This is a genomic window from Aeoliella straminimaris, from assembly GCF_024054565.1.
Classification (GTDB): domain Bacteria; phylum Planctomycetota; class Planctomycetia; order Pirellulales; family Lacipirellulaceae; genus Aeoliella; species Aeoliella straminimaris.
The window spans coordinates 57,672-115,117 of record NZ_JAMXLR010000055.1 but is presented as its reverse complement, the minus strand read 5'-3'; the positions used below and the strand labels follow the sequence as shown (position 1 = coordinate 115,117).

General features: G+C 58.2%; 50 protein-coding genes (1 of these 50 only partly in view). 19 read left to right on the top strand and 31 right to left on the bottom strand.

Going from position 1 to position 57,446, the window contains the following annotated elements; genetic code table 11:
- The 3 genes from NG895_RS15715 to NG895_RS15705 form a co-directional block, all read left to right on the top strand.
- A protein-coding gene (locus NG895_RS15715) for a right-handed parallel beta-helix repeat-containing protein (RefSeq protein ID WP_252853474.1) crosses the window boundary here: on the top strand, positions 1 to 1,076 show its 3' portion. The gene continues 541 nt to the left of window position 1, outside the view; only the last 1,076 of its 1,617 coding nucleotides appear in the window; its start codon lies beyond the left edge, outside the window; the stop codon is at positions 1,074 to 1,076.
- Positions 1,077 to 1,529: 453 nt separating this feature from the next.
- On the top strand, positions 1,530 to 2,540 hold the full coding sequence (locus NG895_RS15710; RefSeq protein WP_252853473.1) for a glycosyltransferase family A protein: 1,011 nt from the start codon (positions 1,530 to 1,532) through the stop codon (positions 2,538 to 2,540).
- Between the two features lie 329 nt (positions 2,541 to 2,869).
- Entirely contained in the window at positions 2,870 to 3,970 is a 1,101-nt protein-coding gene (locus tag NG895_RS15705) for a hypothetical protein (protein WP_252853472.1), read from the top strand.
- A 109-nt stretch (positions 3,971 to 4,079) separates the two neighbouring features.
- Here the strand turns inward: NG895_RS15705 and NG895_RS15700 are convergent, their stop codons facing one another.
- The 9 genes from NG895_RS15700 to NG895_RS15660 all read right to left on the bottom strand — a co-directional run bounded on the left by NG895_RS15700 (position 4,080) and on the right by NG895_RS15660 (position 12,680).
- Positions 4,080 to 4,727 (bottom strand): sulfotransferase family protein, encoded by a 648-nt coding sequence (locus tag NG895_RS15700; protein WP_252853471.1) that lies wholly within the window; start codon positions 4,725 to 4,727, stop codon positions 4,080 to 4,082.
- Positions 4,724 to 5,869, bottom strand: a complete 1,146-nt coding sequence (locus NG895_RS15695; RefSeq protein WP_252853470.1) for a glycosyltransferase 61 family protein — start codon at positions 5,867 to 5,869, stop codon at positions 4,724 to 4,726. Before NG895_RS15695 ends, NG895_RS15700 begins: the two co-directional genes overlap by 4 nt.
- Before the next feature lie 65 nt (positions 5,870 to 5,934).
- On the bottom strand, positions 5,935 to 6,936 hold the full coding sequence (locus NG895_RS15690) for a sulfotransferase family protein (protein ID WP_261361151.1): 1,002 nt from the start codon (positions 6,934 to 6,936) through the stop codon (positions 5,935 to 5,937).
- Positions 6,937 to 6,941: 5 nt separating this feature from the next.
- On the bottom strand, positions 6,942 to 7,997 hold the full coding sequence (locus NG895_RS15685) for a glycosyltransferase family 2 protein (RefSeq protein ID WP_252853468.1): 1,056 nt from the start codon (positions 7,995 to 7,997) through the stop codon (positions 6,942 to 6,944).
- Complete coding sequence (locus tag NG895_RS15680; protein WP_252853467.1) at positions 7,994 to 8,932, bottom strand: sulfotransferase family protein; 939 nt, start codon at positions 8,930 to 8,932, stop codon at positions 7,994 to 7,996. The genes NG895_RS15685 and NG895_RS15680 overlap by 4 nt, the downstream gene beginning before the upstream one ends.
- Positions 8,933 to 8,939: 7 nt before the next feature.
- Positions 8,940 to 9,929, bottom strand: a complete 990-nt coding sequence (locus NG895_RS15675) for a glycosyltransferase (protein WP_252853466.1) — start codon at positions 9,927 to 9,929, stop codon at positions 8,940 to 8,942.
- Entirely contained in the window at positions 9,926 to 10,876 is a 951-nt protein-coding gene (locus tag NG895_RS15670; RefSeq protein WP_252853465.1) for an NAD-dependent epimerase/dehydratase family protein, read from the bottom strand. The genes NG895_RS15675 and NG895_RS15670 overlap by 4 nt, the downstream gene beginning before the upstream one ends.
- A gap of 193 nt (positions 10,877 to 11,069) precedes the next feature.
- Complete coding sequence (gene rfbC / locus NG895_RS15665; protein WP_252853464.1) at positions 11,070 to 11,633, bottom strand: dTDP-4-dehydrorhamnose 3,5-epimerase; 564 nt, start codon at positions 11,631 to 11,633, stop codon at positions 11,070 to 11,072.
- Between the two features lie 36 nt (positions 11,634 to 11,669).
- On the bottom strand, positions 11,670 to 12,680 hold the full coding sequence (locus NG895_RS15660) for an NAD-dependent epimerase/dehydratase family protein (RefSeq protein ID WP_252853463.1): 1,011 nt from the start codon (positions 12,678 to 12,680) through the stop codon (positions 11,670 to 11,672).
- A 342-nt stretch (positions 12,681 to 13,022) separates the two neighbouring features.
- Between NG895_RS15660 and NG895_RS15655 the strand changes: the two genes are divergently transcribed.
- Entirely contained in the window at positions 13,023 to 14,000 is a 978-nt protein-coding gene (locus tag NG895_RS15655; RefSeq protein ID WP_252853462.1) for a glycosyltransferase family 2 protein, read from the top strand.
- Between the two features lie 36 nt (positions 14,001 to 14,036).
- Here the strand turns inward: NG895_RS15655 and NG895_RS15650 are convergent, their stop codons facing one another.
- Positions 14,037 to 15,296 carry a glycosyltransferase gene (locus NG895_RS15650; protein ID WP_252853461.1) on the bottom strand — a complete coding sequence of 420 codons (1,260 nt, stop codon included), beginning with the start codon at positions 15,294 to 15,296 and terminating at the stop codon, positions 14,037 to 14,039.
- Positions 15,297 to 15,594: 298 nt separating this feature from the next.
- On the opposite strand from NG895_RS15650, the gene NG895_RS15645 reads away from it, so the two are divergent.
- Both NG895_RS15645 and NG895_RS15640 read left to right on the top strand, forming a co-directional pair.
- Positions 15,595 to 15,969, top strand: a complete 375-nt coding sequence (locus NG895_RS15645) for a hypothetical protein (protein WP_252853460.1) — start codon at positions 15,595 to 15,597, stop codon at positions 15,967 to 15,969.
- A gap of 228 nt (positions 15,970 to 16,197) precedes the next feature.
- On the top strand, positions 16,198 to 17,538 hold the full coding sequence (locus tag NG895_RS15640; RefSeq protein WP_252853459.1) for a sulfatase family protein: 1,341 nt from the start codon (positions 16,198 to 16,200) through the stop codon (positions 17,536 to 17,538).
- A 15-nt stretch (positions 17,539 to 17,553) separates the two neighbouring features.
- On the opposite strand, the gene NG895_RS15635 is transcribed toward NG895_RS15640, so the two are convergent.
- A complete protein-coding gene (locus NG895_RS15635; RefSeq protein WP_252853458.1) occupies positions 17,554 to 19,023 on the bottom strand; it encodes a sulfatase family protein in 1,470 nt (489 codons plus the stop codon).
- Positions 19,024 to 19,278: 255 nt separating this feature from the next.
- On the opposite strand from NG895_RS15635, the gene NG895_RS15630 reads away from it, so the two are divergent.
- The 3 genes from NG895_RS15630 to NG895_RS15620 all read left to right on the top strand — a co-directional run bounded on the left by NG895_RS15630 (position 19,279) and on the right by NG895_RS15620 (position 23,254).
- Positions 19,279 to 21,210 (top strand): PSD1 and planctomycete cytochrome C domain-containing protein, encoded by a 1,932-nt coding sequence (locus tag NG895_RS15630; RefSeq protein ID WP_252853457.1) that lies wholly within the window; start codon positions 19,279 to 19,281, stop codon positions 21,208 to 21,210.
- Positions 21,211 to 21,227: 17 nt separating this feature from the next.
- Entirely contained in the window at positions 21,228 to 22,682 is a 1,455-nt protein-coding gene (locus NG895_RS15625) for a DUF1501 domain-containing protein (RefSeq protein ID WP_252853456.1), read from the top strand.
- A 209-nt stretch (positions 22,683 to 22,891) separates the two neighbouring features.
- Positions 22,892 to 23,254 (top strand): STAS domain-containing protein, encoded by a 363-nt coding sequence (locus NG895_RS15620; RefSeq protein ID WP_252853455.1) that lies wholly within the window; start codon positions 22,892 to 22,894, stop codon positions 23,252 to 23,254.
- Between the two features lie 33 nt (positions 23,255 to 23,287).
- On the opposite strand, the gene NG895_RS15615 is transcribed toward NG895_RS15620, so the two are convergent.
- Both NG895_RS15615 and NG895_RS15610 read right to left on the bottom strand, forming a co-directional pair.
- Positions 23,288 to 24,406, bottom strand: coding sequence for an EAL domain-containing protein (locus NG895_RS15615; RefSeq protein WP_252853454.1), 1,119 nt, complete (start codon positions 24,404 to 24,406; stop codon positions 23,288 to 23,290).
- Positions 24,407 to 24,779: 373 nt separating this feature from the next.
- Positions 24,780 to 26,342 (bottom strand): sialate O-acetylesterase, encoded by a 1,563-nt coding sequence (locus NG895_RS15610; protein WP_252853453.1) that lies wholly within the window; start codon positions 26,340 to 26,342, stop codon positions 24,780 to 24,782.
- 226 nt (positions 26,343 to 26,568) lie between these two features.
- Here NG895_RS15610 and NG895_RS15605 point away from each other — a divergent pair, with 226 nt between their 5' ends.
- Positions 26,569 to 27,273, top strand: a complete 705-nt coding sequence (locus NG895_RS15605) for a low molecular weight phosphatase family protein (protein WP_252853452.1) — start codon at positions 26,569 to 26,571, stop codon at positions 27,271 to 27,273.
- 20 nt (positions 27,274 to 27,293) lie between these two features.
- On the opposite strand, the gene NG895_RS15600 is transcribed toward NG895_RS15605, so the two are convergent.
- From NG895_RS15600 to NG895_RS15565, 8 genes are all read right to left on the bottom strand, one after another.
- The gene (locus NG895_RS15600) at positions 27,294 to 27,701 is read right to left on the bottom strand and encodes a TadE/TadG family type IV pilus assembly protein (protein ID WP_252853451.1); all 408 of its coding nucleotides are present in this window, start codon (positions 27,699 to 27,701) and stop codon (positions 27,294 to 27,296) included.
- A gap of 99 nt (positions 27,702 to 27,800) precedes the next feature.
- Positions 27,801 to 28,979 (bottom strand): pilus assembly protein TadG-related protein, encoded by a 1,179-nt coding sequence (locus NG895_RS15595; protein WP_252853450.1) that lies wholly within the window; start codon positions 28,977 to 28,979, stop codon positions 27,801 to 27,803.
- Between the two features lie 59 nt (positions 28,980 to 29,038).
- Positions 29,039 to 29,686 carry a hypothetical protein gene (locus NG895_RS15590; protein ID WP_252853449.1) on the bottom strand — a complete coding sequence of 216 codons (648 nt, stop codon included), beginning with the start codon at positions 29,684 to 29,686 and terminating at the stop codon, positions 29,039 to 29,041.
- A gap of 316 nt (positions 29,687 to 30,002) precedes the next feature.
- Positions 30,003 to 30,545, bottom strand: coding sequence for a hypothetical protein (locus NG895_RS15585; RefSeq protein WP_252853448.1), 543 nt, complete (start codon positions 30,543 to 30,545; stop codon positions 30,003 to 30,005).
- A gap of 157 nt (positions 30,546 to 30,702) precedes the next feature.
- Positions 30,703 to 32,340, bottom strand: coding sequence for a DASS family sodium-coupled anion symporter (locus NG895_RS15580; RefSeq protein WP_252853447.1), 1,638 nt, complete (start codon positions 32,338 to 32,340; stop codon positions 30,703 to 30,705).
- A 192-nt stretch (positions 32,341 to 32,532) separates the two neighbouring features.
- Positions 32,533 to 33,804 carry a nickel-dependent putative hexonate epimerase gene (locus tag NG895_RS15575; protein WP_252853446.1) on the bottom strand — a complete coding sequence of 424 codons (1,272 nt, stop codon included), beginning with the start codon at positions 33,802 to 33,804 and terminating at the stop codon, positions 32,533 to 32,535.
- On the bottom strand, positions 33,801 to 34,922 hold the full coding sequence (gene thiO, locus NG895_RS15570; RefSeq protein ID WP_252853659.1) for a glycine oxidase ThiO: 1,122 nt from the start codon (positions 34,920 to 34,922) through the stop codon (positions 33,801 to 33,803). Before thiO ends, NG895_RS15575 begins: the two co-directional genes overlap by 4 nt.
- A 66-nt stretch (positions 34,923 to 34,988) precedes the next feature.
- Positions 34,989 to 35,219, bottom strand: a complete 231-nt coding sequence (locus NG895_RS15565; protein WP_252853445.1) for a glutaredoxin family protein — start codon at positions 35,217 to 35,219, stop codon at positions 34,989 to 34,991.
- A 313-nt stretch (positions 35,220 to 35,532) separates the two neighbouring features.
- Between NG895_RS15565 and NG895_RS15560 the strand changes: the two genes are divergently transcribed.
- From NG895_RS15560 to NG895_RS15540, 5 genes are all read left to right on the top strand, one after another.
- Positions 35,533 to 36,243, top strand: coding sequence for a hypothetical protein (locus tag NG895_RS15560; protein WP_252853444.1), 711 nt, complete (start codon positions 35,533 to 35,535; stop codon positions 36,241 to 36,243).
- 123 nt (positions 36,244 to 36,366) lie between these two features.
- Positions 36,367 to 38,280 carry a c-type cytochrome domain-containing protein gene (locus NG895_RS15555; RefSeq protein ID WP_252853443.1) on the top strand — a complete coding sequence of 638 codons (1,914 nt, stop codon included), beginning with the start codon at positions 36,367 to 36,369 and terminating at the stop codon, positions 38,278 to 38,280.
- A 75-nt stretch (positions 38,281 to 38,355) separates the two neighbouring features.
- Entirely contained in the window at positions 38,356 to 39,081 is a 726-nt protein-coding gene (locus NG895_RS15550; protein WP_252853442.1) for an ABC transporter permease, read from the top strand.
- Positions 39,082 to 39,506: 425 nt separating this feature from the next.
- Positions 39,507 to 39,896 (top strand): BlaI/MecI/CopY family transcriptional regulator, encoded by a 390-nt coding sequence (locus tag NG895_RS15545; protein WP_252853441.1) that lies wholly within the window; start codon positions 39,507 to 39,509, stop codon positions 39,894 to 39,896.
- Positions 39,893 to 43,129 (top strand): M56 family metallopeptidase, encoded by a 3,237-nt coding sequence (locus NG895_RS15540; protein ID WP_252853440.1) that lies wholly within the window; start codon positions 39,893 to 39,895, stop codon positions 43,127 to 43,129. Before NG895_RS15545 ends, NG895_RS15540 begins: the two co-directional genes overlap by 4 nt.
- A gap of 306 nt (positions 43,130 to 43,435) precedes the next feature.
- Here the strand turns inward: NG895_RS15540 and NG895_RS15535 are convergent, their stop codons facing one another.
- Positions 43,436 to 44,080 (bottom strand): PEP-CTERM sorting domain-containing protein, encoded by a 645-nt coding sequence (locus tag NG895_RS15535; protein WP_252853439.1) that lies wholly within the window; start codon positions 44,078 to 44,080, stop codon positions 43,436 to 43,438.
- Between the two features lie 166 nt (positions 44,081 to 44,246).
- Positions 44,247 to 44,834: a hypothetical protein gene (locus NG895_RS15530; RefSeq protein ID WP_252853438.1), complete on the bottom strand. Its 588-nt coding sequence runs from the start codon at positions 44,832 to 44,834 to the stop codon at positions 44,247 to 44,249.
- A 516-nt stretch (positions 44,835 to 45,350) separates the two neighbouring features.
- Here NG895_RS15530 and NG895_RS15525 point away from each other — a divergent pair.
- Positions 45,351 to 46,064, top strand: a complete 714-nt coding sequence (locus tag NG895_RS15525; RefSeq protein ID WP_252853437.1) for an SDR family NAD(P)-dependent oxidoreductase — start codon at positions 45,351 to 45,353, stop codon at positions 46,062 to 46,064.
- Positions 46,065 to 46,119: 55 nt separating this feature from the next.
- Here the strand turns inward: NG895_RS15525 and NG895_RS15520 are convergent, their stop codons facing one another.
- From NG895_RS15520 to NG895_RS15505, 4 genes are all read right to left on the bottom strand, one after another.
- Entirely contained in the window at positions 46,120 to 47,109 is a 990-nt protein-coding gene (locus tag NG895_RS15520) for an HTTM domain-containing protein (RefSeq protein ID WP_252853436.1), read from the bottom strand.
- Positions 47,106 to 47,825 carry a hypothetical protein gene (locus NG895_RS15515; RefSeq protein ID WP_252853435.1) on the bottom strand — a complete coding sequence of 240 codons (720 nt, stop codon included), beginning with the start codon at positions 47,823 to 47,825 and terminating at the stop codon, positions 47,106 to 47,108. Before NG895_RS15515 ends, NG895_RS15520 begins: the two co-directional genes overlap by 4 nt.
- A gap of 232 nt (positions 47,826 to 48,057) precedes the next feature.
- The gene (locus tag NG895_RS15510; protein WP_252853434.1) at positions 48,058 to 49,038 is read right to left on the bottom strand and encodes a TIGR03000 domain-containing protein; all 981 of its coding nucleotides are present in this window, start codon (positions 49,036 to 49,038) and stop codon (positions 48,058 to 48,060) included.
- 225 nt (positions 49,039 to 49,263) lie between these two features.
- Positions 49,264 to 50,490, bottom strand: a complete 1,227-nt coding sequence (locus NG895_RS15505; protein ID WP_252853433.1) for a protein-L-isoaspartate(D-aspartate) O-methyltransferase — start codon at positions 50,488 to 50,490, stop codon at positions 49,264 to 49,266.
- Between the two features lie 115 nt (positions 50,491 to 50,605).
- On the opposite strand from NG895_RS15505, the gene NG895_RS15500 reads away from it, so the two are divergent.
- On the top strand, positions 50,606 to 51,775 hold the full coding sequence (locus NG895_RS15500; RefSeq protein WP_252853432.1) for an aminotransferase class V-fold PLP-dependent enzyme: 1,170 nt from the start codon (positions 50,606 to 50,608) through the stop codon (positions 51,773 to 51,775).
- Between the two features lie 84 nt (positions 51,776 to 51,859).
- Positions 51,860 to 52,378, top strand: coding sequence for a pantetheine-phosphate adenylyltransferase (gene coaD, locus NG895_RS15495; RefSeq protein WP_252853431.1), 519 nt, complete (start codon positions 51,860 to 51,862; stop codon positions 52,376 to 52,378).
- Positions 52,379 to 52,396: 18 nt separating this feature from the next.
- Here the strand turns inward: coaD and NG895_RS15490 are convergent, their stop codons facing one another.
- The 4 genes from NG895_RS15490 to cobA form a co-directional block, all read right to left on the bottom strand.
- On the bottom strand, positions 52,397 to 53,488 hold the full coding sequence (locus tag NG895_RS15490) for a S1 family peptidase (protein ID WP_252853430.1): 1,092 nt from the start codon (positions 53,486 to 53,488) through the stop codon (positions 52,397 to 52,399).
- A 115-nt stretch (positions 53,489 to 53,603) separates the two neighbouring features.
- On the bottom strand, positions 53,604 to 53,822 hold the full coding sequence (locus NG895_RS15485) for a hypothetical protein (protein WP_252853429.1): 219 nt from the start codon (positions 53,820 to 53,822) through the stop codon (positions 53,604 to 53,606).
- Positions 53,823 to 53,834: 12 nt separating this feature from the next.
- On the bottom strand, positions 53,835 to 54,083 hold the full coding sequence (locus NG895_RS15480) for a hypothetical protein (protein ID WP_252853428.1): 249 nt from the start codon (positions 54,081 to 54,083) through the stop codon (positions 53,835 to 53,837).
- 203 nt (positions 54,084 to 54,286) lie between these two features.
- Positions 54,287 to 55,792 carry a uroporphyrinogen-III C-methyltransferase gene (cobA, locus tag NG895_RS15475; RefSeq protein ID WP_252853427.1) on the bottom strand — a complete coding sequence of 502 codons (1,506 nt, stop codon included), beginning with the start codon at positions 55,790 to 55,792 and terminating at the stop codon, positions 54,287 to 54,289.
- Positions 55,793 to 55,940: 148 nt separating this feature from the next.
- Here cobA and NG895_RS15470 point away from each other — a divergent pair, with 148 nt between their 5' ends.
- Positions 55,941 to 57,122, top strand: a complete 1,182-nt coding sequence (locus NG895_RS15470) for an iron-containing alcohol dehydrogenase (protein ID WP_252853426.1) — start codon at positions 55,941 to 55,943, stop codon at positions 57,120 to 57,122.
- The last annotated feature ends 324 nt before the right edge of the window (positions 57,123 to 57,446 follow it).

The window sequence follows — 57,446 nt, the reverse complement described above, 5'->3', positions numbered from 1 at the left end:
CGCAGTATGGGGACGGTCCCGACGATGTGATTGAGGGAAGCATTTTCCAAATTGAGGACAACGTGTACCTTGAAGGAGGCAGTAGCGAAGGCTTTACCAATTCCGATGGCCTTGGAGTATCGATCAGCGATATTGAGGGAGGGTATTTCAAGAACAACATTATCGCCAACCGCGTCAATGCCCAGAAGATTCCCTATGCTCTCAGCATCAATACCGACAACGAAGGCGCTGGCGTCAACAACTTTGAGGTTGATAGTAATGTGATTTATCGTTGGGGAGGGCCGGTAGTGTTTCAGAGAGTTCCTCAGTTGTCGGCTATGACGTTCTCCAACAACACCCTTGTCGACCCGAACGGCGTGAAGCACATGCTCCATCCCTTGCCAGCGGGAGATGACAGCTATTCGCTGTCAAATAATCAGTACTACTCCACGGCAAGTGACAGTGGTGGGTGGTTTAAAGAACTAGGTCAAACCGAAGTCACCACTGCCGACTACCTGGCCAACTATGAGCCGACAGCCAATTTCGAGAAGCCAAGCTTCATCGATCCCACGCGCACCAGCCTGAGCTACGCGGCGAAGCTCGGGTTCACCAATTACGAACAGCTCGTGGGCGCTTGGGCTGGTCAGTCGCAAGGCACCTGGAATGCAGATTTGACGGCCCACGCGCTCAACGAGTATATACGCGAGGGATTTCAAGCGGATGAGGTGGGACTAACTCCGCTACCCGCGCCATCCGAGCCGAGTTCTTCTTCATTTGTACCAACGCCTAGCTTTGCCCCGAGTGCCACTTGGAAGAGTTTCGTCGATTCGGCGACCGTATATACGGTCAGTCATCCTGAAATCACGAGTAGCGTGCAATCTCAGGTCGAACAATCTGAGGTCGTACAATCTCAGGGCGAACCGATGGAGGAAGACGAGGTCTCCTACCTTCAATTGGATGACGAAGTGAGTGAAATCGAGGACTTGCCAGAAGCATCATTGCTGAACACTCAAACTTCAACACAGCAACAGCAGCAGGTCGACATCCAGGCTCTGGACCAAGTCATGGCAGGCTTGGAAGAGTCGTTATTGAGATAGTCTAGGTGATTCGACAATCGCTTCATCGTTTCATGACGCTATCCCCGTCTGGCACATGCTTTACCCCCCTCGATAACAGGCTGACTAGCTGGAACTCCAAACTCACTCTAGCGTGTTGTTTAATCCGCCGTAGCTTGCGCTAGAAAGGCCCACCTCAGCTGGCAAGGTAGGTCGGATTTGACTGAGGCCCCGTTCTACGCGACCAAGTATAGAGGCGCAGATTTTCTGACCTATGACTTGAGACAGTATCGTCCCTCGCGGGACTTCTCGCTCGCGTTGAGTGGATTGGAGATTTTGTGCATCTGCGGAAGCTATGGTAGTGTTCCGCGAATACTACCATCCAGACAACGTCTTTCGCTTCGCAGTTGAAGCAACTCAGTTTCCGCCAAGCTAGTGCCCAACGTATAATACTAGACAAATTTCAAGATACGGTCCTAGCAGTGGTAGTCTTTGATGATCAAGCGAGTGGTGGCGGCTGGGGTATTCGTCCACAACGAACAGGAGTGTTTGCCAAAGCTGTTGAGCGATTTGGAAGCACAAGTGTTCCCTCCCGACCTGAGGGTCGACTTCTCGATCCTCTGCAATGGTTGCACGGATCGGTCGTTTGAGGTTGCTCAATCCGAAGTGCAACGGTGGCCCACCAGAGACTATCGAACCGCCTCTGCGCTCAACTTGGAAGAAGGGGGTAAGGCCAACACTTGGAATGCTTTTGTCGAGCATGCGCTCAACGCGGGGGCATCCGCAATGGTGTTTGTGGATGGCGATATCCGAATCCTTGATCCCAAGGCGATTGCCACGCTACTCGAATCGCTGGATTCGCCAGATGTCAGCATTGTCGTTTCGCAACCCCAACCGGTGTTTGCGGAAAAGTGTTCTCGTTTGGTGCGTCTATCTTTCAGCGTAGGCCAGACGCCGCACCGTGACGGTAGTATCTGTGGTCAGCTCTATGCCGCCACTGCGGGTGCGTTGAGCGACATACGGCTTCCGAAGCTATGTCTCGTTGAAGATGGGTTCCTGGCAGCCTGTGTAAAGACTAGCCTGTTTACTTCAGCCCGGGGAACTCAATCGATCGCAGCTTCGAGAAAGGTCAGCCATCAGTACACCCCCTATACTACCTTTGGAGAGTTATACGAGCACAGCATACGGTTGGCTTTAGGAACCGAAATGAACGCAGCCTACTTTACGCCACTTTGGCATGCTCGTGATCGGCAAGATCGCATTCGTCTTCTGCGCCGGTTCTCACGGGGAGAGCAATTAGAAGAGACGTTTCGTGCGCATGCCGGTCTGCCTCAGAATTCTGCGATATCGACTCGCAAATCTGTGCTGAAGTTCGTGAATAGCGTGCGCCGGGATGGATGGAAGGGTATCGCAAGGATACCATTGAGCGGAGCTAAGCTGTGCTATACCCAATTCGTGAATGCTGGTGCGAGGCGGCGGTTTCGAAGCCGTGAGTTCAAATGGTAATAAGTACGCTCGGGGGTCTCTTCCCCGCCGAATCCGATAGGCGGCGTGATTCGTGGACCTCGCAGGAAGTAGGGCCAAAGTCCTCACTTCGAAATATCGAAATCTATTTGTTGTGCGTTGTCGGCGTTGGTACCACCGATTAAAATATCTAGACTCGCACAATTGTTGCATAGGTTCGGGGGTGTCAGCCCGCACCTACGGGGGGCGGGGCGCGATCGAGGTTCACGACTGGTCGGCGGCGGACCGGCGCGTTTGCAGTCACGAATTGGCATTTGGTGCAGGTAGCAAGCTAACGATTGGGGGATGCTCTGATGCCACCTACGCAGTCGATGCGTTACTTCTTGCTCCTTTTATTCGTGTGGCTGTACACGTTTGGCGGTCCGGAGCCGAAAAATGCCCTCGCAGTCACGATGGACGTGTATCTAATCGGCAGTCACGGGGTGCTTGCGACCGACTCTGTTGCGCCCTTTGCCATCGAGACAACCACCGTATATAGGTTGGGTGACTTCAATGGGAACTTGAAGGCAACTACGGCAACATTGGTGGACAACTTTACGTTCGACGTCGAAGCGGCGTTGATGTACAGCAGTCATCTAAATCCCGATGCTTCAAAACCTACTGATCCGTTCGAAGTGGGCGCTGGCACCGCGTCTCTTTTCAATTTAGAGGTCAGCGTCTGGGATGATGCTGGAACTGCAAATGGCGACGGTGACGCGGACGACGAGGATTTGGACGCGAGCAATAACATCGACTTCGGTAGGAACGCATCGGTTGTATTCAGTGCCGTTGCGGGTGGTTTCACGGATTTGATCCTGGCTGAAGATGGTGGTTTGAATCCGTTTAGCCTAGAACTGTGCGCCGATGCGGAGTGTTCTTCAAGGCAGCGGATCTTCAATGGGTTTAATAGCAGCGTATCGAATTTCCTACTTAATCTGCCGGAGTTCGCGATCAGTGACTCAGATGTAGCAAGCGAGATGGACCAAGTGTTCGTGTTCCGATTCAGTGAGCCAATTCTTGATTATGTAAGAGTAATTGAGAACGACGATCGAAACTTCTTCACCAACCAACGGTTGGAAGTGGACTATCTGGGAGTTGGATCCGTAAAAGGACTTTCTCCGGTTGGACCAGCTGCTGACTACAACGAAGATGGAATTACAAATATCGCCGACTACACGATGTGGCGAAATTTGCTGGGGTCTAACGTGCAGCCTTACTCCGCAGCAGATGGCAGTGGCAATGGGATCGTTGACATTGCCGACTATGGAGTATGGAAGATGCATTTTGGTGAGGCAGAGGCCTCCGCCGTCGCGGGCTCCTTGGATGTCCCCGAACCTTTGAGTGGATCATTGTTAATGTTAGTGCTGATCGCACTTGGCCCGTTGCGCCGCCTGCAATCATCAAGCGCGAAAGCATGTGAGGCCGCCCTGTAGTGAGCTGGAGCAATTCCGATTTCACTGGACGTCGTGCTCCGTGGAGTAAATCTGGCTTTTCAGTCAAAGAGCTCAATGACAGCTGGTAACGCAAGGGCAGGTCCGAACGTCACCGGACGCCACCTCCTTTTCGGGGGAAGCCGAAGAAGCTGTTGAGTTTACCTCGTATTCTCTGAAGCAACATTCGCCGTGCTTTGTCTTTGGCGGTGTTGACGTGAGGCCAAGGGATTTCGGGCGTTTCTTTGTCCAAGAATCGGCAGATATTCTCCCAATTAACCTCCCCAGAATTCAGGTCAAGTCGCAAATAGTCAGTACTTCGACCGGAGAAGTATTCCATAACCTCCTGGTTGTGTTTTGTGTATCGCTTGAGGTAAGCATCTTCGTTGCCGAGAGGCGCACTTTCACCGTAGATCCAGGTGTGGACGGAGTTAGGGTAGCAGCCAAAATCGCTGACAACGCTCTTGATCCAGGAATCCTCGTTTCGCATAACGTGAATGAACTTGCTACCTGGATAGATGCGATCACAGAGTTGATACAGAACCGGCCAAGGCGTATCTTTGAAGGCGTCGTATTGAGTTATCAAATCCGTTGCGCGTTCCTGAATTCGGTCCCCCAGGTCGTCGACTGGAACGGCTGCCAAATCACGAAACTGCTGATAACCACAAACCCGATACCCGAGGATCTCCAGCGCTTTCCCGAGTGACGAAGTACCTGTCTTCTGAAAACCAATGCAGAAAATCTTGGGCTCGTCGTTCATGTACTTCCCTCGTTATCGATAAGGAATCGTTGGTTCTGCAATTGGCTATACGCGTCGGCTGGCAGGTGGACGGCAAAATTTGAGCCAAGCTTCATCCAGGGATTATCGCCCAATGCGTTCAGCGTCGGAGGAGCCAAGATTCGCGAGATCGTGCCCGCATCGAGTTCGTAGTCTGCCGATTCCATAAGGCGCGGCTGCCTGCTAGGTGCCAGTGCATCCGATGCCTGATCTGCGAACGACCCCATAAGTCCAATCCATTTAAGGCCATTAAGGCCACACATAGCCCGACACCAGTTAGTCGCATAGCCACATGGAAATGACTCAAGTAACAACCCTTTGTCGGAGATCTCTTCGCCGCGAAGCAGGAGATATCCCAATGCCGCGCCGTGCATGCCAAAGATCGTCTCGGCACCCACCACACATTGGATTTGTTCAGGTATAGACAGTTCCTCCAATAAAACGGTCCGGAAATCGTGTTCCTGCAATAGCTGCGATATTTTTTCGTGATTTGTCAAGGATCGCCGGCCACGTCGTGCCAAGAAAACTCGATCGCCAGTCACCCGACTGTCTGAGACTATCCCAAGCTCGACGGCGCGTCGATGCAACCAACGTCCCGCCACAGCCCGCAACAGTAGCTTTCTGGGATTGGAGCTAAGCAGATTGCCTTCAACCGGCGCGTCACTCGAGATTGCTTCACATTGCATCGTGCGAAACAAGTCGAGCGCATATTGGGGTGTACCTTGATTCACAATAAAGACGAGATCCCTTGTCGAAATCACATCTTGTAGCGCCTCCAGGGCTATCAAGCCCACGCCAATCTGGTTCTGAAGAATGTGGGCCACATTTGAGTTGTCGTCGTACCGGACGTCGAACACGAGTTGAGAATCTTGGAAGCGTATTGCTTCCTTTCGTCGAGAGGCGATGTCGCTAAGCCGCGACTTGATTCCAGTGGGGCGAGGTGCGGACGATTGGCCATCGTGTACCTCGAAGCGAATTGAGTGCGAAGCGTAGTGGAACTCGGGCGCCCACATCACCAATGGTGACGGAGTCCAGGCGTCGAGCAGTCTGGTCGGTTGCCCGACGACTGGCCCACCTGGCACGGTGATGGCAGGAAACTGATGTGAGGCGGCTGCAAGTAGCATGAATACTAGTCCAAGACAAGAATCGGCCGGCGAGCCTGGTCAACAGGCGTCGGCGCACATTCCCCCTACCGTAAGTAGCTTATGTCGACCTTGTTTTTTTCAGCAATCACTCGACTTGCCCAGGTGGCATTGCCGCTTGAGAGTCGTTTCGCAATTTGCCATTTTAAATAGAGCGGCCAGCCATAGCGCCTTAGGTTAAAAGCCTTGCGAGCCAGGCTATTCTGTGCCCCCAGATAGACTCGCGTCCCAATGGATGGTCTGTGGGATTTGGGGTGGCGACTGTAGCCTCGACGTTCCATCAGATCTCCACACTTTGACTCGACGAGACTCACTTGTTTTGGTGCGAGCTTTGTCTTCCACTGGTTGACAAGGCTTGCATCCGGCGGTTCGTAAGTCGAGTTTGCCGCGTAGGTCAACATGCGGGCATCGTAGTCAAGATCCAGAAAGCGACAGATCTTGTGCAGCTCTTGCTCGGGTGAAACGACAAGTGCTTCGAAGCTTAGCTCGTGGTAGTCCTCGCAAGAGCACTCGGCAGTCACTTTTTCCCATCTTTTCTCAGCGTCGAGCCAGTAATCAGCGCCATACCATACGTTGCCCACCCACCCCATGCCAATACAACTTCTTGCGACGTCGCGGGGGTCCCTTATTAGATGGATAAATCGAGCTTTCGGCCAGATGCTCCGCAGGAGATCAAAGCGGGAATGTACCGTTGCGCCCACGATGGGTTTGCCACTTCTTTCCCCAGCCTGAGACAGGAAAGATCTGATCACCTCTTCGTAACTTGATGTACTTGGAATCTCAAAGCCATGGGCAAGAAATGCTCGATCGGTTTGGAGAAGTTGAGCATACTTTACAGGATCCGGGACGAAGTTGTCGTTGGCGTGTTTTACGGCGTACTCGAACTCCCCAAAATTGCAGATTTCCGGATGGGCGTCGAGCATTAGACGTAGCATTGTAGTCCCGCTACGAAGGGCTCCGACAATGAAAACCGGATGCTCTGGCCTGGTGCCTGAGACGGAAGAACGGTCTCGAGTTGTATGCGAATGTGCCAATGTTATCCCACCCATTCCCATTACGTGTGCTTGTCTGCTGTCTGATGCGCGTGCAAACCAGCGGTGTGCTGGCTGTATTCGATGAGCTGAGATCGCGAGCCTCGCAGCCGATTCCCGATGTACTTGAGCGAACCTATCGCGGTCGGCCAATTCGCGACAATGCATGATGCAGCGTACAAAAAGGCATCGGCGAGTGGATCTCCGTGCTGGCGCATGCGATAGCGGGCGATTCTGGCCCATTGTATCGCATACGCGAAACCGGTCACGACCAGGGGGGAGGTCCCCGCAAGGGGAAAAAGTGACAGAGCGAACACTGGCAACAAGGCCCAAAAGTAGATGCTAAGGAGCTTCCGCCAGCGATGCCTCTCAGTCAGCGATCCATGTAGCACCGCAACCTCGGCGTAGGCATGTCCGGCACGCACCGCTCGTTTCCACCATTGGCCAAACCGCGACATGCGGACGTCGTGTAACGTCATCTCCTCATCCAGTCGCCATATCGTCCACCCGTCTTTTCGCAGGCGTGTGCACAGCTCAGGCTCTTCACCGGCAATGAGGGAGTTGCGGTAGCCGCCCGCTTGCTCGAAGGCTTGGCGTTTTATCAGTGCATCGCCACCGCAAGAATGGGCTTCTCCCGGTAGTGTGTCCCACTCCATCTCGGCCAGGCGATGATAGGCATTGCAGTCTGGATCGATCTCCCGACGTCGTCCACAGGCCACTGCCACCTGTGGATGGGTTTGCAGGAACTGCGTTGCGGCGGGAATCCAGCCCTCGACCACCTCGCAATCGCCATCCACAAACTGGATCAACTCGACTTCGGGAGCGATTTCTAGCAAACGCCGGAAGCCTGCGTTGCGGGCTCGGGCGGCCGTGAAGCCCTCTGCGGTGTCGAGGAGTAGTGTCTCGACTCCGAGCTGCTCTGCCATCTCGAGGCTGTCATCTTCGGATCCGGAGTCGACGTACACCACATGATCTAGATCACGTACCAGTGATCCCAGGCAGGCGCGGAGCCGCTCTCCCTCGTTGCGGCCGATCGCAACGCCGCCAACTTTGAACCGAACCTCGGTATTCGTGCTCACGTCATCGTCTCCTGCCGCGTCGATGCGGTGTGCAACTCGCGGATTGCATCCGATTTCCACGTGAACGGCGATTTAGCCACGACCTTCTTAAAATGATCGCAGGAGAGCTGCACGCCAAGCCAGCGACCTAACTGCTGTAGATCGGTGTCCAATTCACGCTTCAATCGCTGCTCCATCTCAAGGCTAAGCGTGGGCTTCGCGGGCAGTTTCCACAACGCCTTAATTCTGTCTCGGAAGTTCCTGGGAATGAAAGTCCGCCGGAACCAGGAAAGGCCTGGTGCGTAGGCAATCGCATCACGCAGCCAGCTCGATCTCATCCGCTCTTGCGACGAGTTTTGGCGGGAGCGGTCGTCGACCCAAACCAGTCGGTCGGTCGCGCCGAGGAACTGGGCGATCCGCTCCAACTCGGCTTGCGGGGCAGCTTGGAGGCGTTCGAGAAACACCGGCAGGATGCGATCTGGGCCATACGAGTGCAGGTAGGGCTCCAACTGGTAAGCATAGCGGCTGTAGTCGACCATCTCCGGCAAACTATCCACCGCTTCGTCGATCGGGCAGTCAATGCGCCGGACCGACCACTCATGCACGTACTGCGAGACGAGCCGGTCGATCGGATGCCGCATGACGTAAATGAGTTTCAGGTCGGGGAAGGCGGCGTGCATCCGCTCGACCGTGTGCGGATAGGTGGGAAGTTTGGTGTAGTGGGTGCTCGATTCACCGCAAAGGTCGCCGGCGCTGGCTGCGGAGAAGAGGTTGCGATACCAGGCTTCGCCTTGGGCGTAGACTTCGTCGTTGGAGAAATAGTAGGGTTCCTTGGGGGTGGTCATAAAGATCCCCGGCTGGGCCGCCAACTGCTCGTGCAGCGTCGACGTCATGCACTTCATCGCGCCGATGATGAGGAAGTCGGGGCCAGGTGAATCGATTGTAGGCGACTGCATTGGGTCCTCAGGATTGACGGTCGCTCGGCTCATGGTGCTTCATGGGGGTCCAGGCATGGATCCAGATATCACGCCCCTCCTTGTCGCAGACACTCCGAGCTCGATTGCCCACGAGCTCCCGCGCAAGGGAAATCAAACGGCCACCCCACCACATCGTATTCGCTAGCCACAGATGCCCTCGGCCATTGAATTTGGCGTAGTACCGCGCCCGCGAAATGTACCAGTAGCGAGGCCGCCGCCGCTTCTCCGCGGCGAGCGACTTGGCCGGGTTGCTCCTCCCGCGCAGATGGACGACGCGAGCCAGTGGATAGTACAGCACATCCCAGCCGGCCTGACGGGTCAGACGACAATAGTCGGCGTCGTCGTAGTACAGGTAGTAACCCTCATCCAGTAGTCCACATTTCTGAAAGACCTCTCGTCGAATTAGCGCACAGGCGAAGCTGACCCACTCCGCATGGTGCGGCTCGTCGCTGAGCGGCATGCCGCCATGTCCCCGCTTGAACAGGCGAGTAACGGTTCCGGTGCCCGCCGCCTTGATGAACTCGTGTAGCGGAGTGAAGTCCAGAAAGGCACTGCCCTGGGGGGTGCCATCTGGCCATTCCAGCCGTGGGCTCAGGATTCCTACGTTGGGCTGGGCTTCCAGGCCATCGTACATCGCCCGGATGGCCCCGGGCCGCACGATGGTGTCGGCATTCAGTAGCAGTAGGTATCTGGGAGGATTCTCGGATGCGAGAGCGGGACCAAGTACCACATTGTTGCCGCCGGCAAATCCCCGGTTGGGGGATATAGGCGTTATCGAAACCCAGTCGCTCCATCTATTCATGTCGATGGCCGCCTGCAAATGGGCCAGCGATTCTTCTCCCGTGCCGTTCTCACAGATTTCCACCCGTGTTCCGGGCACATCATCGATCTGGGGAGCTAGTGAGTGCAAACAGTCGATTACCAGATCGGCAGACCGGTAGCAGACGATGACAATGAGAATCTTCGTCTCAGTCATTGCTGCGTGACCTCACTACCGCGGGTAAGGTCATAGAATTTTGCTACGGCGTCCCACGCTTCGGATTCATTCCACCCCAAAGCTTCGCTGTCTAGGGGAGTGGTATTGATTCGGACGCGTGGTTCGGGGAATTCTGTTTGTTTGGCAAGTTGAAGTTCACACTTCCAGTTGCAGCGCTTTCGCAGTTCGTCCGCGAAGCGCTGGGCGAAGGCGCCTTGCGATTCCACGTAGCCGCTGGGGTTGGTTTTGACAAAGCCCGAGGTGGTCGGCAATTGCTCTACAAACCGATTGTAGGACTTGGCAAGGAGCGAAACGTGGATGTTGTCGCGAACGTAGTCTGGTGTGCGGACCTCCGCCATCTCGCCTGCTTTCCAGCAACGGACAAGGTAGGCAGTAAACCGGGGGTCCTCGAGTGGGCCGAAGGGGTTGGGGATGACGAACTTCCCCAGGGAGAACCCGAATGTGCTGGCGAAGTGTTGGATGGTCTGATCGGTAAGCGACTTGGAGAGGCCATAGGGGGAAAAGCTGATCAGGGGGGCACTTCCCGCTCCCTCGTGTGCCTCAAACACCGTGCCAGTAGTCACGATGCGCTGGCAGCCGACTGCCGCCAGTCTCTCCAGGACTGCAGGCAATTGGTGCGTGTTCTGCCGCAGTGCGCTAACGAAATCAAAATCCGGGCTTCTGTAATCGGTTACCTCGGCCGCGTGATGGCAGAGGACATCGGGCTTTACCTCGTCGATCAGCGAGAGAAAACGCTCGTCGCCGAATCGACAGTTCCAGCTGCGTTGGGATTGCTCCGCAATTCGATCCATCCGCTCGCGGCGGATACCAGAGTAGTCCCCTTCCGACCTGGTGAAGGTCGTGATCACGGAATGTCCGGCGCGGACTAGTTCGCTAACAAACCAGTAGCCTGTGAATGAGCTTGCGCCTGTGAACAGTATTCGCATGGTCGGGTTGCCAAAGGCAATTGCATGAAGGATCGACTGCCGGCGAAGTAGCCTGAAGTCGGAGCGGTCAGCCGCAGACTTGATGGTAGTCGAAAGCGGTAAAGTGGCCAAGAGTTAGCGATTTTAGGACGGGCATTATTGCCGCATCCGGTGCCGAAGCTTCCAATTATACGGGTTGCAATCCCGACAGCGCCTATTGCTGCGGGGTCTCAATCGCCAAGTGGTGGGCTGGATCGAAATCAGGGGCCTGAGAGTCCTTCTCTGACAGCGAAACGGGCTTCGACGGCCAGTTGATAGCAAACTTTGGGTCGTCCCAGCGGACAATTCGTTCCGCTTCGGGGGCGTAAAACTCATCGACGAAGTAAATCGCCTCGGCGTCCTCCGACAGGGTCAGGAACCCGTGGGCGAATCCTTTCGGCACGTACATCATCAGCCGATTCTCGGCATTCAATTCTTGCCCGAACCATTGGCCGAACGTGCTCGAATCCGATCGCAGATCTACGATGCAGTCCCACAGGGCGCCTCGAACACATCGAACCAGCTTCGTCTCAGCATGGGGCGCTAGCTGATAGTGCATGCCGCGTAGTGTGCCCTGTTGGCCGGTGAGAGAATTGTTCGCCTGCACGAAGTTGGTGACGAGATCGTGGGCGAGAAACTCGCGCTCACAAAAAATGCGGGCGAAGAACCCGCGATGATCGCCACGGCGCTCTGGTTCGATCAGATAGGCTCCGGCGAGTCCGGTTGGATGAAACAGCATGGCAGCTTCCTCGGTGAGATTTTTGGGGCAACGCGACTATGCTACGCGTGTCAGTTTATCCAATTGCTTCCGCAGTGTTCGCAGCCGCACGAACTGGTCGCCTTCGAAGTCGGCTGCGCTGAAGCCGTGATCGACCATGCTCTTGTGCAGTTCCTCCATGCCCCGGCGAAGGTCATACTCCAACTCGAAGTCAGGCAAGGCCTGAGACAGCTTGTCAAAAGAGACTCGATAGTTGCGCGGGTCTTCGCCCACTTCTCCGGTGTAGACAATGGATGCCTTCGGGATGAGCTCTTGTACCAAGTCGCCAACGTTACGTACCTGATAGTTCTCGCTGTTGCCGCCGATATTGATGGCTTGATTGTGGATCGATTCGACAGGAGCCTCGACAAACGCCAGGAACGCGCGGGCAATATCCCGGCAGTGAATGAGCGGTCGCCAGGGGGATCCGTCGGACTTAATGCGAATCTCGCCGTAGGATAGAGCAGAGGCCAGCAGATTGTTTACAACGAGGTCGATGCGCAGCATTGGCGAGTCGCCGTAAGCAGTGGCATTGCGTAGGTAGGCTGGGCTGAAACCATCGCCTGCCAACCGACCGATGAGTTCCTCGCTTTCAATCTTGCTTTGGGCGTAGGCGGTCAACGGTCGTAGAGGGTCGGTCTCTGTCAGGTCGAGCTTATCGCCAGCTCCATACACCGAACAGGAGCCCGAAAAGAGAAATCGCTCGACGCCAGCAGCTTTGGCTCGACGAGCCAGTTCTACGGAGGCATCACGATTCACCTGCAGCGTAATACCAGGGTCGAGATCGCCCATGGGGTCGTTGCTAATGGCAGCAAGGTGGCAAATGGCGTCGATGCCATCCAGGTCTTGCTCGGTGAGATTCGCTACGTCCCCCAGGATCTCCTTGTCGGGCGCCGTCAACGGCTTCCAGTTGCATCCCGAAAAAAGCCCTAAATCGCAGCCGGTAACGGTATGCCCCGCTGCTTGAAGCACTTCCACGAGATGAGCGCCGATGTAGCCTAAATGTCCGGTAACCAGTACGTTTGACATAGGGGGGATCCGCAGGGATCGGAGGGGGGAAGGTTTGTGGCTGGGGGGAATGCTCTATCGTAGTCAGCATGGGGAATACGGGCAACGATACGCTCGAATGGGTTTGCCGGTCCGCTTAGATTCTCATTTCAAGAACCAAGTATGCGCATTGCGCCGATTGTGACGGTAAGGTCCATCGGGACGTGTCAGACATGGCTCGCTACAAACGTCAGGATAGGAGAGTTCGCTTGATATTGGCCCCGAACCACTTATCATCGAATGTATAGCATCCGCGGCTGACCACAGTAGAAGTTCGGTGGTCAGATTCGCATACTCTAACTTCGACTCGGATTGGTCTCGCCGATGGACGTGGATTCCCAGCCCTACCTGTTGATCACGCCTTGCCGTGACGAGGCTGCCTTTCTGAAGTCGACGATTACTTCGGTTGCCAGTCAAACGATTGCGCCAGCAAGGTGGGTTGTCGTCGACGATGGCTCGACCGACGAGACTCCGAGGATTCTTGAAGAAGCAGAAAAGCAGCTTGGTTTCCTCAGTGTTATCCGCCGTGATCCCAACCGGGAACGGAGCGTTGGCCCCGGTGTCATCGAGGCCTTCAACATCGGCCTGGCCAGCGTCGATCTCGACGACTATGCCTTCGTGTGCAAGTTGGATGGCGATCTGGAATTCGGACCCCGCTACTTCGAGCGGTTGCTCGAAGAGTACGCGCAGGATCCTTGGTTGGGAACTCTTTCAGGGAAGACCTTTTTGCGCGAAGAGCAGCGCGAATGGGAGGAGCGTATTGGCGATGAGAATTCGCACGGCTGTGCGAAATTCTATCGGACGGAATGCTTCCGCGACATCGGCGGATTCGTACCTTTCTTGGGTTGGGATGGAATCGATGGTCACATGTGTCGCCTGAAGGGGTGGAAGGCCAAGTCGATGCACGACCCGGACCTCAAGATCATCCATCTGCGGCGTATGGGGTCGAGCCATGTTAGTTTCTGGCACGGCCGCAAGCGTTGGGGGCGTTACAAACGTTTTATCGGTTCGGCGTGGTACTACGTACTTGCCGCCAGCATGTATCGCATGTTCGAGAAGCCTTACTTCTTGAGTGGCGTCGGGATCGTGGCCGGCTATCTCGAGTCGGCACTGCGGCGAGAGTCACGATTTGCCGATACCGCCTGTCGCGAAGAGGTCCGGCGTTTCGAGCGCGAATGCCTCGTCAGAGGCAAAACACGGACGCTCGCCGACTATCATGCCCGGATTGAGCAAGCGCATCCGGAGCGAGCCAAAGCGCCGAAGCATCTCAGCATCCCGGCTAAGGCTACTGCAAGTTTGTAGTACGTCGAAGGGGGAAGAAGCACACCCCGACAAAGTTCAGCGAGCGGGCGACGGTTCCACGTCTGATGCGGGCGCCTCGACCGCGTCTGCCTGGAGCTTCGAGCGAAAACGCTCTACTAGCGGCTGAAGGCACGTGTGGATATTGAACTTCTGAACCACCAACGCTCGCCCAGCGACCGCCAGCCGTTTTCTAAGTTCACTATCCGAGCACAAGCGCATGAGGGCGGTTGCTAACTGCTCCGCATTCTCGGGTTCGACCAGCAGGCCTGTTTCTTCATCAACTACCAGATCGGGGATGCCGACCAGATGCGTCGAAACCACCGGCGTTTCACACGACATTGCTTCCATGAGCGTTTGTGGCAGGCCGTCCACATCTTGGTCGGCAGCCCAAACACATGGCAAGCAGAAGATGTCCGCATTGCTCAAGAAGGTGGATAATTCCTCTTGAGTGACGGTCTGCCCCGTTACATCGATATGGTCTCCCAACCCAAGTCGCTGCACCTGGTCTCTCAGGGACCGCTCAAGTGGCCCTGACCCGCCAATCACGCACCTGAAATCTACACCCCGTTTATGGAGCAGTTGGCACGCCTCGATGAGATAGCTGTAGCCCTTTTTTTCTACCAGGCGACTGACAGAGTTGATTCTGACTACCGAACTTTCTCTTTCGACGGATTGGCGGCTGAATCGCTGGGGGTCGATGCCGCAGTAAACGAGGACTAGCTTGCATGGGTCGGCCCCTTGCTTGATGTAGAACTCGCGGTGAAATTCAGAGATGCACACAATGAACTCGGCTCGATCAATCTTGTCGCAAAGAGCAACGCGATCGCGGAACAGGTCGCAAGCGTGTCCGGTAAAGCTAAATGATCTCCCTGCCAGCCATGCGCCATACATTCCAATCGTGGCGCAGGAGTGAGCCCACTGGGAATGGATATGGTCGACGTCCTCGTGGCGCAGCTTCCTCGCCCAGTGGCATGCCACGAAAAAGTGCGCTAGGCTGGCAACCCTCCCCCGCAGGTTCTCACGCCTGCCCGTAAGGGCATTCCAGCCAACCTGAAAAAACTTCCGCCCAAACAAGACGGGTCCCAGCACAAAGGATAGCAACGACTTTAGCGGAGGAAGCGGATACAAGTAGTGCGTGCGATCACGCAATTCGGACACGGCGTGGGCTGCGTGAAACAATGACCGAGGCCGGCGCATGGCATGCAGCACGAACGGGACTTTCTGCTTCCCCAATTGTTGCAACTCGTTGGCGACCGTGGCGTTGCCGACGCCATCGGTGGTTATATAGTGGATCATCGCCTATTCTAATGTGGGGGAGGCTGGGTTCATGGGCACGCTAGATGCTGCGAACCAGAGCAGTTAGTCACAAGCCTACCTTGCGAGGGACTCCGAGAAAGACAGAATTGCACACCCTAAAGACGCGATCATTTATCGATATGAAAATCTCGACGGCAAATTCCCTGGAGGTACGGTCCTTCGAGTGATATGGAATCTACGGATAATTCGGGCAAGAGGCCAGGCGATCAATTGTGAGGGGGCTCGCGGAGATAGCTTCCGGAGCAGATAGATTGGTCTCTCTAAGCGACATTGGATGATGTTTTCACAGTTTAGTATACAAGCGTCGTTGGTCAACAAGAACCGTGTCCATGTCTCGCCCCTGGTTTGTGCGATGACTACCTGCCGCGGAGCAGCGGCGGTAATTCACGAGCTTACTGATCGTCCGCCCAGCGTGGCAGTGTGTCGTCGAGCCAAAGTGGTGCCGTTGTGGATGGACGGGGGGAAGACTCATGAAATCACCGAGGCGGTCGAGCGAGACTGGTCGGCCGTCTTCCGTGGGCTGTATCACTTCGCGGAGGAAGTGTTGGCTGCCGTGGAGCCTCGCAAGAGTTCCGGTCGCCACGCTCAGAAAGTGCGTGACGACTTGCATGCCTGCCGCGACAATGTACGGATGATCTGGAGCGCCGCGTAACCCCGAATCTGAGTTTGATTGAACGCTTCTGGGGGCAGCTCAAGCGGTCCGCTTTCATCAGCTACTTCTTTGAAACCGTCTCTAACTTGGTACCGGCCATGGTAAACCAAAGCATCGCCCTCAACGATGATCCCGCTCACCCTTTCCGGCTCCAACTGAACACAGTGCCAAACTAACTGCAACCTATTTAGTCGCTCCCAGGTAGTGTACTCGTGGAAGGTGAATAGAATGAACTTCTCGCCAATCGTCAGCTTGTTGCTCTGTTGTGTTTACGCTTGGGGAGCGTGTTCGGCGGTGCGGGCAGCGGAGCCTGCGGCCAGGCCAAACATGGTAATCATCTTCACCGACGACCAGGGCTACGGCGACCTTGGCTGCTTCGGCGCTACCGATCTCAAGACACCGCGCATCGATCAACTGGCCGAGCAGGGAACGCGGTTCACCAGTTTCTACGCCCAAATTGTCTGCGGACCGAGCCGCTCGGCACTGCTGACGGGACGCTACCCGATTCACAGTCTCGGCTGGTCGATGCCGGCCAGCGAAGTGACCATCGCCGAATTGCTGCAACCGTCCGGCTACCGCACCGGTTGCATCGGTAAGTGGGATGTGTCGAACCGGGCGGCAGTTCGCGAAAGGATGCCGCTAGCGCAGGGATTCGACTACTACTTCGGTCCGTTGGGAGCCAACGACAATGGCAAGGTTGCGTTCCATGAGAACAACACTCCGGCCGGCAAGACCGACGACATGGGGAGCCTCACCGGGCTTTACACCGACAAGGCGATAGAGTTTGTCGAGCAGAACGCCGACGAACCCTTTCTGCTGTACCTGGCGCACACCATGGTGCACTCGGTCGTCGGCGCCTCGGACGATTTTCGCGGCAAATCCGAGGGCGGCTTGTACGGCGATGCGATCGAGGAGATCGATTTCCACACGGGCCGACTGTTAGACGCTTTGGACCGCTTGGGGCTCACGGAGCGCACCTTGGTCGTGTTTACCAGCGACAACGGCCCTTGGTGCAACATGCAAGATCGACTCCGCCAACGCCACAATGGCCAAGTCGCCTGGGGCTCGCCGGGGCCGCTGCGCGGCGGCAAAGGCTCCACCTACGAGGGAGGGTTACGCGTGCCATGCATCGTGCGGTGGCCGGGACACGTTCCTGCGGGACGCGAGAGCGATGCGGTGTTCGCCACCATCGACCTGCTGCCCACCATCTGCAGTCTCGCGGGCGTGGAACCGCCTGCCGACCGCAAGTTGGACGGCGTCGACCAGTCAACGCTACTGACAGGTGAAGCAGAGCAAGGAGCACGCGACGAGTATTACTACTTCTGCCGAGGCGAGATGCACGCCTACCGGCGCGGCAAGTGGAAACTGATCCTGCCGAACCGCAAAGAGTTCTACGGTTACGTCAAAGACCGCGGTACCAACAAAGTGGAGCTGTACGATCTCGAGGCCGACATTGGCGAGTCGCAGAACGTGGCCCAGCAGCACCCCAATGTGGTGGAGGTCATGCTCGAAACGGCACGGGCGTACGAGATGCCATCGGAGCCGTTCGATCCGCGGATCGGTTTGTAGCCAATAAGCAGGAACCTACGATTGAGTAGCGTCCTTGGCTTTCTGCAGTTGCTTCAGGCGGCCCGGCGGTCTGACGCCCGAGCCTTTTTTATCCTGCAGGTTGTCTCCCAAATCCTCGCGTGTTTTTTCGGCCGCTTCCTGCAGGCGGGCGACAACATCGGGGTGGTCGTCAAGCACGTTGGTCGTTTCGCCGGGGTCGCTCTTCAGGTCGAAGAGCTCCAAGCCGATTTTCCCGCGCGAATAGTTGACTGGCATGCCGTCGTGGCCACCCTCGCGTCCCGCCAGAGTGCGATAGCCATGCGGGAAGTGTAGCTTCCAGCGGGGGTCGCGAATCGCTCGCAACTCACCGCCGTAGTAGCAGGCGAAGTAGTCGTGCGGGCTTTTGGCGTCCGCTTCGCCGGAGAGCAGTGGCCAGATGTCCTTGCCATCGATGGTCCGGTCGCTCGGTACCTCGGCCCCAATCAAGCCGGCGATGGTTGGCAGCAGGTCGATGGTACTCGCCAGTTCATCGCTCTTTGCGCCTGCGGGCACTTTGCCGGGCCAGCGAGCCACGCACGGCACCCGGTACCCGCCTTCGAACATGGTTCCTTTGCCTTCACGGAAGGGGCCAGCCGAGCCGGCGTGGTCGCCGTACGACAGCCAGGGGCCGTTATCGCTGGTAAAGAGCACAAGTGTGTCGTCGTCGAGGCCCTCCTGCTGGAGCGCTTCGAGAATCTGCCCCACCGACCAGTCGACTTCCATCACCACATCGCCAAACAGTCCGGCCCCGCTTTTGCCCGCGAATTTGTCCGAGACGAAGATGGGAACATGCACCATGCTGTGGGGGACATAGAGGAAGAACGGCTTGTCGCTGTTGCGATGGATGAAGTCGACCGCATGCTCGGTATACTGGGTGGTGAGCTGCTTCTGATCTTCAGCGGTTACCTCGTGATCGACGATTTCGGTGCCCTCGTACAACGGTAGCGGGGGATAACGCCGTTTGCGTTCTTCTGCGTCGGGCGGCAGTCGCACCAAGTCGGGATGCAGGGGCCACATGTCGTTGGAGTACGGCAGGCCGAACCACTCGTCAAAGCCCTGGTTGGCAGGCAGGAACGGTTTGGCATCGCCCAGGTGCCATTTGCCAAACACGGCCGTGGCGTAGCCTTTCGCCTTGCAGAGCTCGGCAATGGTTACCTCTTCGGGATTCAGGCCAACCCTGGACTTGGGGCCGAAAGCGCCGCGGATGCTCACCCGTTCCGAATAACACCCGGTCAGCAGCGAAGCGCGAGATGCACTGCATACAGCGGTCGACGAGTGAAAGTCGGTCAGCACCATACCCTCGGCCGCCATCCGATCGAGATTCGGAGTCGGAAAGTCTTCCGCTCCAAAGGGCCCAATATCGGCGTAGCCCATATCGTCGATGAAGATGACCACGATGTTCGGAGTACGAGCCTGCGTGACAGCGGCCGTTAGCAGTAGCACTAGATACAAACTTGATCGGAGCATGTTCGTTCGTCCGGGGGGGATGGGGGCACAAGCTTCAGAAGGGTTCGATTATAGGGCAACTGGAGGTGGTTGTCAGATCGCGGCAAAAGCAGTGGTTGCAACTCCGTATCCACAGCAGTGGCCGACTGGCCGAAATGTGCTGTTTAGTACTCCAGGTTTGCCGACTTCTGGATCTCAAACAGTGATATGATGGCCATCATTTGTTAGAATGGCAACAGATGCGATGTCCCCCCTTCCCCGCTGTCAGGCGACCGTATGCTCAGCTTGTTATCTCGTGGCGTGACTCTATCGCTTGTTTTCTTGTTGGCCGCCCGCTTTGGCATGGCAGCGGAGAGAGCAACTCCACCCATCGATTTTGCGCACCAGATTGTGCCATTGCTCCAGCAACATTGTGCGGAGTGTCATGCTGGTGATCAGGCGGAGGGTGGGTTTTCGATCAACAATCGGGAGTTATTGCTGGACGCCGGTGTGGTGACCGCGGGAGACAGCAGCGATTCGTACCTGATGGAGTTGATCACCACGCAGGATAAGGACATTCAGATGCCGCCGGCAGGCAAGCCACGCGTGCCTGCGAAATCGGTGGCCCTGGTTGGGAGGTGGATCGACCAGCAATTGCCGTGGGAGCCTGGTTTTTCGTTCGCGGAGAATACGTACGAACCACCCCTTGCGCCGCGGCGTCCTGAGTTGCCGCCAGCGGTTGCAGGACGGGACAACCCGGTCGATCGCATCATCGATGCGCATCTGGCCGCCTCGGGCGTGAAGCAAACGGGCGAGTTGGACGACGCCGCATTCTACCGCCGGGTGTCACTCGATTTGGTGGGACTGTTGCCCGCGCCGACCGATGTAACGGAGTTCGTGGCGGATAGCGCGCCCGACAAACGCGAACGACTGATCGACAAGCTCTTGGCCGATCGTACCGCCTATGCTCAGCACTGGATGACCTTCTGGAACGACTTGCTGCGAAACGACTATCAGGGCACCGGGTACGTGGATGGGGGCCGCAAGGAGATTGGCGCCTGGTTGTATCGTTCGTTGATGGAGAACAAGCCTTACGACGAGTTTGCTCGCGAGTTGGTGTCGCCCACCGACGAATCGGTAGGCTTTATCAACGGCATCAAATGGCGTGGCGCAGTGAATGCCAGCCAGACACGCGAGATTCAATTTGCACAAAACGTGCCACAGGTGTTCTTGGGCATCAACCTGAAGTGCGCCTCGTGCCACGACAGCTTCATCGACCGCTGGACGCTGGAAGAAACCTACAATCTGGCGGCCGTGTTCTCGGACCACGAGTTGGAAATCCATCGCTGCGACAAGCCGACGGGCAAGTACGCCTCGCCCCGGTGGTTGTTTCCCGAACTTGGCGAAGTGGACGACAGTTTGCCACGCGAAGAGCGCCTCGAACAGCTTTCGCTGTTGCTCACGCACCCCGAAAACGGCCGTTTCGCCCGGACCATCGTCAATCGGCTGTGGTGCCAGCTGATGGGCCGTGGAATTGTGCATCCTACCGACTCGATGCACACCGAGCCCTGGAACGAAGATTTGCTCGATTACCTGGCGGTGCACCTGGTCGACCATAACTACGATGTGCAGGCGACGTTGCGCTTGATCGCCAGCAGCCAGGCGTACCAATCGCAGTCGGCCAGCATCGACGCCCAGCCCGTGGCCGGGGAGTTCGAGTACCAGGGCCCGGTTGCCAAGCGGATGACGGCCGAACAGTTTGTCGACGCGGTGTGGCAGATCACCGGTACCGGACCCGAAAGCCCGCACAAAAAAGCAGCAGCATTTCTGGGGAAGACGGAGGGCGAGCAGCGTGGTCCCAACGGACGTTTCCGTTCGGCGCTGGTGGCGAGCGACCTGTTGATGCGATCGCTCGGACGGCCGAATCGCGAACAAGTGGTATCGTCGCGGCCGCCACTGCTGACAACGCTGCAGGCACTCGACCTGTCCAACAGCCCGACGTTGGTCGGCACATTGGACCAAGGCGCGACCAACCTGAAGCAACACTTCGAGGGGAAATCGCCTGCCGAGGCGGTGGACGAGCTTTATTTGGCCGCACTTTCTCGCCATCCCACCGAGCGCGAGCAGCAAATTGCCGGGCAAATTCTAGAGGATCCGTCGAACAAGCAAGGCATCGAAGACCTGTTGTGGTCGGTGATCATGTTGCCCGAATTTCAGATCGTCCGGTAGGACGGGAGCAGTGATACATGACAATTTTGCATAAAGACACACCTGTAGCTCAGCCACGTTCGCGACGCGAGTTCCTGCAGGCACTGGCTGCGGCCAGCACTGCAACGTGGATGTTGGGCGAACCCCGACTGGCACATGGGGAGGAGGCGGTCACTCAACCGCCGGCGAAAGCCGATTGTTGCATCTTGCTGTGGATGGCTGGTGGCATGGCGGCGGCCGAGACCTTCGATCCCAAACGCTATCAGCCGTTTGAACTTGGGTTGCCAGTGGAGAAGATCATCAGCACGTTTCCCGCGATCGACACATCGGTCGATGGGCTGAAGATCAGCCAAGGTCTCGAGCATGTGTCGCAGATCATGGACCGCGGTACGCTGCTTCGCTCGGTGGTGCTGCCCGACCTGGGCGACATTCTGCATTCGCGGCATCAATACCACTGGCACACCGGTTATGTGCCACCGCAAACGGTCGCCGCACCGCACCTGGGAGCGTGGATTGCCCGCATGCTTGGTCCGCGGAACCCGGTGATGCCGCCGTTTATTAATATCGGTCAGCGGCTCGAAGGCATTGGCGAATCGGAAGAGGTCAAGGCATTCACTACGGCCGGGTTCTTCGGCTCGGAGTATGGCCCGTTCAACCTGCCTTATCCCGAGGACGCCATGCTGGCGGTCCGTCCGCCCGAGGGCATGACGGCTGGGCGGTTTGAGAATCGTTACAAGCGATACAAGGAGTTGGTGGCCGCCAGTCCGCACGCCGAGTATGCCAGCGACTACCAGCAGGAGTCGATGGTGCGGGCGGTCGACTCGGCCTACCGTTTGCTGAACTCCGATCACAAGCAGGCGTTCGATCTGTCACTGGAACCCAAGCAGCAGTACGAAAAGTACAACACCGGCCGGTTTGGTCGCGGCTGTTTGCTGGCGCGGCGACTGGCGGAAGCCGGGGCGCGATTCATCGAGGTGACCACCGAGTACGTGCCGTTCCTGCATTGGGACACGCATGAGAATGGGCACGTCACCGCCGAGCGGATGAAGCAGGAGGTCGATCGCCCCATCGCCCAGTTGATTATCGACCTGGAGAACCGCGGCATGCTCGACCGCACGCTGGTGATCGTGGCCAGCGAATTCAGCCGCGATATGATCATCGAAGGCAAGCCGGGCAGTACCGCCCGCGATCAGTCTCGCGCCAAGGCGGACGTGCTGGGCGAGATGAAGCACTACGGATTGCACCGCCACTTCACTGGTGCGAGCTCGGTCGCCCTGTTTGGGGGCGGATTCAAGCGAGGCTACGTGTACGGCGAGACCGCCGACGAGCGGCCCTGCGTGGTGACCAAGAATCCGGTGGCGCTCACCGACCTGCACGCCACGATCATGACGGCCATGGGTATCAGCCCGAAGACGAAGTTCGACATCGAACGCCGCCCGTTCTACGTAACCGAGGACGGCAATGGCCAGGCGGTCGCCGACCTGTTTGCCTGAAAAAGCCCCATTTCAGGGCTTTCGTAACCGCTCCCCCTCACGCACAATGTATCGGACGCTCTGGAGAGCTTTCGGCCCTGGTGTATTGGTGTGCCGTACTGTAGCCACCGCGCCGCCAGCCAACGCACCGGTGTCCAACCAGTGCACCAATACTGAAAGCGCTCGAACCACTCGACACGAACTCGAACAATCACTCCTTGGGAACTACCATGTCCATCCAGTCCCACGCCAAAGACGGCATCCTCACGATCCAGTTCACCGATCCGCGGATTCTGGACGAGGCCCAGTTGGAGAAGGCCGCCCAGGAAGTGCTTGCCAAGCTAGACAAGTCGACCGAAGAGAAGGTGATTCTCGACTTCGCGCCGGTACAATTCATGTCGTCGTCCATGCTGGGCAAGCTGGTGATGATTCACAAGAAGTGCAAGGAGTTTAAGGTCAAGCTTAAACTGAGTGGTATCTCGCCCGAAATCCGCGAAGTATTCAAAATTTCACGACTGGATAAGCTGTTCGACATCGAATCGGACGAAGCCACCGCGCGTAAGAAGTTCCTGAAACGCGGTCTGTTTGGCTAACGTAGCCCGAGGTGTTCGTGCCGGGGGGCAGATCTAACCAGGCTTGCAGAAGTCAACCGGCTTTAACGGCTGGAGAAAGTGCCGCGGTGGGACAGGCTTGCCGTAAAGAAAACCCTGTGCGTGGGCAAACCCCATCTGGCAGCAGACCTGATGGTCGGCCTCGGTCTCAATGCCTTCGGCCAGTGGCTTGATACCCAGATCGCACGTCATCTGAACCAGGCGTTCCACCATTTTGCGGCGTTCGGAAGAAGCATCCGCGAGCCCCTGCACCAATTGCATGTCGAACTTCAGGTAGTCGGGCGGAACGTCCACCAATTCTACCAGTCGCGCCTGGCCCGCCCCAAAGTCGTCGTAAGCCAGTTGTATATCGAGGTCGTTCAGCAAGGCACGCAGTTCGTGCATCACTTGGGTTTGCGTGGCGGTGGCTTCGTGAATTTCCAGCACAATTGGGCGGTCAGGAGAGATCTCTCGCAGTTCGCGCAGCGAAGAGTGCAGCAGTCCAATGTCCACGATCTCGGCTGGATGCGTGTTGACGAACAGAAGACGATCGTTCGAAAGCAGTTGTCCGCTGCGAATGCCTTCGACGCGGAAGAGCCGACTGAGCTCCGACTCCGCGTTTAACACCGCTGCCGCCATGAACATGATTTGCGGGTTGGAAAGCCCATACAGTTTGCTACGTCCAAGTACTTCGTAGCCGATGGTGGTTCTGTCGTCGATGGGCTGAAAGTGGGGTAGCACAGCCCGATCGGTTATCAACCTGTCAAACTGAATCAGCGCCAGGGCTTGATCCGAGAAGTCGTTCTGCAGCGTTGGTTGGGGCGCCGACGCTTCGTGCTGCGACGCGCGAAACACAATCTGCGCGAACTGCACCAAGTCGCCATGATCGATAACGCAGCTGCTGCGCATGCGGGCGCCATTGACGAAGGTGCCATTCGTGCTGCCACAGTCGCGGACAAGCAGTCGCTCGCCTTCGATTAGCAATTCAGCATGGTGATTCGAAATTGTCGGGCTAGAAATGGTGAGCGACATTTCTGCGCGACGTCCAATGGAAAACGGACTGCTGTCGACTTCGAACTCGCGTACGCGGTCTTCGCAGGAGAGCTGGCCGGTCAGTTTCCAGGAAGTGGAATCACGTGGAAGGTGGGAGGTCATCGGTGAGTGCCACTGCATTTGATTCGGCTCTAGCCAGCGATGCAGGAAAGGTCATGCGTCGATGGAGTGCAAGGAGCCGCGGTCGGACTGGCCAGTAAATCGGGCTCGTCCGCCGAGAGCGAATCGAATGCAGTACTGGGTGAGGTGGTAGCGAATGGTATGGGCGGATGCGGGAAGCCGAGCGTGTGTTTGCGTGCTTCCACAATATTTCAGGTCGACGATCGTTCACCCAATGCTACGTTGCCCCATGACCGGCACAAACCGTTTCGTGCCATTCGGTTTACTGAAAGCGCAGCAGTACACGGCAGTAAGCGTACCACCCCTGTGATCGCTCCAAGCGATTCATCCGCCGAACCAGCTTGTGGCAACGCGGCTACCGCTTGCCGGTGGTTACGCCTGGCCAATCGTCGGTGCGAAACGGCGTGAGGGGCAGTCCACTGGCCGAGTAAACGTTGCACACGGGATTGTCGGCCCAGGCGTAGCGGACGGCCACCGGTTCGGGCACCTCGGGACTGGAGACGATGATTTGCCGCTTGTTGTCGTCGTTGATCTTGGCCTCCGCCCAGACGAAGTGCTTGTCGCTACCAGCGATGGCGAAGCCCTGGAGTTCGCGGGTGTCGAAGGTCGTGAGCGAGCGGCAATGGTCGAACGTCAAGACGATCTTTCCATCCTTCACTTCGAACGATTCCAGGCGTGGACTCTTGTGGGCAATGTCGATTCCATACTGATTGGCCAGGGCGTGGCGAGCCAGGCGATCGCCGACCGACTGCTTGTCCTTCGGGTGGATGTCCTTGCCCTCGCCGACATCGATGATCACTGCCTCGCCCGAGTTGGGTAGGCGATCGAGGGCCATGGTTTGAGCCTCACGCAGCTCGGCCCAATCGCTCTGTTCAGGATTCGGCTTCTCGTCGCGGAAGTCGGCCAATTGTACCCAGTAAAACGGGAAGTCGCCTTGTCCCCATGCTTCTCGCCAGGTTTCGATCATCAGCGGAAACATGTCGCGATACTGTTCGGCCCGACCGGCATTCGATTCACCTTGGTACCAGATGACGCCGCAAATGGGGAACGAAGTGAGGGGGGCTACTCGCGAATTGTACAGGTTTGCCGGACGATTCTGTGTGAGCAAACTGTGCGAAGGTCGTGGCGAACCGGGGATAGGTTCTCCTGCTTTGACCGCTGCACGCATCTTCTCTTTCCACGCGTCGTGGACCTTGGCAAACTCCTTCCTGAGGGCCGCCTCGTCGTTTTGGGCAGCCATTTCCTCCCACCGGTCGAGCAGCGGACCGTACAATTGTTCGTCCGATAGCTTATCGAGTGGCAACCATGCCTCGCATGACGAACCACCCCACGAGTTGTCGATCAATCCGATAGGAACTCCGGTAGCTTGATGGATGCGTTTGCCGAAGTAGTAGCCAACCGCCGAGAAACTGCGGAGCGTACCTGGTTTGCACTCTTCCCAAGCGCCGTCGATATCCTCTGCCGGAGTCTGTTCTCCCGGCCCATGGATCGTGAGCAGGCGGATGTCGGGATTCCCCTCGCCCAATACTTCAAGGTCACGACTGCTGGATCTTTCGATGGGCCACTCCATGTTGGACTGTCCCGAGCAGATCCAGACGTCTCCCACCAGTACGTCGGAGACTTCCAGACGATCGTCCTTGCTCTCGACGACCAGCGAACGAGGTTCGCCGATGGACAAGGGCTCGAGCTCCACTCGCCATTGACCTTGGTCGTCGGCAGTAGTCGTTTTGGTCTGGTCACCAAACACCACGGCGACTTCCGCCCCAGGGTCCGCCCATCCCCACACTGGCACCTTCATCTCGCGTTGCAAAACCATGTGATCGCTGAATAGTGATGGCAATCGCAACTCAGCGTGTGCGGTGGTGGTAATTGCTGCGAGTAGGACTGCAGCGCACCAGGCTGTCTTTAGCTTCATCATCGAGCTGGTCTCCGCCTTAGGGGGAAGGGAATGGTCAACAGCGGTTGAGATCTCAGAATATAAGCGCTGGCTCTGTCAGCTTCAACATTTGCTCGTTCCTTACCGCCGAGTGACGGGACTGCCGGCGTCAAGCCAACTTCAGTACCTGTATATCTGCTTGAGCGCGGCACTCCGCGCTGGGTATAATCCGTCAGCTGGCGACAAACGCCCGGGTTTGGAGTTGAACATGCATCGAAAACTACTTTGGGGACTGATGGTCATGACTGCGGCAGAGATGGCTTGCGGCGAGACGCCACAATGGCTTGAGGCGGCGCAGCCTACCGTTGAGTTGCTGGATTCCGAGTCAAAAACTCTCTCCCCCGAGCGTCGCGCGTTGCTGGACGAGGCGGCTGACTATGTCGTGCATCAGCTCGAACAGGGCAAGCCCGCTAATTTGATCTTCATCTGCACGCACAATTCCCGGCGTAGTCAATTCGGTCAGGTGTGGGCCAAGGTAGCTGCCGACTACCATGGGCTGGACAACGTCCGTACTTACTCCGGCGGCACAGAAACTACGGCATGTAACTTGCGGACCGTGCAGGCGTTTCGCCGGGCGGGGCTTCAGGTCGTAGCGACCACAGGCGACGACAACCCCCTGTACCTGGCACAATATGCCGAAGACCGCCCTGCCCTGCGACTGAACTCAAAGGTCTACTCGGATCAGCCGGATGCCTTGGAACAGTTTGCGGCCATGATGTGTTGTGCCGACGCGGACGAGAGTTGCCCCGTGGTCGATGGCGCCGCGGTGCGGGTCGCGCTACATTATATCGACCCTAAAGTATCCGACGGCACCGCCAACGAGTCGGCGACGTACGACGAGCGATGCCGCCAGATTGGTTCAGAGATGTTCTACCTATTCGCCTGCGTCAAGCGAAAGCTCGGATCGGAGTAGGCGCGTCTACGGGTAGGCACCTACTCGAAACCTTCCTTCCGCATGGTCGAGGTGGCTTCCAGGGTCGATCCCCCCATGAACCAGGGCGAGGGTACCCACGATACGTCCGCGTAAGGTATCGACACGGTTACCGTGATCTCGGTTCCAGCCGAAGCGGTCGCCGGATCAGGCGTTACATTGACGACGACTCCCGATACCGAGCAGCCGTCGGCATAGTCGCTAGCCACAGCTTCAGCTTCCGACTGCGTGCTGTGAAGGCCAATGGCTTCGCGAACACCCACGCGCGATGCGTTGGTCAGTACTTGCTGTACCATCAGGCCGCGACCGAGTTCAACAAACCCAATCACCAGCAGAAAGAACACGGGGGCCACAATGGCGAATTCGACCGCCGCCACACCGCTGCGAAGAGCTCGGTGTCGGCGTCGCAAGGGTGATCTGTGAGTCTTGCGGGTGGTCGCGGAAGTCTCGGATCTTTGGGTCGAACGGCGGTGCATCGATGCAATCTCCGGGGGTGAGCAATCCAATGCTTACTCGATTAGGATCACCGGCGAGAACACGTCGCTGCTGCCGCCGGTCGTCGTCGCGGGAATCACTCCGCGGACGCACGCGGGCGCCATTTGAATAGTGACGTGTTTCTTGCTCATGGGGCCTGTCAGTTTTACATCCATAATGCGGACGCCCTGCCAAGCCACAATAGTATAGATCGCATTGTTGCCCGGTCCATTTACTTCTTCAAAGATTGGAATGATGCGCGGTTCACCAATGATGTAAGCCAGTTCGTCCTTCACGCCGGCGCTGATGCCAGTGTCGCCGTTGAGGTAGAGTTTGCCATAATCGTCAAATTCGAGGCGATCGCCATGATGGGCCATATCCTCAGGCGATATTCCGTGCAGGATTTGGCGGGCAATATCACTGGTACTGTTGTTGTTGCTGCCGATATCGACCATACCACGATTGCCGGGCGAACCGTTGCCAATGGGATACAGGTTCACTTCCAATTCGCCATCACCGCCAGCTGAGACGACGCCGCTGTCTTCGTTGTAGCCAAAATCGTCGGTGCCGTAGGTGCAGGCCTTCCAGGCCATCCATGTGTCGTAGTCCAACGTGATGGGCAGGATCTCCAGATTGCTGCCGTCCGAGGGAGTCTGGAACCCACTTACATCGCGAGCCAGAGCGGCCGTCGCCTGGGCGGATACCGACTGCTTGTCAATGCCGAAGATTCGTGCAAAGAACAGCGGCAGGCTTCCGTTGAGCGTCTCGTCGCGGCGGACCTTCACTCGCACCGCGTTGAAACGGTCGGTGCTCAGCGTGTCGAAGGGCGCATTGGGGTCGGAGAAGTCGTTGATGTACCCAAACACCATGTCGCCTTCGGGCGCATTCGACAGATTAGTGTCGATGGCTAGTCCGAGATTACCAACCTCGTTGGCATTGGCGTACCGGCAACCCTCCGTGCGGGCGTAAGTCAAGGCTTCAGAGGGACTGTAACCCTCGCTGATGCGATCGGCAAATTCCCAGGTTGCAGCCAGGGCAGAGGCATCCGCGGTTCGCTGAATTTCTTCTTTCGACGAAAGGATGTAACCGATGTCCACCGCGAAGGCCACCATTCCCAACAGGACGATGCACAATACGGCGGACAGGATGGTCAGCGCACCGCGGCGATCGCGGCGCGATAGGCGACGTTTGACTTTAGTTTCGAATAGTTTCATGGCCGTTCACCCTGATAGGGGATTGTGCTGGATGGCTGTTTGACGCGAATTGCGATAGATCAGGGATCGATGTCGGTATCGATATCAATAGGGGCAACGAGTTGAGACGTTGTTCCGTCGGCTGTCTTCCAAACGAGTTTGGTCAACACCAAGGACGAAACACGATTGCCCGCGAAAGTAATGCCCGACTCGTTGATGGACACACTGGGCTGATAGCTGTTCAGCCGAATCATGTTGTAGCCGGTGTTCATGATCAGTCCATCGCCGCTGCCGAAATTACCCCATGACTGCGATACGCCGTCGTCGACATCGAATTCAACTTTGCCATTGTCAATTCTCAGCTTCTGTACCCAACGAATCGTTTCATTGTCGTAAGACAGAATTCCAGACTTCGAAGAGTTTCGGGTATACACCAGCGAATCGCCGTACCAGCACTGCATCTGCAGGCCACCCGGCTCGAAGTCGGGGAACGTCGTGTGATTCAGCAGGAACACAAAGTGCAAACCTTCCATATCGCCCGTCGGAGACATGACCAATGATACTTGCGGGGCGCATCGATCGATTTCCGGTCCACCCACTGTAAGTTCCCAGTGTTCTTCGATGTAGACTACATCGTTCGAGTCGGCGCGGGTCAACTGGGTGGTGGCAAGCAAAGCTGACGTGAATGTTACGCAGCATAACGTCCACCGAATGTTCTTGGCGTTCATGGATCCGGCCTCCTGACTAGCTGGATCGAGCGGGGCAACGATCTGGTCGTTCGTTGCGACGCACGAGGAGATGTGGGAAATGACAAGCGGTGTACCGAAGGTGCACCAGGATAGGCAGCAATAAGGGACCTTACTCGCTACCCAAAGTAAAGCATAGTTCGCTACTGGCTTGCTGGCTTCCGCAAGTCCCGAAAAGCGAAAAGTATGCGAGGAACCGAAGATGGTGTCTTTGCATGGTGTATACAAAAAGCAACAAGGTACGCAAGCGCGCACCTTGTTGCGGTTGGAGGTCGAGCTGAGATCCGCGAGTTCGCTATTACGGAGATGGGGATCCAGCAAGTTCCTTTTCGCCAGCTTCCATCGCTGCGATGCATGCAGTCGAATCGTCTGTGGCCACGGGGGCGGATTGTGGAGCACTTCCCGGCTGGGGAGATCCAACGCGTTCGGCCTGGATGCGCAACACCAGTTCGTTGTATGCCTCGGCCAGTTCGTGCCAGTCGTCTTCGTCACGGAAGTGCAAAGGGGCCAGTTGACCGCTTTCGGCCGCCTTGCGCAGATGCTTCTTAAACCGAACTATTGGTCCCACGAAGCGATGGGTCACTCGGACCATGCTCCACAACATGACTGGCAGGGCCAGAGCCGATGCAACCACGCCTACCAGCGCCATAGGCAGGATCTTCGTCATGAAAGAATTAGGACCAACGAATCCGCTGATGCCTGGCGAGACGAAAATCCAGCCCGCTAACATCAGACCGCCTGCGATCAACAGGCTGATCGCCCAGCAGTTGACCAGTTGTCGGAGGAGTCGACCCTGAACCTGTCGGTCTACAAAATAATGGCGACGTTGGTGCTTGCTCATGAGTATCCTCAGCTAGCGCGGGAGTTTGAGATGCGGGTAGAGTCGATTTACCAAGTCAAACCTAGCTCACGAATACTTGAAGTGCCCCTGAGACATCAGGTGGTACTGAACATGCAGGTGGTATCGATCAGTCGGTCCATAGTCGCCGGCACTGCGATCACCACCAACCCAGCAATTTCCACCAGAGGAGCCCGAGGCCTAGCCATACCATCAGGTGCAATAGCGATACGACGAAGCCGATCCAAAACCATCGCTTTACGGGTACGTAGCCCAGGCCGTAGTAGATGACGACTGGCCCAGTGGAGTAGTTTGTCGTGCAGCCGCAAAGGTTGCTGAAGTAGGCGATCAGGGCAATCATCACCATTGGTGGCGTTCCGACCGCGGCGGCCACCGTGAAGAAGACGCCGGCCAGCGCCAGGATGTGGCCGGTAAGCATGCTGAAGGCGTACATCGAATAGAAGTAAATCAGGGCCAACACCACCGCGGCCGTGAGGCCGGTGGTGTCTCCAAAGACCTCCAGCTGCACTCGCTCGGCGAACCAGTCGACAAATTGCGTTCGTTTCAGGGCATCGGCCATGGCAACCAGGCCGCCCAGCCATAGCAGCGTGTCCCAAGCAGCGGCGTTGCCAGTGATCTTGTGGTAGGGCAAGACACCGCTGATGGCCATCGCCACGACTCCGCTGATCGCGACCCAGGTGGTTTGTAGTTTGGTACCCAGCAGCCAATCTTGAAGAGGGCCCGTAGCCCACAACAGCAACATGGCCAGCAGCACGCAAGCCATGGTGAATTGCTGGATAGTCCAATAGCCCATTCCTTTGAGTTCGGCCCGTATTGCCTCTTGTGCTTCGTGGGCATCGGTGAGCTCGGGCCTCGCAATGCGATACAGCGCCCAGGGTATGAGGGCCAGGCTGGCGAGCCCCGGCACAATGCTTCCCTTGAGCCACGTACCCCAGCCGAATTCGACGTCCAGGATGTCGCCTGCCGCCTTGCTCACCAGGGGATTGGCCGCCATGCCGGTCAGGAACATGGCTGCCGTGACGAGGTTCAGATGGGCACCGCACAGGATGAGATACTCGCCCACGCGTCGAGGCGACTTCTTGGCGTCCGAGCCCAGCACTTCGTTGATCGCGTTGACAATTGGCATCATCAAACCACCACCTCGGGCGGTGTTCGATGGAATGAACGGTGCGAGCAGCAACTCTGCCGCGGCAATGGCGTATCCGAGGCCCAGGGTGGTCTTTCCCAACGCGGCGACCATCATCAGGGCAATGCGCCGACCAAGGCCCGACTCCATCATTCCCCCCGATATGAAAAAAGCAGCTACCACCAGCCATACGGTGGTGTCGCCAAATCCACCTAGGAGCGAGGCAAGCGACTCTTTCACCCTGTCGCGGAATGGCTTGTCTGCAATCTCTTCATAGACCGTGATTGTCTCGTCATAGGTGGGCGAGTACTCGACCAGCATTTGAGGCGCGGTTTCCGAACGCTCGATGGAGTGCAAATCCGCCTTGTCGAGGTTGCGTGCGGCCAGCCAGTCGTCCATTGCCGAATTGGCGGTCGTGCCGGTTCCGGACAAAACCAGCAGTCCAATTAGCACACAAAGCCCCATGGGCAGCGGCCGCAGCAGAAAACTGACAATCGTCGCGGCAAACACGGCAAAGACGTGCCAGGCCTCGGGGGCGAGCCCCGAGGGCGGTGGGCAAAGCCACAGCAACAGGCCAACCAGTACACATACCAGCAGGCGACGCCAATCCAAAGGCACTTCCTTGGCGACGGTGCACAGTTCTTCCGCCATGCGATGTGTAACGTTGAGGAGGAGCGTCAGCTACGGACGAGTCGTTCGCCCGCACAAACGTGCAAAGGTAACCTGCTGGCTCAGCTTGTCAACCAGCATCAGGTATTTGGTCAATTGCTGGCTTGAGGCCCTTCACCTGTAAGAAACAGGCGGAGCGATCCGCCGCATCGGTGTCTGTGCTTCAGCGATGCACTATGGCACTCGGTCCGCGCTGGCCCACAGTCCCAAGGCTGGTTTGGGAATGAAGTAGACGTGCTCGCCATCCACTTCGTTCGGTCCGGCGTGCAGCTTTTGGGGGTTGTACTTCTCTAGCATCTGGTCCAGGTCGCCATATTCGTAGCCGACGGCTTCAATTTCTTCCTTCGTGAGCCCGCCTGGACAGTAGGTCACGCGGAAACGATTCTCGGGCGAACCGTGGATCAGATGGGCCGCAGCCCCCAGGTTCTTACGCAGGTCGGCATTTTGCTCGACCGCTTGCATGATCTCGGGTGTGGTGCGATAGCCGTACTTGTAGATCAAACGGTCGATCTCTCGATCCTCGCCGAACATTTTGACTCCTGGCCCCAGTACCACCAACTCGCCCTCGTCGGCGATGGCCATTCTGGTGCGATAGATGGCCTTGTTGCCGAGCCAAGTGCTATGGAACTTCTGTTCGTCGAGCCACACGACAAACTTCTTCGGCGGTTCTTCCAGCACGGTGAAGTTCACCTGCACCGACAACTCGGCTGCCCGGTGGAAGCACTCGACGTCGTCGCCGATAAACAGACCCCGCAGGGCGAGGCCGCCACGGTGGTTGTCGCCGACCACGGTCAGTACGTAGACCAGTGGCCAGTCCGCACAAAAAGTATCCTGGGCGTAGTTCAGGATTCGGCGCAGCGGGGTGTCGGCCACACCCATCATGCGTTCCATGCCGTAGGCCGCACCAATAAAGTGACTTTCGTTGATGCCCGCCTTACCACCGGTGCCGACGAAGATGTTCTTGTTGTAATTGGCCATGCCAATCACTTCGTGGGGAACCACCTGACCGATCGAAAGGACCAAATCGTGTTGCCGGGCCGAGAGCATCTTGTTGACCTCGACCGGCCATTCCTTATCGTAGATGCCTTCGGTCACTTCGGCGACAAAGTCGGCGGGCACCCGGCCGATCTCATCGACTTCGGTCCGCCAGCGATGGGGGCGGAACAAGTCTTTCGGCACCGACGGGAACATGCTGGTCAACTGCTCGTCGGACATCGGGTCGTGCGTACCGAGCGCGGGAAGCACATCGGTGAGCCGTTCGCCCCATAGCTCATGTACCAAGCAGGTGAGCATGCCCGCCTGGCTGTCGAGTCGCGTGTAGTCCGGCGGCAGAGCCAGCACCCGCTGGCGATTGCCGAGCTGCTGCATCAAGTCGCTCAGGGCCGCGCGGCAGTCTTCGGGAGTCAGTTCGGTATCGGCACCGCCAGCGGCGTAGTAGAGCGTCATCGGTTCAGGCGAAAAGGTTCGAGACGGAGTTGGGGAGTTTCCCCCGTAATGAGGTCAGCAACCGCGGCGGCGGTGCCGCTGGCCATTTGCAGGCCCGAGCGGTAGTGCCCCGCCGCGACAATCGTATTATGCACTCCAGGTACCCTGCCAATATAGGGCAACCCATCTTCCGAAGCCGGCCGCAAACCGGCCCAGCGGTCGGAAATTGCCTGTTGTTGCAGTTCGGGCACCAGCTGGCGGGCAAATTCCTCCAGCGAGCCGGTGCCGGTTGCCGTGGTGCATTTCTCGAAGCCCGCTTCCTCAACGGTGGAGCCGACCAACAAACGACCATCCACTCGCGGCACCATATATTGGTCGCCCCGATGCACAATGCCGCGCAGCGGTAGTTGCTCGAGAGGACCGAACGAGAGCATCTGCCCCCGCACCGGACGAACCGATATCCGCAAGTCCAGCGACTCCGCGACGACTGGACTCCAGGCCCCGGCGGCCAGAATCACATGCCCGACGGAGATCGATCCAGCCGAGGTCTCCACCTGTTCTGCATGATTGCCAGTCCGCACTATTTGCTGCACTTCCGCAGGGTGGCAAATCCTTACACCCAACGACTCGCAAGCCGCGACCAGCGCCTGACAGTGTTGGCGGTTGTGGATGCTCGCTTCCCCCGGTACGTGGAAGGCTGCCAAGGCACCGTCGGTGTTCAAATTCGGTTCGAGGTCGTCGATTTGATCGAGTTCGACGCTTTCGACCCTGATACCCAGGGTTCTCCAGTGGGAAAACTTGGCCGATAGGCGTGAGTGTTGGGCTGTGGTGTTGGCCAGATGCAGTGCGCCCAAGGTGGTCAGTTGATTATCGATACCGGTTGTTTCGGCAAGTCGCTGGGTCCATTCGGCGTTCATCTTTCCCGAGATCGCTGCCAGTTGTTCTAGCGCCGGGTGGTCGTCGTACCAGGAACCAGGCGGGAGGATTCCGGCTCCCGCCCAGGACGCCTCCTGTCCCGGAGTTTGCCGATCGACGACGACTATATCCGAGCCCGCCTCGCGAACCGCGAGTTCGTAGGCAATCGACAATCCAACCACGCCACCACCGATGACGAGAACCTCACACGAGTTAGGCAGCATTGCGGTCACGGCAGTCGTCGAGCGAGGGGCGGGGGCGTAGTAGAGAAATGAGGAGCAAGAGGTGGCTCATCCGCCGTTTTTTTGGAGCAAGCGTTCGAGCAGTACCGGATCGATCCTGCCTCGAAAGCGAACCTTGCCATCCACCACCACCACTGGCACGCAGGTGTTGTACTTTGCGAGCAGCTCGGGGCGCTCATCGATATCGGTGAGCGTCGGCTCGATGCCGTGCGATCGTAACAATTGGTGTGCATCGTCACAGAGGTGACAACCATCACGAGTGTAGAGCTCGAATTTCATGGAAATCTCAGCTGGGAGGCACCCCCTCGACGGAGGGGTTCTTGGCCCGTCTCGACGGCACGACCGGCAAGTTGTCCAGCTCGTAAGGTACGGCCAGATGCAGACTTGGAGAATCTATTTGCCGGGGTCCAGGCAGCCAGCCTACGATGGAATTGGAGGGGCAACCAGCCCCCACCCCCCCCTCAGCCGGCGGACAGCCAGCTGCCCAGCTCGCCCTCCTCTGACCTCGTGGTCGAGAACGCTTGAATGGAATCCGCGGGACCCATCCAGCGAGCATGGATGTACTCGAATAACTTGCACCCGAGAGGTCCCTATGTCGCGCCGTCGCTCGCAAGTCGCCAAGACGCAAGTCCGCTTCGTCAAACGACATAACACTGCTTGCGCGACGCGGAACGCCAAGCGGCATCATCCCCAGTCCAGGCGCACCAATGTGGGGCACTCAACGCTTCGCGAACCGTTCTCGCCGCCTGAAAACTGGTATGAACCTCATGGCGAAGGGGGCGATTACAAGATCGTTGTCCAGGATCCAGGTGCCGGCTATCGCCATGTCGTCACTCCACAACAGGTCCGCGATCGATTGGCGGCGTTGCCAGCGTCGTTTACCAAGGACTTGGAGGTCGTTCAATTCAGCCGTATCACTCGCAAGAAGCAAAGCTTCCCCTGTTATGGAATGCAGTGGGGATCAACTTTGTACCTGTACCCGCTGGAGGAGACGCTGGTCGAGAGCTTTGGCAGCCCTCCGCCTCCTACTTTTTACAATGAAGCCAAGATGTACGGTGGCGAGTGGCGCCAGGAGGCTGCGGATTGGACGCTGCACTGGACAGAGAACTCCATTCGCGACTTTTATCTCAATAACATCCTGATCCATGAACTTGGACATCTGCTGGACGAGCGGAACTCCACGTATCTCGATCGCGAGCGGTACGCCGAGTGGTTTGCCACGCATTACGGCTATTTGGCCACGGGCGGACTGGATGCTCGGCGGCCAAACCGCAAAATCCGCCGCCGCCACCACAAGTCGTAAGTTGATTCTCCCCGTTATTTGTCTTCGTGCGAGACTGGCGACTAGAATAGTGGAGTAGCTTACCCACATGGCGGAATGCCCGTCATTCGCCCTTTTCCCGACCTGAGAAGAAGCGGGACTCGCATGATCCGCACGACGAGCACCGTCGCCGTGTTATCCATATATATAGGGGTGATCTCCTCCGCGCTGGCGGTGGGAATCACCGAGCAGCGTCGGGAGCTGTCCCGGGCCGCCAGTTCGGTGAAGGCCGGCGAGCGATTCGCGAAAGCGGGCCGCGTCGAGGATGCCAAACAGTCCATTGCCGAGGCCCAGGAGGCACTGGCCGGCATCGCCGAGGGGCTCGACCAGCGATACGAGCCTCGCTTTAACCGTACCAAGGAGGATTTGGCCCAGCTGCATGCCGATCTTTCGGCCGTAGGCGTCAAATTGCCACCCCTGGCGGATCTGAAGCCCTCCCAGGACCAGCCGACCAATCCCGCAGGCGATTCGCCCCGCGGCCCCGCTGCCGGCGATCGGGTGAGCTTCGTCGACCACGTCAGGCCGATCCTCACCAGGCACTGCGGCAATTGTCACGTGGGTGGTAGTCGCGGCGGCGTCAGCTTCGCCAATTACAGCTCCCTGGTCGAAGGGGCCCCTTCCGGACGATTCGTCGAAGTCGGTTCGGGGGCCGAGAGTCTGCTGGTCGACGTCATCGCCAGCGGTCAGATGCCTCCCAGCGGTAACGGTCCCACACCACAAGAGGCCCGCGTATTGGTGACCTGGATCAACCAAGGCGCGGCCTTCGACGGCGACGACCCCACCAAGCCACTCGAGGCATTGAAGAAATCGGACATGCCCGCCAAACCGGCCGCCGATCCAGCCGCTCCCCTGCCCGACGCCAGGCCGATTCCGATGGCCACCGGCGACGAGTCGGTCAGTTTCTCTCTGGATATTGCTCCCTTGTTGGTCCAGTCGTGCAACGATTGCCACGGTGTGCAGCGGCCCCGTGCTGGATTCAGCGTGGCCAGTTTCCAGCGTCTTTGGCAAGGCGGTGACAGCGGCCCTGCCATCATGCCCGGCGATTCGAAGGGCAGTTTGCTGGTTGGCAAATTGCACGGCACGGCCGACGGCGCGCGGATGCCGCAGAATCGCCCGGCTTGGAAGGACGAACAAATCGTACTCGTGGCGCGGTGGATCGACGAAGGCGCGAAGTTCGATGGCCCCAGCGCTACCGAATCGTTGGCCCGCGTAGCGGCCGTGGTTCGCGCGGAGCGTTCCACGCCCGAGCAGCTTTCGGCCGATCGCCAGCAGCAAGCCGAATCGCAGTGGCGGCTGGCCATACCCGACGAGAAGGCCACCGTGGCCACCAGCAAAAACTTCCTGGCCATTGGCAATTTGCCTCCCCGTCGATTGGAACAGCTGGTTGGTGCTGCGGAGAACCAAGCCGGTGAAGTGCAGAAGTACTTCCAGCAGACGGGCACGCCCTTCAACAAGGCTCGCGTCACGCTATTCGCCTTCGATCATCGGATCGACTACAGCGAATTTGGCACCATGGTCGAACGTCGCAGCCTGCCGGCCGACCTGCGGGGACACTCCCAGTACGATCTCGTCTATCCTTACGTGGCGTTGGTGGTCGACTCCGGCGAAGACGAACCAGACGAGCAGCTTCTGGCACAACAACTGGCCACGCTGTGGGTGGCCAATCAGGCCGACGGTCGGTTGCCCGAGTGGTTTATCGATGGAGCCGGGATGGCGATCGCAGCGCGGCTTCACAAGAACAACCCGCTGGTCGAGACGTGGCGGGAACAGTTGCCCATTGCCCTGGCATCGCTGTCCGATGCCGAGGCGTTTACGAATGGCAAATTGCCGCCCGCAGCGACCGCTACGCTTAGTTTTGGGTTTGTCGACGCCCTGCTCCAGAAGCGAGCGAATCTCGAGCGACTGATGACTGCCGCCGCCGAAACGGGCGACTTCGAAGCCGCTTGCCAGCAGGTATTCAAGCGATCGCCGACGGAATTGGCGGAACTGTGGGTGGCTTCCGAACGCCGGCGGCGCTAAACTGCACGACAACATCGTTGGTCGTTTGACGTTGCGAAGTCTCCTTGCGTTGTGTGGGCTGAAGGTCTCCCTCCGTTGAAAAGCACTGTTCCTCCGATCCCGCTCGAAAACCTGATACTCGCCCTATTGCCGGTGTTGGTGGTCATCATCATCGTGCACCGCTGGGGCTTGGGTGTGTGGACTCCCTTGTACGCCACGGCACGAATGCTCGTGCAGCTGGTAGCCGTGGGGTACGTGCTCAAGTACTTGTTTCTTACCGACAGCCCCCTGGTCGTGCTGGCCACGCTGGCCGTAATGCTGTTTGCGGCCAGTTGGATATCTTTAAGACCGCTACAACGCAAGTCGGTCCAGCAGTACCTGTGGGCGTTGATCGCCATCGCGTGTGGTGGCGGCGGTGTTGTTCTCTTAATGACCCAGGGAGTGTTGCATCTGGAGACTTGGTACGATCCACGGCGCGTGATCCCATTGGCTGGCATGAGCCTGACCGCGGCCATGAATTGCGTGAGCCTGGCCGGCGAGCGGTTCGAAGCCGAGACCGATCGTGGCGCCAACTACCACGAAGCCCGCCGACAGGCGATGCAGGCGTCGCTGATTACGGTGACCAATTCGTTGCTGGCCGTGGGGCTGGTGTCGCTGCCAGGATTGATGACGGGCCAAATCCTGGCCGGCATCTCGCCGCTGATCGCGTCGCGTTATCAAATCATGATCATGTGCATGGTCTTCAGTGCCGGCGGCATCGCCGCGGCTATTTACTTGTCACTGAGCAAGCAGCAGGTCATGTCAAAGCCCGACGAGAGTTAAGTCGCAGTTATGTCGCAGTGCCGCGACTAAACGATTTGCTGCGACAAAACCCCCGTTGCGGCAAAACTGGGAGGTCGGCGTAAGTGTTTTCTGGGGCAGGACTTGCGTTCATTGTGTGAGTAAATGCTCTGTGAGTTGTTGCGCGCGTTTTGCCGCAGGTGCGACATTACTCCGTGAAGTCGGAGAAACCGGACGCAAGCCAGAGCAGTGAACTTCGGGCCACTGCTGTTTTAGCACAGTGCGTGTAAGATTTCGCCTTGTGGTGTGGAAGAAACGGCCGATTCGCCGGCCACGTTTGGCGAGTGGATGGACCTCGGCACGCAGATATCGACTATTCGTTAATTCTTTAACGAAATGGCTTGCGGCACTAGTTGGCTGCCGATATGATTCCGTTAATTCTTTAACGTTTCAGTGGGAGTCCTGTCATGGCTCGGCCGAAAGCGTCGGCGCTGACCGAACGCGAATCAGAAATCATGGCTGTATTGTGGGAACTCCAGTCGGGGACGGCGGAGGAAGTTCGCGCTCTGCTCTCGGGAGATCCGCACGACTCCACGGTCCGCACTCTGTTGCGGGTGCTGGTCTCCAAGGGGCACGTTGTGGCGGACAAGGACTCGCGTCCCGCTATCTACCGCCCCGCCGTGAAGAAACGTGCCATGCAGAAGCAGGTCGCTCGCGATTTGCTGCTGCGATTCTTTTCCGGCTCGGCAGAAGACCTGGTTCTGCAACTGCTCGACGACCAGCGTTTGTCTCCGCAGCAGTTGAAGAAAATCGAAGCCGCCTATCGCCGCAAGTCAAAAGGAGAGACAGAGACATGAGTGCAATTGTCAGCGACAGCAGCACGTGGGCATGGTATCTGGTTGACGTTGGCTGCAAATCGACGATTCTGGTTTGCTGCGCACTGCTTATCGATCGCACATTGCTGCATCGCCGGCCACTCGCCGCCGACACCCTATGGTCGGCAACGGTGCTGGTGCTCGGCGTGCTACCGGTTCTATGTCTGGTGACGCCGCGGATTTACATCCCGGTATCGACATCAGCAGTTACGCTGGACCCCAGTAATACGCCTGCGGTACCCGTTACCGTAGCCAACAGAGACACGTCTAGCGATGAATTCGTACAAGAGTTGCCGCAGCCGGTTGCGACGATTGAGCCGAGTCGAATTGCCAGCGCGCCAGCCGACCCTGCGCCTGTAGTGGACGCTGCCCCGCCCGCTACCGAAACCCCCAACTTGGTGTTCGTACTGGTTGCCTGTTATCTCGCCGGAGTCCTCTTCGCAAGTTTGCGGCTAGCTTTGTCTTATGGGAGCGTCCTGCGACTCCGCAGGAGTGCATCGCCGATCGCTTCTGGCCCGTGGGTCGAAGCCCTGGCAGAAATGAAGACGCATTTGGGAGTGGTGGGCACCGTGGAAGTCTATCAGTCTACGGAAGTTTCCGCGCCGCTGACGCTGGGCTGGCGAAGACCGGTGGTGATTCTGCCGGCATCCGGTCTGGAGGGGATCGACTCGGCCGCGATGAGCGTTGTTCTGTTGCATGAGCTGACACACATCGCCCGCCATGATTTTGCCAGAAACCTGCTGGCGAGGTGCGTTCAGTGCATCTACTGGTACAATCCGCTGATGCTGATGGTGGGCCGCCGCGCTGCACAACTTCGGGAGCTGATTTGCGACGGCGTCTGCGTCGCTTCGCTTGGTAATCCCGACGCCTATGTTCAGTTGTTGTTGGGCTTCGCCAAGGACATGGTGCGACGTCGACAGTTGGCACTGGGACTGACAATGGTGGGGATATCGAGGCTCGAGCACCGCCTCGAAAACCTGATGCCCCTCGGCCGAGTCCGGGCGACCATTGCCTGGCGCTGGGGAATCCTGCTGTCGGCCGTGGTCCTGTCGGTGTTCCTCGGTACTACCACCCTGGGGCAGCTTGCGGACGATGTGGATGAAGGCAACCGAGCTTCCGGCGTCACCATCGACGAAGTGATTGCAGGGCTGAAAAAGGCAGAGTCGTCCATCAAGACGCTCGCGGTCAACTGCGACGTCGAGTACGAAATCAATCTCACGGAGCCCGGCAAGCCGCTGCCGGACGACCTTCTGATTGAAGACGGGGCGGTGTCGATGCATCGCGTGGGAAGTGCAACCTGGGAGATAGACAAAAGCGGTGCTGGGCGTTTGGAGGCCACCTATTTGAAGACCAACACTCGTTTCGATGGGACACAACGGGAGAAACGAGAAGGATTTGTCTCCGTGTTCGATGGTACGCGGGGAGTTTTCGAAACCACCATCAGCTCGAAGGAAGGAACGGTCCTGTACCGCGATAGACGCCAGACCGATAACTTCACGCGAACGAGTGATTCGCCGCTTGATTTCTCCATCTGCAAGAATGGCCATCTGATCAGCGAATTGCTGACCCAACATGGAGGAGCCCTGGCAGGAAAAAAAGAGTGGGACGGCCGATCGCTAGTGGTAGTAGACGTGGAGCCAGTGAGGGTAAGGGACGACTACGTCTACAAGCAGCAATTCTGGGTCGATCCAGAGCGGAATTACCTGGTGGTGCGCAGATTCAGCCATGTTCAGCGGGGCGAAGGCTTGCCTTGGGGATTGCATCTGCAAATCGACCTTTCTTCCGTCCAAGAAGTTTCGCCCGGAATCTGGTTGCCTTTTCAAGTTGACAAGTGGAACTACCACGTTACCGAGGTGGGCCAAGGACACCTGGTCAGCAGGGAACACGTCGCCGTTTCGCAGTGGAAGGCCAACGCGCCAATTGCTCCCGAGCGTCTGAAATTGGTGCCCGGTTCTCTCGGCAGTATTGGTGAGCCGATCAGCCGGAACGAAGCCAACACCACGTCCGCCGGCGAAGTTCGCCCCACAGCCGCAGACGTACCCGATGGCTTTCGGCAGATGCTTGTTCGTGCGGTGGACAGTCAAGGTAAGCCGGTGCCCGGGACGCGCATTCACGTGAGTATCTGGCCGGCCGGAGAGTTCAAAACACTCAAACGCGACTACACCTCGGCCCCGGGCGGAAGCGTGAACGTCTTGGTGCCCGACCCACCCCGACTGTTTCGCGTCTGGACCCAAAAAGAAGGGTACGTACCGCTGTTTGCCCAGTGGTGGCCGGAGCAGCAACCCGACGGAGATCAGATTCCCAACGAGTTTACCTTTCAACTTCCCGCAGGTACGACAATCGGTGGGACCATCCAGGATGATCAGGGGGAGCCGATCGAAGGTGTGATGGTCGAAGTCATGCTTGCCAATCAAGTCGACGAAAGGCAGCGCCGTCCGGTCCCGTCGATCTGGCTAGCCGAAAGCCCCGGACCTGGCAATAACCCATGCACCACCGATGCGGAGGGAAAGTGGGAGTTGCACAACGTTCCCGCAGGAGACGACATTGTTGTTCGCCTTAAGCTGACACACCCCGACTATATTAGCGACTACCAATGGGGCGATTTGCAGAGTGAACAGGGGATTCGCATGGAGTCGTTGCGAGAAAAGTCGGCAGTGATTGTCATGCGCCGAGGAGTGAAGGTGTCTGGCGTCATTCGAGATGCCCAGCAGAATCCGGTCGACGACGCGGTGGTGATTTGGGGAGACGACCCCTACATTCAGACAGGAAGTCAGGAGGTAAACAGCGACGAGAAGGGTGCCTACCAGTTTGCTCCACTGAAGACGGGGCGAGTTCGGCTAACCGTGGTGGCGCCTGGCTGGGCTCCGCAAACTCGCATCGTCAAAGTGGATGCGGAGATGGGGCCGAGGGACTTTGAACTTGCCAAAGGACAGCTGCTGCGACTTCAGTTCGTGGATGGTGACGGCCAGCCAGTCCCCAATGTGTATGTTTCGATTGATCGATGGCGTGATTCGCAGGCACTCTACAACCACCGGCACCCGAACGTTCTGGACACGCACATTCCGGTACGAGCCACTGAACAAGGCGTGTACGAGTGGTCGTGGGCACCCGCAGACGCGGTGGACTATGCTTTCTCCGCCGATGGGTACCGCCGAGAGGTGCAATCCGTTACCGCCGATGGGACTACTCATGCGATCACTTTGGTGGCCGAATAGCCGCTGCCGGCATCGACGGTTAGCAGTTCGCCTGCTTTGGTCTCCGCACGGCAAACCTACACACCCGCGCAACACCAGCATCCCAATTTCTGGAAACTCTCCCAGCCGCCATTGTGACGCCATCACGCGAGACACTTATCCGCCGCGATCGAACTTTGCAAGAGAGCAGGACTCGAACGATTTTGAGAGCGAGCATTCATGGCCGTCCTGCACCCGTTGTGTTGGCAATCGCCAATCGACACACCGTGCATTGCGGCAAAGTCGGCATGCATCGCGATGTCAGACACGCCGCAACTGGTGGGAACGCTATGTACTTAAAGTCTTGCGTCGCCAATAGGTTCCCGCAGCAAACGCGCCTGCCAATACCAACATTCCGATGCTGGAGGGCTCAGGTATTTGAGTGACTTCGGCGGTGAAGCCAATGTTCTGGAAGTCGATCTGACGATTGCTGCCAGTGAGAAATGCGGTCACGTTTCGGACGTTCAAAGGAGCAGCCAGGGGGATATCTTGCGAGGCAATTCCTGGGCTGCTCCCCAAGTCGGGCTGTACCGACAAGGTGCCGACCTGGTTGCCGTTTGGACCGTAGAACACGAAATCGATGTTGTCCACATCGTAGTTTTCGCCGGTGTAGTTCCAGAAATGCAGCGTGCTGATGTCATAGGAAATACCGAGATCGAACTCGAGTTCCAGGCCACCGCCGACTTCATCCGCTGTAAACCAGATGTGGGTCGTTTGATTGTGAAATTCCTCTGCATCAGCCGACGGCGCGTCAATCACCTTCTCAATCGTCTGCTCGCCCGAGAACGTGTTGTTAAACGTGCCCGGAGAAGTTCCCTCTCCGACCGCCACGGTGATATTATCCCGATTGAGGTAGATCGATTCTGCCGTTGCAACGGAGGAGATTGCGAAGAGGCAGGCAGTCATAAGAAGTAGTTGTCGTCGTGGTGTCATTAGACCTGTCCTTGTAAGAGGTTACTCAAGATGATTGGAAAGCAACGCAAATAGAGATGCAATTTCAACTCTACCCCCGCCGATGGTGAGCATCGATTCTAGCTAGCCATCCCAGACAACTCAAGAAAGATTACTAGTAAGAAATGGGGCGAGCTTGACGTCAAGTCTACTGGTCGCGTCGATCGGTAACGGTGATCCCAAGCTCGGGTGCCATTTCAATCAAATGATCCAGGGCCACGGCGCGAGTGTTGCCTCCCATGTGAACCGTCTCGGCGGCGCCGCGGTGCGGAATGAACTTGACCTTGATGGAGCTTCGGCTCCTGCGTCGCTTGCGCGAGCCACCAGAGCGACGAACCAGGTCGATTTCCATGGATTTCACGTTCGTCAAGTCGATCGACGTCTTCGAGCTGCCAAGTATGCCACCCTGTATGTAGAGCAACTCGCAATCCAGCGTCACGTAGGTGTAGGGCCCAGTGAGCATCGGCCCGACGACGAACGCCAGGCCCAGTAGGGTAAAGAAGAACCCAGCTATCCGAGTCCTGCCATTGGAGGCTAAGCGACCACTGAGCATCAACGCTCCGATGGACACAACCGCGAGACCTATCAACACGAATATAGCGTAAAAGGTCCAGTGCTCGGACACTGCCAGTCGATCGCCTTGCTGCTGCGTGCGAACAAACAGCGGGCCACTACACCCGGCAAGTGACATGAGCGCGAAGACGAGCAGACTGCGAATCAGGGGAGTACGAAGCATGGGAGTCTTTAGAAGCAAAGTCGGATCGGCGATGGGTGTTGGAGTGCAATATTTCGCCCTGGAGAGGCGAATCTTGGCAGAAAACTCTTCATCACACAAACGCAATGCGGTTGCTAGTATCGCCGCAAAGAACCGTGTCGGTCCCAACATCCAGACCTGAATGCGGCTGAATTGTTTGCTAACTGCCCATGCTGTCGGCTTCGGGCCGAGAAGAACCTTCCGAGTCTCATCCCGGTCGCCCGTGGCGGCGTCCGCGAGGCGCAGCTTGGTGCCGGAGGGGATGGACGTGGAGGATCAGGCTAGCTAGGTGCAGGATTACGATACCGGAGAGGTGAGTCGGAGGTGCATTATTGCATCGGGTGGGCTTGATTGCGTTCGCAGAGCTGAACGCGTTTTTGGGGCGTTCCTTACGCCCAGTCGAGGGATTGCCCAGACATTTTCGTAACGAACCATAGCAGTAATGCATCGACAAATATTGTGTGTGCCACGCGAAGACTCGAAAGGAATAGAGCACGTATGAGCATCGATTCAACGGAGAACGTTGCACTGATCACGGGTTCGAACCGGGGTATCGGGCTGGAAGTGACGCAACAACTCGCAAGGCGCGGGTTTCACGTGGTGATTGCTGCCAGGAACGAGGCATCAGGGCGCAAAGCTGCCAGTGACATCGTCAGGGATGGTGGCCGGGCGACGTTCTTGCCTCTAGATGTGAGCAACTCGGACAGCATTGAAAATGCTGCCGCGCAGTTTGGTTCGGTGGCGGGGCACTTGAATGGACTGATCAACAACGCGGGCATCTATCCTGATGAAGGGGTGAGTGTATTGACGCTTTCGCGAGGGCAGCTGAAGGAGACGTTCGATACCAATACGTTCGGCCCCCTGGAGGTGACTCAGGCCTTTCTGCCCTATCTACGTCGCGCTGATTCGGCTCGCGTGATCAATGTTTCCAGCGGATATGGGCAGCTGGATGGAATGTCGCCGGATGTGCCCAGCTACTGTTTGTCGAAGCACGCTCTGAATGGGTTGACGATCATGCTGGTCGACGCACTGCGGGCAGACGACATTTCCGTGAATGCTCTTTGTCCGGGATGGGTGCGGACCGACATGGAAGGAAGCAACGCGACCCTGTCCGTAGAAGAAGGGGCCGACACTGCCATTTGGCTGGCCCAAGAAGCGCCGCACGAACTGACCGGGAAATTGTTCCGCGAGCGACAAGAGGTTAACTGGTAGGGTGTCGCCCCGCGCGCGGCGGCAATCGGTATGAGGAGTGCAGCGCAGGCCCTTGCTACCCCGCCTTATCGCCGAGCACAAACAAGGCGAACCGGCGGGCGAGTGGGTCCATCACCTTGCGGACCGTTGTTGGACGGACGAAGGCCAGATTGCCGATCAGCATCACCACGCCGAAGGTGATCATTCCCATGCACATCGCAATGAACAAATGCATGCCCACGGCCGTGGCCAGCATCCAGGGTCGCGTGAACCTTGGCCAGATGAGGAACGGGTAGAACAGCTCGAACGCCACGGTGGTGTGGGCCAGCAGGTTCATGATCCAGGGGAAATGGCCTAGCCAGGTGACGTCGAGCGACTGGTACTCGAGGCTGGCAATCGATAGCCAAATCGCCTCGCCGGTCCACCAAGTCTGTCCTTCCAGCTTGCCAAGTCCGGCATAGAGGTAGATGGCGCACATGTGCAATTGGATCAGCCGGATGGCGACGTTGGCCATCACACTCTTCGGCACATCGCCCGTGGCGCCTTTTCGCATTCGCCACAGTCGATCGACCGAGTACCGCGCCCCGCAAGGTCCCAGCATCAGGTACATCGCCAACAAGCAGTTGATCTTATCGAGACCGAAGTACGCACCGGGAGTGACGCGGACCGCATACATGATGGCAAAGAAAGCACTGAGTACCGCCACCCAGCGGCTGAACAGTCCGATCATGAGCATAAAGAAACACACCAATGCGACAATATGAATCAGCCATATCAAAAGCGGCGAATGCAAATGCTGGAACAAACTCCAGGCGAAGCTGGGTAGCATCCCATCTTCATAGTAGCCACGTTGAAAGGCGTAGTAGTCGAGTGGCAACCAACCGTTGGGGCCGAAGAAGGCGTACAGATCGCGCGACCACACCAGGTGGGTGTAGAACAGCATCGCACCGGCAAAGACACGAATCGCCGACAGCGTGGCCGGCGCCGTAGGCGTGAACCAGAAGCGATTCCAGGCGGCCCAAGCGTCGCCCCAGTATTCGGACATTCCCTCGCGAATGGTGCTCATTGTGGCCGCCCTCCGAAAATCTCCTCGGGCGGTGCTGAGTTCTCCCCATCGGGCGAAGGGGCCTCTTCAGTTCCGGATTTCAGCGCGGCATCGGCCGCTTCGACATCGGCTCGCGACTGACGGACTTGCGCTCGCGTGGAGTAGAGCGACTTATCGTCCAACGTTCTACCTTCGATGTTACGTTCGGCGTCGCCCAACCAATCGTAGTGCCGGAGAATGTCGTGCGCTATGTAGTTCACGGTAACCGACTCACCGCCATACTGTCGCAGAAGCTGTCTCGCGTAACCTTCCAGGATGAGATTGAGATTGGGGCCAGAACTGGCTGGTTGGTCGGCCAGCATTTTGTAGCGGTGGTATCGCAAACGCGGCCAGATCGTGTCAGGGTCGGGAAATTTCCCTTGCTTCACCACTTCGCCATCGGAATCGCGAATGTCGTACTCAATCAGGAAGCCCGCTCCCGGGTCGGGACCGAAGAATCCGTGACCGTGATTCAGATACAGAGGTTCGGCGTACCAGCGAAAGCCGGGCCACCCAGCCATGCTACTAATCGTTTCGGAGCTGCGACCATTGGCCAGCGGGTACAGGAACAGCACGAAGACGTGAAATGCTAACGCGATGCTAGCAGCGATGCGGATGGCGAGGCTGGGCCCAGCTCCGCTGCTGGCAGCCTTTGGTGGGGGCTGCTGCGGGTCCGATTTCTTTCCACCTGAACTCATGCTGCCTCTCCTGCGAGCCTTCGCCCAACTACCTTGCTGGGGCCCAGAAACTACCAAAAATGCCCAAACCGCCCGATAGCAATCTGGGCAGATAATGGCGGGGTACCGGGGCGTACAGGGCGGCGTGGGGCCCCTGCAGCCGATGGTCATCAACAAAAAAAGCCGTCCTCCGTTGGGCACGAAGGACGGCTTGCGATTCTATGTCATCAACAAACAGCGTTGGGCCAGTGCGTCAGTCACGCAGAGCAACTTGAGACCCGCTGAAGTGGAAGTCGAGCGATTTCTCCTCGCCGCCAATCAGCGTGATCGTCTTCTCCTGGCGCTCACCCGCGTGCTCGACGATCACCTGGTAGTTGGCCCACTCTTGTCCAGCAGGCAACTTGGTGGTGATGTACTGGCGGTCGATGCCGGAACGCTCGGTGGCTGCACCAGCCAGCGTTACCTTGGCATCGGCAGGCACGTGTAGGTTGAGCGTGGTGGCGACAGCCTCGGCCTGGGCCGGGGCGGCGAAAGCCAATAGCTCTTCGCTACCGGAGGTCAAGGTTACATGACGCTCTTCGCTAACGGTCTTGCCATCGACGGTGTACTCGACACGCACATCGTACGAATAGTCGCGACCCGATTCGAGACCGTGCGAAATATACTGACGCTCGGTACCAGTGCTGGTGGTCTCCTTGCCATTGACGTACACCACGGCATCAGCTGGCACGTTCACACGCAGCATTCCACTGCCAGTCGAACTCTTGGTGTAGACTTCGTCGTGAACCACGGGAGCACTGTTGCTGCAAGTCGAGCAGCCGCAATCGCTGCTGTGCGACTCGTAGGAAACGGGAGTGCTGTAGCCGCCGTAGCTGCCGCTGGAACCGTAGCTACCATAGCTGCCACTCGAACCGTAGCTGCCATAGCTGCCACTGGAGCCATAGCTGCCGTAGCTGCCACGAGCCATGCGGCGGGCGATCTTGCGGGCGCGATGACGGGCGAACAGACCACCATGCGAGCCGTAGCTGCCGGACGAGCCATAGGACACCGAGTAGCTGCCGTAGCTGCCACTCGAGCCGTAACTGCCGTAGCTGCCGCTGGAACCATAACTGCCGTAACTGCCGCTGGAACCGTAGCCTCCATAGGAACCGCGGCTTCCCCAGAACGCTTGCGAATCGCAAGCCAGTGCTACAAGCGCCACCAGCGCGAGCGAGGTAGTCAACAAATGCTTCATAACTGTGTCACACTCCCTAAGATTCACCTGAAAAGCGAAATGTGGTTAGGCGCAAAGCCCCCCACCAAGTCCTAACCAGAATACCACTCGCTAGCTTCAAATCAAGCAAGGAGAGTAAAAAACGGCGGTTTTGACGAGTTGGCCAGTCAGGTGAAGGGGGCGGCTTAGGGGTTATATCGGTCCCCCGGCGCGCAGCCTGAGCGGCGGCCAGCCACATTGGCCACCTCAGGGCTTCGTAGACGACACTCTCAGGTCGTCCAGGTCCAACTCGCCAGTGGCCCCTAGTAGCCCAATGCGAATGATCGCTTCGCGGCTATGGACTGGCACCTGGATGACTTGCTGGTACGTGGTCCAGTCGAACGTGTCGCGAAAGGGCCCGACGGCCTCGGTGCCAAGCATGCCCCGGCGTTTGTCGTAGAACGTGATTGCCACGTAGGGCCACTGCGTGCGATCTTGTCCCGGGCGGATTGATTTGCCGCGGATCCGGAAACTCAATCGCAGGTGCGATACTTCGCGGCCGTCAATGGCGAAGCCCTGCAGAGCGCGACAACCTCGGCCCGGGTCTTCGTTGGCGAAGTGAATGAATCGTTCGCCTTGCGCCGCATCGCTGGAGTCTTCGATGATCTCTGCCTGCCGCAAGTAGTGCCAGCCTTCGGGCAGTTCGTTGTCTCCCATCACCGTTTCAAAGCCGCCGTTGACCAGTTCGGGATGTTGAGGATCGGGCTGGCGCTGCCGGCGTTGTTCAGCGGTGCCTGTCATCGGCACGAACAATGTGGCCCGCAGCGCTTCGGACTCCAACTGTCCGTCGTGCTTTCGAAACAGATAGAAGTTCTGCTGATACCGTTCGCCCACGGGGACAATCATCAACCCGTCGTCTGCCAATTGGTCGATCAACGGTTGAGGAACCTTTTCTGGCGAGCAAGTAACGATGATTTTGTCGAATGGTGCCGCATCGGGCCATCCCTGAAATCCATCGCCGATTTTGGTGTGCACGTTTTTGTACTTCAAGCGGCGGAGTGTCTTCTCCGCTTGACGGCCGAGTGCGGGAACGATCTCGATGGAGTAGACATCGCGCACCAGTTGGCTGAGTACCGCCGCCTGGTAGCCTGAGCCAGTGCCGATTTCGAGCACGCGGTCGTCGGGTTGAGGATCGATCTGCTCGGTCATGTAAGCCACAATGAACGGAGGCGAGATCGTCTGTTTCGAACCGATGGGCAGCGCCATATCGTAGTACGCCCGGCTGCGCTCGCTACGCGGCACGAATTCGTGACGGGGTGTGCGGCGAATCGCTTCGATGACGCGTTCGTTCTCCACGCCGGCGCCCACCACCTCGTCGTCCACCATCCGGTCACGCATTTCTTCCCAATTGCTGAGCGACTGAGCCAGGACGGGGCTCCTGCAGCACATCAGAGCGAGGCAGCCAAACAGTGAGAGGCGGACGGTAGGGTTCATGGCAGGTGGTGAGGTTGGGCTGGTAGAAACGGGGCGAAGCGGCTTCTCGCGTGTATCGGCGGTAGCGCTTACAATCACAACATACCATCATACATTCCCTGAATAATCGGGTCGCATGACAACCACTTCAGTCGATACAACACGAACTATTGCCGATTTTCGGGACGAGATGTCCCGCAGCGCGCAGATGGCCTATTTCGACCACGCCGCGCTTTCTCCCCTGCCCCGCGCCACGGCCGAAAGAATCAGTCGGTTTGCCGATCAATCGGCCGAAGTGGGCAACGTGAACTGGCTCGAGTGGCTCGGCGAGGCCGAAGAGTGTCGCGGAGCGGCCGCCACCCTGATAGGTGCGTCGAGTGAGGAAATTACTTTCACCCCTAGCACGACATTTGGGATTAACATCGTCGCCGAGGGACTCGATTGGCGCGAAGGTGACAACGTGGTGACGTTGGCCGATGAGTTCCCCACTAACCTCTACCCTTGGCTGCATCTCGAGTCGCTGGGCGTCGAAACTCGGCAGATTCCCACCGACAACGGGGCGGTCGACTACGACCAGCTGGCGGCCGCGTGCGATTCGCGGACCCGTGTGGTGTCGGTCAGTTGGGTTGGCTATCAAACCGGCTACCGAGTCGACTTGGAGCGAATCGCCGAAATCTGCCAAGCGAAGGGCACTCTGTTCAATCTCGACGCCATCCAGGGCTTGGGCGTTTTTCCAATTGATGTCTCGCAACTGCCGGTCGACTTCCTGGCCACCGGCGGACAGAAGTGGCTGCTGGGCCCCGAAGGCATTGGCTTTGCCTACATTCGCCGCGAGCACCTGGAAAAACTTCGCCCGATGAACGTTGGGTGGAACAGCGTGGATCATCCATTCGACTACACCAACATCGATCTGACATTCAAGCCGAGCGCTGCGCGTTTCGCTGGCGGAGGCTGGAACATGTGCGGCACCCTGGCGATGGGGCAGAGCCTGAAACTGCTCAACTCGGTGGGCGCCGCTGCTCTGGCTCAGCAGGTGCTGGACTATACCGATCTGGCTTGCGAACGGCTGGCTAGCGCCGGCGCCAGGGTGACGACCAACCGCGATGCTTCGCATCGAGGTGGAGAACAACGCTCGGGTATTGTGTTCTTTGAGCTGCCAGATCGCGACCCGGTGGAGTTCCGCAAGGAGTGCATTCGTCGCAACATCGTGCTGAGCTGCCGCGCCGGCCGATTGCGAATCAGCCCCCATGCATACAATATCGAAGAAGATTTGGACCGCCTGCTGGAAGTAGTGCGGGACAGCTAGCTGGTAGTGCTACCAGACCGACGAGGTGGATCTTGTCGGCCATTTAACCAACTGTCGACTTTTCCTGTTTCCGGATACTCGACTATGTCAAGGCGAGCAGTTTATACCGGTTCTTTCGATCCCATCACGCTGGGGCACCTGAACATTATTCAGCGTAGCAGTCGGCTGGTGGACGAACTGGTCGTAGGGGTTGGCATCAACATTGAGAAGCAATCGCTATTCACAGCCGATGAGCGGGTGACGCTGATTGAACGCGTTACTGCCGATCTGCCCAATGTGATCGTCAAGCAGTTCAATGGTCTGGCGGTAACCTTCGTTCGCGATTGTCGCGCGCGGGTTATCGTTCGGGGCGTGCGTTCGCTCTCGGACATTGAGACAGAGTTCACCATGACGCTTGCCAATCGCAAGCTCGATCCGGACATCGAAACCGTCTTCTTGATGGCCGACGAGGAGTTTACTCACGTTTCCAGTTCGTTGATCAAGCAGATTACGTCGCTCGCGGGCGATGCAGAACTCGCGCGGTTCGTCCCCGAATCGATTGTCAGCGACTTGCGCGCGAAGCTGGCTGACGATCAACTGGCCGTGCCAGAGGACTCGCGATAGCGCGTTGGCGTTGCAGAATCAACCGACTACGCGAAGCACCTGCATGAAGATGGCCAGTAGGCCCACGATGGCCAGGCCATTGCGGATGTTCTCGAACAAGCTGTCGCTCAGCAGTGAGGAAGCGGGGGCAACTGCGTCATCGGGGCCACTGTCCGCGGCTTGCTGATCCTGCTGTGCTTGCGGCCAGCCTCCGCTGGGTGGTTCGGCTGAGTTGGTTGCAGTCCCGGACGACCAGTTAATCTGCGGTTTCTCGGCCGCATGCGAGTCGGGCCAGCCATCAGCGGGCGGCTTCTTTGGTTTCTGATGTTCGGCTACCGAGTCGCAGCCAAAGCAAATGTCGCCCAAGTCGCCCTGAGGGCGGCAAACGCCCCCTTCGCAAACCATGCCGGGACGGGCGTTGCGGCACGTGGGACAGGTCGAAGGTGTGGAGGCCGCCGGGCTGGCGGGTTTCAGTGCTACCTGTGGCGCAGAGTCCTGCTGGCCGATGTCGGGCGCAAGTGAAGCCAGGAACGTCTTCACGCGGCCCTCGAAACTGCCGAGTGTGGTACCCTGCCCTGCCCCGAACAATACGCCGGCCATCTCGCCACGGTCGTTAAAGATCGGTCCACCCGAGTCCCCTTGCCGGGCTTGCACGTCGAGCTCTACCAGTTCCTGCGGCAGATTGAGCCGAGGCGCATAGAACTGCGTGCACCGGCCCGTGGCGGCGCGGTAATTGCCACTGCCGTAACCGCAAATGGTGAGTCGGTCGCCCGGTCGTGGCGGTATCGTGGCCATGCGCACGGGTTCGCAAGGCGGTCGCCAGATTACCAACGCGGCCAAATCCCACTCGCTGTCCATCTTCAGCGACCGGGCTTGCGATACGAAGCCCGAGGGAAACGTCACCTCAATCGGACCCTGTGCCGCGTGCACCACATGCCAGTTGGTCAGCACCAGTCCGTAGTCTTCGCGGGCGTCCACCAGGGTGCCGCTGCCGTAAGCCGTGCCATCGGCTTCGGGCACCTTGATCCGCGCAACGGCGGGATGGGGTGTTTGCCGCGCAGCAGCCACGGGCCACTGCGCCAGGGACGCAGTGAAGCAGCCAATCAGCGCGATGATCAAATGGCATCGCATGGGGGGAGAGGAAATCCGCGGTGGGAGGGCAGCTAAGGGAGAGAGAGTGGCGGGCCGTGGGGGCTTGAGTCACGTCGCCCTCGCAGTTGGCAACGTGAGGCAAGTATTGGGCATATCAATTCACCAATCGGAATCGAGAGACCTTACGGCGCTCTTCGTTTTCGACGATCAACTGCAGTAGCCGCTGTCGAAGCGACTGAATCTCGTCGTGTTCAACCTGGTGAAGCTCGATCCGCCGGAGGGGCTCTACCTCGGGGTAGCGATTCGATGTGGCATAGGCGTGCGGGTTGGAAGTAAGGGGAAGGATGTGAGAATTGCGCTGGACCGAACGCATGGCGTCAACCTTTCATGCGGCAATTGGACGGCCTCCTTTCAAATCCTCTTTCCGCTCGGGGAAATCCTGCCCGCCGTTGTAGAGCTGCTTGAGACGTTCTAACTCGCGACGGAATGCCTGTTCTGCAAACTTGGTGAGCGTCATGTGGGCCGGGTGGCCGGCCAGGTGGTAGGCAGCGTCGCGGGCTTCGTTCAATAGCTCCGGGGGCAGGTACAACGTCGCACGAACCTTGCGCGACGGAAAACGTATCGATTCATTCATGGCAGGCTTGGTGGTGCGTTGCGCCGCAAGGCCGACCATGCACTACTCGTACGGGCCTGCCAGACGGCTGTTACAGCTTGCTAGAAAGAAAATCGGCAAATGCACGAAAGGACTGCAAACGTATGACGTTGCGCCGCAAGGCTTGGCCGAGCCGCACGACGGGTAGCGGCCGCAAGGGTTGCCTGAAGAGAACAAGCGGTCGGCTATCGGCCAGCCGCCAGAATGGTGTCGACCACACCGTCAATGGTGTACTGCTTGGCCACCGCGGTCGCGGGGTAGCCGAGTTGGTCGAGTACGCCGGCCGTCAGAGGACTGATGGCGGCGAGTTTCGTGCGATGGAGTTGCTCGCCGAACAATTGCACCAACGAACGCGCAATGGCCGAGCTGGTGACAGTAATCCAGTCGACGTCGCCAGCGGTGAGTGCGGAGGCGACCTGCGCGTCGGGTTCCGTCACGTCGAAGCTATTATATACGACCACTTGATCGACTTCGCCTCCTGCCGAGCGGAGGGTATCGGCCAGCACTTCGCGGCCACGGCTGGCACGCAGCAAGAGGAAACGCTGGCCTTTGGCCGTGGGCGACAGCTCCGCCGCGAGCGCTTCGGCGCGGTACTCCGCTGGCTTGAGATCGACATCCAGATCGCGCTCGGCGAGTGCCTGGGCAGTGGCTGGACCAATGGCGGCCAGTTTCACTCCCCCTAGCGCACGCCAGTCGAGGCCCTGCTGGCGTATGCGATCGAGAAAGTACTCCACGCCATTGCGGCTGGAAAACACCAGCCAGTCGTATTCGTCCAACTCGTCGATGGCGGTATCGACCGGTGCCCAATCGGTGGGCGCGGAGATGTCGATGGCCGGTTGGCGGAGTACGGCCGCGCCGAGCTCCTCCAGGCGACTGCACATGGTATCGGCCTGGTGCTCGGCGCGGGTCACCAGAATGGTCTTGCCAAAGAGGGGCCGATTCGTAAACCAGGCGGCCAGCTTTTCATGCGCTACCACGGGGCCGACGATCACGACCGCTGGCGGACGGACCTTGCCCGGGGCCAGCACGTCGGCCACTTCGTCGAGCCGGCAGGTCCATTGTTCCTGTGTGGGGCGCGAACACCATCGCACAATGGCCACTGGCGTGTCGCCCGGTTTGCCACCCGCGAGCAATGCCTGGCTCCAGTGCGGGGCGGTCGTGATCGCCATGTAGAATACTAATGTGCCTGGGAATTTGGCCAACGCCGCGTAGTCGAGTCCGTCCGCTTCGTGCTTGCCTGCTTGTTCGCGACCAGTGACAAAGGCCACACACGAGGCGTGCTCGCGGTCGGTCAGTGTGATGCCGGCGTAGCTGCCAGCGGCCACGGCGGTCGTGATGCCGGGCACGATCTCGAATGGGATTCCTGCCTCAGTCAGCTCCACTGCCTCTTCGGCCACGCGTCCAAAGATGCCAGGATCGCCGCCCTTGAGTCGCACGACCAGTTTGCCGGCGGCAGCATGTGCGACCATCAGTCGACTGACTTCTTGTTGCGACATAATCCGACCGCCGTGTCGCCCCAGGCAGATCCGTTCCGCCTGCGGAGAGGTGTGCCGCAGCAAAAGGGGGCTGGCCAGATAGTCGTACAGCACCACGTCGGCCTGGGCCAGGCATTCGGCACCCCGCACGGTCAGTAGCCCCGGATCACCGGGCCCCGCTCCTACCAAGAATACTTTGCCGATATGGTCTGTCATGCCTGCTATTCTACGCACCAGGGCGGTATAACGTCAGCGGCCGTTTACTGGATTGGAAAACCGTGGGGAGTGACTCGACCAAGGCGGGTGGTTTAGAATTCCAGCCGCGTAAAAGTCGGGTCGTTTTCGAAAGTCCATAGCTGTAATGATGTTGATTTCCACTGAGGTGCGTCGCTGCCAAGAGTTGTTGGAGCGGCTTTCGCTGGATAGCACCGTTTTTGGTGCTGCGGTGTGCGGTGCATTGCCAGGGTGCCTCGAGCGGTTGAAGGTGGTCCGTCCGCTGTTGTTCCGCGATCCGCTAGCCGTGCAGGCTTCGGGCATATCGGACAAACTGTGCAACGTGCTTTCGGTTGACGAGTCCGCCGAAGTCGTGGATGTGAAGAAGACCTTGGAGCCGGCCGCGATAGACGAGATTGCAGGTCGTTTGCAGCAGGGAGCTTACGATTGTGTCGTAGCTGTCGGCGGTGGAGCCACGATAGATGCTGCCAAGCTAGTGTCGCTGGCGGCTTCGAACGCTTGCTGCATTGTCGACCTGCTGGACGGTACTCCTAAACCCAATCGGTACCCTATTATCGCGGCGCCGACGACGGCCGGCTCAGGCAGCGAAGCGACCCATTTTGCTGTATTGTATGTGGGGCAGGAAAAGCACTCGGTGGCGGATCCAAGCCTACGACCTCGCCTGGCGGTGGTCGATCCCGCGTTGAGTGCTACGGCACCAGAGCGAGTGGCCGTGGCGGCAGGCCTGGATGTGCTGTGCCAATCGATCGAGTCGCTGTGGGCACAGCAAGCTGGCGAAAGGTCGTCTGCCTGCGCCAGCGAAGCTCTCCGGCTGGTTGTGCCGAACTTGAAGCCGGCGACTATTGACGGCGACCCACCAGCCCAAACCGGCTTGGCGATGGCATCGCACCTGGCGGGGCACGCCATCGACCGTAGCTTCACGACCATTTGCCATGCCCTGTCGTATTACCTGACCAGTCATTTTGGCATTCCCCACGGCGTGGCCGCAGCGGCAACGCTTCCAGCCGCTGTGTTGTTCAACCACGGTTCCGCCCCAGGGGCAGATCGATGGTTCCGTGAACTTGGCAGCGTTTTCAACTGTGACGACGTTCAAGGGATTGCCAGCGGGCTGGTACAGCTTATTCGATCGGTGGGGGCAGCCGCCAGCATCAGCGAACTGGACCTGCCCGCCGAATATGACGCCGCGGAGCACGCCGCGAGCATCAACATCGAGCGGCTGAAAAACAATCCTCGTGAGTCGAGTTTAGAAGATGTTCGGCGGATCCTGCGGACCGAATTTGATACCGAGGGAATTGGTCGAAACTTCGCATAGCGATCGACGGCCGCGGTGGCCATTCACGTATCTTCTCGACCTCTGGCAGGTGCTCGAAGACGAAACTTGCTGATTTGGCCGACTTGGTCAGCGTGAACGCGTCGTACAGCTTGCCCTCCGCCGGTCTGGCCTCAAAGTAAATTCATTCGTGACGGACCCGATCCATCTGAATAGGTTGCACACCCCAAGTGACACGCGGAGCATCCCCCTGTTCCTGCAGGTGGAACGTCATCGTGCTGCTGACGCTGACCACGTAAACGGTGTTGCTGTCACGTTGTCGCAGCCCCGCTGGTAGGTTGTCGAAATTCTTCGGTTGGCCCAGAA

Bases quoted from the DNA above. Each gene is read 5' to 3' on its own strand.
- NG895_RS15710 (WP_252853473.1), top strand. From the start codon at position 1,530: ATGATCAAGCGAGTGGTGGCGGCTGGGGTATTCGTCCACAACGAACAG.
- NG895_RS15705 (WP_252853472.1), top strand. From the start codon at position 2,870: ATGCGTTACTTCTTGCTCCTTTTATTCGTGTGGCTGTACACGTTTGGC.
- NG895_RS15700 (WP_252853471.1), bottom strand. From the start codon at position 4,727: ATGAACGACGAGCCCAAGATTTTCTGCATTGGTTTTCAGAAGACAGGT.
- NG895_RS15695 (WP_252853470.1), bottom strand. From the start codon at position 5,869: ATGCTACTTGCAGCCGCCTCACATCAGTTTCCTGCCATCACCGTGCCA.
- NG895_RS15690 (WP_261361151.1), bottom strand. From the start codon at position 6,936: ATGGGTGGGATAACATTGGCACATTCGCATACAACTCGAGACCGTTCT.
- NG895_RS15680 (WP_252853467.1), bottom strand. From the start codon at position 8,932: ATGCAGTCGCCTACAATCGATTCACCTGGCCCCGACTTCCTCATCATC.
- NG895_RS15675 (WP_252853466.1), bottom strand. From the start codon at position 9,929: ATGACTGAGACGAAGATTCTCATTGTCATCGTCTGCTACCGGTCTGCC.
- NG895_RS15670 (WP_252853465.1), bottom strand. From the start codon at position 10,876: ATGCGAATACTGTTCACAGGCGCAAGCTCATTCACAGGCTACTGGTTT.
- rfbC (WP_252853464.1), bottom strand. From the start codon at position 11,633: ATGCTGTTTCATCCAACCGGACTCGCCGGAGCCTATCTGATCGAACCA.
- NG895_RS15660 (WP_252853463.1), bottom strand. From the start codon at position 12,680: ATGTCAAACGTACTGGTTACCGGACATTTAGGCTACATCGGCGCTCAT.
- NG895_RS15655 (WP_252853462.1), top strand. From the start codon at position 13,023: ATGGACGTGGATTCCCAGCCCTACCTGTTGATCACGCCTTGCCGTGAC.
- NG895_RS15650 (WP_252853461.1), bottom strand. From the start codon at position 15,296: ATGATCCACTATATAACCACCGATGGCGTCGGCAACGCCACGGTCGCC.
- NG895_RS15645 (WP_252853460.1), top strand. From the start codon at position 15,595: ATGTTTTCACAGTTTAGTATACAAGCGTCGTTGGTCAACAAGAACCGT.
- NG895_RS15640 (WP_252853459.1), top strand. From the start codon at position 16,198: ATGAACTTCTCGCCAATCGTCAGCTTGTTGCTCTGTTGTGTTTACGCT.
- NG895_RS15635 (WP_252853458.1), bottom strand. From the start codon at position 19,023: ATGCTCCGATCAAGTTTGTATCTAGTGCTACTGCTAACGGCCGCTGTC.
- NG895_RS15630 (WP_252853457.1), top strand. From the start codon at position 19,279: ATGCTCAGCTTGTTATCTCGTGGCGTGACTCTATCGCTTGTTTTCTTG.
- NG895_RS15625 (WP_252853456.1), top strand. From the start codon at position 21,228: ATGACAATTTTGCATAAAGACACACCTGTAGCTCAGCCACGTTCGCGA.
- NG895_RS15620 (WP_252853455.1), top strand. From the start codon at position 22,892: ATGTCCATCCAGTCCCACGCCAAAGACGGCATCCTCACGATCCAGTTC.
- NG895_RS15615 (WP_252853454.1), bottom strand. From the start codon at position 24,406: ATGACCTCCCACCTTCCACGTGATTCCACTTCCTGGAAACTGACCGGC.
- NG895_RS15610 (WP_252853453.1), bottom strand. From the start codon at position 26,342: ATGATGAAGCTAAAGACAGCCTGGTGCGCTGCAGTCCTACTCGCAGCA.
- NG895_RS15605 (WP_252853452.1), top strand. From the start codon at position 26,569: ATGCATCGAAAACTACTTTGGGGACTGATGGTCATGACTGCGGCAGAG.
- NG895_RS15595 (WP_252853450.1), bottom strand. From the start codon at position 28,979: ATGAAACTATTCGAAACTAAAGTCAAACGTCGCCTATCGCGCCGCGAT.
- NG895_RS15590 (WP_252853449.1), bottom strand. From the start codon at position 29,686: ATGAACGCCAAGAACATTCGGTGGACGTTATGCTGCGTAACATTCACG.
- NG895_RS15585 (WP_252853448.1), bottom strand. From the start codon at position 30,545: ATGAGCAAGCACCAACGTCGCCATTATTTTGTAGACCGACAGGTTCAG.
- NG895_RS15580 (WP_252853447.1), bottom strand. From the start codon at position 32,340: ATGGCGGAAGAACTGTGCACCGTCGCCAAGGAAGTGCCTTTGGATTGG.
- NG895_RS15575 (WP_252853446.1), bottom strand. From the start codon at position 33,804: ATGACGCTCTACTACGCCGCTGGCGGTGCCGATACCGAACTGACTCCC.
- thiO (WP_252853659.1), bottom strand. From the start codon at position 34,922: ATGCTGCCTAACTCGTGTGAGGTTCTCGTCATCGGTGGTGGCGTGGTT.
- NG895_RS15565 (WP_252853445.1), bottom strand. From the start codon at position 35,219: ATGAAATTCGAGCTCTACACTCGTGATGGTTGTCACCTCTGTGACGAT.
- NG895_RS15560 (WP_252853444.1), top strand. From the start codon at position 35,533: ATGTCGCGCCGTCGCTCGCAAGTCGCCAAGACGCAAGTCCGCTTCGTC.
- NG895_RS15555 (WP_252853443.1), top strand. From the start codon at position 36,367: ATGATCCGCACGACGAGCACCGTCGCCGTGTTATCCATATATATAGGG.
- NG895_RS15545 (WP_252853441.1), top strand. From the start codon at position 39,507: ATGGCTCGGCCGAAAGCGTCGGCGCTGACCGAACGCGAATCAGAAATC.
- NG895_RS15540 (WP_252853440.1), top strand. From the start codon at position 39,893: ATGAGTGCAATTGTCAGCGACAGCAGCACGTGGGCATGGTATCTGGTT.
- NG895_RS15535 (WP_252853439.1), bottom strand. From the start codon at position 44,080: ATGACACCACGACGACAACTACTTCTTATGACTGCCTGCCTCTTCGCA.
- NG895_RS15530 (WP_252853438.1), bottom strand. From the start codon at position 44,834: ATGCTTCGTACTCCCCTGATTCGCAGTCTGCTCGTCTTCGCGCTCATG.
- NG895_RS15525 (WP_252853437.1), top strand. From the start codon at position 45,351: ATGAGCATCGATTCAACGGAGAACGTTGCACTGATCACGGGTTCGAAC.
- NG895_RS15520 (WP_252853436.1), bottom strand. From the start codon at position 47,109: ATGAGCACCATTCGCGAGGGAATGTCCGAATACTGGGGCGACGCTTGG.
- NG895_RS15515 (WP_252853435.1), bottom strand. From the start codon at position 47,825: ATGAGTTCAGGTGGAAAGAAATCGGACCCGCAGCAGCCCCCACCAAAG.
- NG895_RS15510 (WP_252853434.1), bottom strand. From the start codon at position 49,038: ATGAAGCATTTGTTGACTACCTCGCTCGCGCTGGTGGCGCTTGTAGCA.
- NG895_RS15505 (WP_252853433.1), bottom strand. From the start codon at position 50,490: ATGAACCCTACCGTCCGCCTCTCACTGTTTGGCTGCCTCGCTCTGATG.
- NG895_RS15500 (WP_252853432.1), top strand. From the start codon at position 50,606: ATGACAACCACTTCAGTCGATACAACACGAACTATTGCCGATTTTCGG.
- coaD (WP_252853431.1), top strand. From the start codon at position 51,860: ATGTCAAGGCGAGCAGTTTATACCGGTTCTTTCGATCCCATCACGCTG.
- NG895_RS15490 (WP_252853430.1), bottom strand. From the start codon at position 53,488: ATGCGATGCCATTTGATCATCGCGCTGATTGGCTGCTTCACTGCGTCC.
- NG895_RS15485 (WP_252853429.1), bottom strand. From the start codon at position 53,822: ATGCGTTCGGTCCAGCGCAATTCTCACATCCTTCCCCTTACTTCCAAC.
- NG895_RS15480 (WP_252853428.1), bottom strand. From the start codon at position 54,083: ATGAATGAATCGATACGTTTTCCGTCGCGCAAGGTTCGTGCGACGTTG.
- cobA (WP_252853427.1), bottom strand. From the start codon at position 55,792: ATGACAGACCATATCGGCAAAGTATTCTTGGTAGGAGCGGGGCCCGGT.
- NG895_RS15470 (WP_252853426.1), top strand. From the start codon at position 55,941: ATGTTGATTTCCACTGAGGTGCGTCGCTGCCAAGAGTTGTTGGAGCGG.